The following is a 45,972-nucleotide window of genomic DNA, read 5'->3' as shown; positions in this document are numbered from 1 at the left end:
CAGGCCCTGCTCTCATGCCGGGCAGTGCCCGCGATCACCCGATCGAGACTCCCGTTCGATCAACAGACTCCATGATCGGTATGGCAACGGCTTCTAAGCGGGCGGCGGGGCTTCACCCGTCCTGGCGCGACCCGCGCGACGCGTTTACCAGCGAGGCTTCATGCCGCTGGAAGCGGGTGGCGAGGGAGCCTGGCATGCGCGGCGGTCGCTTTGCCTGCGCAACCCACATGAGGCGCACTCCAGTCTGCCGGTGTTCCGCGAGGAAGGAATCGTGGTTGGTCGTGGTCCTCGCTCGGCAAGGCAAGCGGGACGCGTTCCTCGACAATGCCAAGTGTCCGGCGATCATGCTGGTGGCCGTGGGCCATGTCGGGGAGTCGCTGTGCGGCGGCGGCCGGTTCGCTGCCATAAGCCGTATTACTGGGCGGTCGGCGCTCGGGGGGCGGGGAACACGGAATTGGCCGCGATCGTTGTCCGGATACACATCGAGTATGAGGAGTCACCGTTTGTCCGTCAGACCGACGGACCCCTCGGGGCACAGTCCCCGACCATCCCGCCAGGCATCTCCTGAGCACGGCGTGCGGCGGGGTGTCCCCTGCCCATGGATACGCCGGTGAGTGCTGCACTGGGTTTGCCGGCCGTCTTCGTCCTGACCGCCGGTACGGCTATTTCGGCGCCCTTGAATTCGCGTACGTCTCCGCCGACCGCCTGGCCCGTCTCCTTGACCGGCGGGCCGTGTAGCAACCAGGCTCGCATCGAGCGTCCCGGTTTCCTCCGGCCGTTCGACGCGCTCCGCACGGCCCCCGATCGATGAGCCCGGCAGCAGCCGTCAGGAGCGCGGGGACGGCCCGTCGCGTTCGACGACGGTGCCGGGAACCACGCGCTCTGAGCCGGACGCCGCGCCGGGGGAGTCCTGCTCCTTGAGCACCTTGGCCTCGCTCTTGAAGATCCTGGCCGCCTTGCCCGCCGAACGCGTCAGCTCGGGCAGCTTCTTGATCCCGAGGACCATGATGACGACGACGAGGATCACGGCCAGTTCGCTCAGCCCGAACATCAGGTCTCTCCCAGGGGTGGACAGGGGCCGATACGGCGTACCGGCTACGCATCTCTCTCTACAGTGCTGTAGAAGTCTCTCCCAGGGCATGATCACTCAACAAGCCTGCCTTCCGGCCCGGTTGGCCGGGAACAGTGTGCTGCGCGGAGGAACAGAGCAGGATGACGGACGTAACGGCCGAGATGAAGTCCGCAGGTGAGGTCCTGGCGCGGCGGTGTCGTACGGTCACGGAGGCACGGTGGTTCGCCGTCACCGTCTTCGCCCTGATTCTCACCAATGCCGCGCTACTCGGTGTCGAGACGTACACCGGAGTCGTCGACGACTGACACCAGTGGTTACGCCTGGCCGAACACGCCTGCGTCGCGGCCTTCACCGTCGAGATCCTGCTGCGCGTCGCCGCCCATGCCGACCGCCCGAAGGACTTCTTCCGCGACCCGTGGAACCTCTTCGACCTCGCCGTCGTCCTGAGCGCGTTCCTGCCCGTCGTACGCGAGAACACCACCGTGCTGCGGCTGTTGCGGCTGGCCCGCGTGCTGCGCACCGCCCGCTTCCTGCCGCAGCTGCGGATCGTGCTGGTCGCGGTCGGTCGCAGCCTCCCCGGCACGCTGAGTTTCCTGCTCGTCGGTGCGCTGCTGCTTTACGTCTACGCGATGGTGGGCTGGGTCTTCTTCGCTCGCTACGACCCGGAGCACTACGGCTCCATCGGTCGCTCCGTTCTCACCCTCTTCCTCCTCATGACCCTGGACGGCATCGGCGACGCCGTCCATGCCGGCCTGGAGATCTCCCGCTGGAGCATCGTCTACTACGCCTCCTACGTCCTGCTCGCCTCCTTCGTCCTCGTCAACGTCCTCATCGGCGTCGTCATCACCTCGCTGGACGAAGCGCGCGAGATGGAGGCGGACGAAGCCGAGGAGATTTCGGCCGGGGCGGTCCTCGCGGGTGCGGCCGATGCTCCTGAGCACGAACTGCGCGTCCATATCGCCAAGGCACGACAGGCCCTCGACGAGCTGGAGGAGAGCCTTGATGGGCTCCCCGCGTCTCACTCAAGCATGCCGGATTTGCGGCGAGTGCTGTGACGCGGGATCAGCCCTTGTCGTCCTTGCTGTGTCCGTTCTTCCCCTTCTGGGTGTGCTGTTGCCTGTCCGAGCTGTCGTCTCCGTTGTTGCCGGGCTCCTCACCACCGGTCGGGGGAGTGCTCAGGGTCGAGGACGTGCCCGGGGCGGGGCTCGTGGTGCGAGGCGGATCTGTCGGTGGTGTCTCTGCCGAGCTGTGGTCGGGGGAGAACCACGTCATGCCGGCCAGCAGCGCCGCGAGGAAGACCACCAGTGCGGCGACGGTGCTCACCGTCCTCGACCGGTGTACGACGAAGGCGCGAAGTCCCGTTTGCTGCCGACGCGGCGTCCGGTGGGCCCCAGCGGTGCTGCCAACGGCTGACGGGAAGGCGTACGTGGTCGCGGAGCCGGGGGCCGCGCCGGCCGTGTTCGTTCCGGGCCCTGCGACCGCCCCCAAGGCGGTCGGACGCGGCACCTCCGGCGCGGTGAGCGGCGCGGCTGCCGGGAGGGGCGCGGGATGTCCCCTCCACGCACCTGCGGCGAACCATTCGGCCGCCTGACGTGCCGTGGGGCGGCCTTCGGGCCGCTTGGCGAGGAGACCGAGCAGGTAGTTCTCGAAGGCGGGCGGCAGACCGACGCCGAGCTCCCGTGGTGGTACGGGGGGCGTGTCGAGGTGGTGGTGGAGGATCGCGACAGCGCTGTCGGCGTGGAACGGCGGTCTTCCGGTGAGGAGTTGGTAGAGCAGACAGCCGAGCGAGTAGACGTCGGACGCCGGTCCGGCGGGCTTGCCGAGGGCGCGCTCGGGGGCGAGGTACAGACTGGTCCCGACGATCTGACCGGTCGCGGTGAGCGCGGCACCCGGGTCGTCCACGAAGCGCGCTATGCCGAAGTCGCCGATCTTCACGGACCCGTCGGCGTCGAGGAGAAGGTTGCCGGGCTTGATGTCCCGATGCACGATGCCCTGTTCGTGTGCGACGGCGAGCCCTGCGGCCGCCTGGGCGGCGATGAGGGCCACCTCCTCGGCCGGCAGCGATCCCGCCTGGGAGAGCACGCGGGCGAGACTGTCGCCCTCGACCAGCTCCATCACCAGGAACAGACGGCCCTCCTGCTCGCCGAAGTCGAGGACGCCGACCACATGGGGGTGGCTGAGCCGGCCCGCGGTCTGGGCCTCCAGGCGGAAGCGAGAGGAGGCGGTGGGGTCGGAGTTCTGGGCGAGCAGGAGCTTGACTGCCACTGGTCTGGCGAGTACTTCGTCGTACGCCCGCCAGACCTCTCCCATCGCGCCCCGTCCGATGGTGGTTTGCAGCCGGTATCGGCCCGCTATCAGCACCTGTTACTTCATCCTCACGCAGTGAGACGACTCGACCGCTGCAGGCCATGTCCCTGCGAGGGGACGGATGATGGTGGGGGTGCCGCAGCGGCCCCAGCCTACTGGCAGGCCGACCGCGACATGATCTTCTTCGGGGTGTTCGTCCTTGCCACGACACTTCCGATCCGTCGGTCACTGTGCAGTACCGCCCGATCGAGACACCTTGAACCTGTCTCCTTGACCGGTCAGTGATTCGCGGCGGGCCAGCTTAGTACTCCAGCAGCGTTTCTCCATCTGTGCTGGTCAGAGTGCCTGTTTGGAGGCTAGCGGGCTGATGTCTCGTCAGGTTGGCGGTCGTTCGTCACTCACCTGATCGGGGTGCGTGCGGTGTTGGTAGTGGCAGATTCGGGCGATGGCTTGCTGGTGTCGTCGCCAGTTGGACCATCGGAGTCTGTGTGCGGGGTGTAAGGATCGCGGTGGTCGTGCCTTCGGGGAACGGGCAAGGTCCAGGAGCCGCACCGGATTTCTGCCACGGTGAGGGGCGTGAGGGTGGTCGAACCGATTCTTCGGCCCCCCTTTCGAAGGCACGGGCGGCCATGGCGGCAAGGAAGGCATGGGCGAGCATGGCCAGTGTGATGTGCCGGTACCAGCCGACATAGCGACGGACTTCCTACTGGTCCAGGCCGCATTCGTTCTTCGCGGCCTGGAAGCATTCCTCGATGGCCCAGCGGGAGCCGGCCACCCGCACCAGCTCTGCCACGCTCGTCTCGCAGGGTGCGTAGGCGAGGTAAGGGGCGATCTCATCGGGCCGGCTCAGGCTGCGGCGGGCGAGCACCCAGCGATGATGGGTGGGCATCCCACTGCCAGGGCCCTCGGCCTCGGGCAGCTTTGCGGCGGCCCAGTCATAGACACGCGGGCCCTTGGCCCCTTCCCCGCACGACAGTCGTTCCCATGCCTCGTCCGGAGCACCGGTCAGCAGGTGGTCGATGCGCCGGCTCCCGATCTGGTACTTGACCTGCTGGGACTTCGGCACTGCCAGGACATGGCCGACCCCCGCCTCTTCCAGCGTGTCGCGCAAACGCCACTCCTCTCCGTAGGCGGCGTCCGCAGTGACCCAGGCGATGGGCAGAGCGGATGTCAGGGCACGCAGGACAATCGTGCGGGCCGGCTCCGGCAGTTCTCGGTGCGGCCCGCAGTGCCCGCTTACTGCCGCTGGACCCCGGCCGACGTGGTGCACTTCTTCAGGAAGCCGGTGTCATCAAGGATCAGGACCGTCCTAGTGGCCCAGGGTCTGAGCGACGTAATTTTGCAGGCCGTCGCCGACTTCGTCGGGTTCCCACCGGCACGACGCGAGGAGTCCTTGCAGCCCGTCAGGGGTCTCGTGGCCGACATACTCGGACAGTTGCCAACCGTTCTTGCTCCCGACTGGGCCCAGCAGTCCGCGAACGTAGTCCCGCATCCGACGTCTTGGCTCCACCCGGGTGAAACGCTCGCCCACCCGCAGCAGCAACGACTCCAACTCGGCGGCCCACACCCCTGCTTCAGCGTCCGTCGCCCTACCAGGTTCAACGCACCCCGATCAGATGAGTGACGAACGACTGCCAACCTGACGAGACATCAGCCCGCTGGACTCCAAACAGGCACTCTGACCAGCACAGATGGAGAAACGCTGCTGGAGTACCAATACTCCAGCCGTAGATCGTTATGTGCCCTGGTCTTGGGGCTGTCTGCCACTGGCGGAAACTCAGGTGGCCTCAGCGCACGATCTGGGTAGAGTCGGGCAATGCCCGAGCTGAAGCGGCTGCATGCCGGCCACGCCCCGGCGGTCTTGGCCTTCGAGCTGGCGAACCGCACCTACTTCGCAGCCTCGATCTCCGACCGCGGCGACGACTTCTTCGACCAGTTCACCGACCGGTACAACGCCTCGCTGGCCGAGCAGGAGGCCGGCATCTGCGCCTTCTACGTGCTCGTCGCCGAGGACGGCTCGGTACTCGGCAGGTTCAACCTGTACGACTTGGAGGACGGCACTGCCAGACTCGGCTACCGGGTCGCGGAGCGGGTCGCCGGCCGCGGCGTGGCGACCGCGACCGTCCGGGAGCTGTGCCGGATGGCGACAGCGATGCACGGCCTGCTCACACTGCGGGCGGCCACCTCCCACGACAACGCCGCGTCCCAGAAAGTCTTGGCCAAGGCCGGGTTCGTCTCGGTTGGCCCTGCCACCCCGGCCGATCTCGGCGGCAAGTCAGGCACTTGGTACCAGCGCGACCTCCAGCCATAGGCCTTGATCTTGCTCGTGGGTCGGCTGCGGGAAGGCTGCGGCCACCGCTGTTCATCGGTGTGTGAAGACTAATGATCTTGCGATGGCCGCAGGTCGCAGCGTGGACCCTGCTCGCTGGCAGGAAGCGTTCGAGGGCCTGATGAGCCGGATGGTCGGCCGGTTCGCCCGGATGGAACCCCGGCGTCGGGTACGGGATCTGATGCTGGGGCTGCTGTCGGACCTGCCACGCAAAAACTGTTGGAGCATCGCCGAGGAACAGGAGCCGGTCGTGGCCCAGTGCCACCTCGACGAGGTCGATGACGGCCCATTCGTAGAACTGCTGTCCCTTCGCGCCGCGTGCGGCCGAAAGCTTCTGCCAGGCCCTCTTCGGCACCTTCTTCACCAGCACATCAGCGCGGAACGTGCCTGCGCCGGTGGTCATTTCGGCTGAGCAGGCCACCGCGAGAACATAGCCGATGCCTCGGTTTTCCAGCGCGGATCGCAGTCTCGGATTGTCACCGTAGACCTCGTCACCCGTGACCCAGCCGACGCGCTGTCCGGTGTCCAGGAACCGTTCGATCATCACCCGGGCCAGTTCCGGCTTGGTCGCGAAGACGGTGTCCTCGCTGAGTCCCGCGGCGCGGCAGCGGTCCGGATCGCAGGTCCAGGAGCCGGGATGTACAGCTCTCGTCGTGGAGGTGCTCGACGACGTACTCGCGCACATCGTCACGGACCGCACCGGCCTGCCCCGCGCCGCGGTTCGACCCGGGCGAACCGTCCCGCGATGCGGCCCATGGCCACCTCGAACGCCTTCCGCCAACGGGCGGGATCTATGCTGTGACTTACGGTCACCGTCTCTTCGTTACTCCACACACGTCACGATGATCAACGGTGGCCGTGCCCGTTCCCGGACCGGGCCCCACTGTCTGTGACAGCGAGGCTTGGAGCGCATGCCACCGAAGGTTGCGCAGAAGGTTCCGGGCAACGTCACCGTCCCTTGGGCTGACGCGGCCAAGCGGCTACAAGGCCACAACGAGGACGCAACGGGTGGGTGGGCGGCGCTGCGGCTCGACGCGAGTCGTCCCTACCATCCGGCGTACAGGGGGTACAAAGCGATCCCCCGGCAAGGGGGCTCTGTGCTGTCGACCGTTTCATGGCCGGTGTTTCGGCGCTTCGTCGGCGCTTTCGCGGCCGGCGTGGCCCTGGCCGCAACCTCAGGGTGCACGGTGCCCGTCGATGCCGTCGCCGGCATCTCCGTGACCGACGACGGCCATCTGCTCGGCGTCATGATGGTCTGCGGGCATCAGATCGATGGCGCGACCCTCTACGTGGACAGCACCGACGTCGACAGTGAGGTGACGGTCGGATCATGGGCCGCCGACCGACCCCTCATGGCCGGTCTCGCCACCTGGACCCTCGATTCTCCTTCCGCCGGCTGGACCGCGACCAGATCTCCCAAACCGCTCACCGCCAAGACCACCTACGACCTCTACGGCTGGACCAAGGACAGCTCGTGGTCATCGAGTAGCGTCTCCTTCACTCTGACCGACCGGGACCGGCTCACCCCGGGAACCGTCCGCTACGACGACGCCTCGGGCAACGGCGGCGAATCCGCAATCACCGTCCCCATAGCGGAGTTCAAAGCCAGGGCCTGCGGGAACAGTTGACGCCACGGCGCCTTGCGCCAGGCCAGGCACTCACAAAACCACGATCTACAGCTGGAGTATGAGGTCGTGCTCGTATTCGGAGACCCTCACTCGGTCGTTCCAGCCACCGTTGAGGTGGGGATGACCATGTACGACCCCAGAGGGTCGAGGAGACTGTCTCCTGTACCGCGGTCAACTCCAAGACCGGCATCGGCTCCACGTGCTAGAAGGAATTCAGTGGTGGCAACGCTTCCAGAGATCACAGCCCTGTTGGGCGAACCCCGGTTCAACTGGTCGGATCCGGCTCCATGGAACGAACTGGAGCAGGAACTCGGTATCGAATTTCCTGCGGACTTCCGTGAGATCGTGGACGCCTACGGTTCGATTGAGGTCAACAGGCAGTTGTATCTGAAGTACCCCGTCGGCCATCTTCTGCACAGCCTGGGAGAAAACATCAGGGGGGATCCCGAGCTCTGGCGCGAGGAGGACATGGCGGAGTTCCTGCCGAGTCCGGTGGGGGCGAACCCCGGGGAACTGATGCCGGTGGCGTCGGCCACGACGGGCGAGGCGGTTTTCCTGCGCATTCCCGACAACCTCTCATCGCCCTGGCGCGTCGTGGTCCAGGAGTTCGACAGTCCGGCCTGGACTCTCTACGAGATGACGTTCAGTGAGTGGTTGCTGGCTTATCTCAAGGGTAGGGACGTGACGTTGTGTTCTCGCAACTGCGCGCCTGACGGCCCGTTCTTCGAATTCCTGCCCTGAAAATGACCGCTGCGGTATCTCCTGTCCGAAGAACGGGCGGACCCTCGCGGAAGATGCCAGGCATGCGGGTCCGGACGGCATCCACCGGCGGCCGTGCCGGATCGAGTGGGATGCCGATGACACCTGCGTCACCGGCCGGCTCTCGTCCGGCCGACATCGGAGCGGCTGACGGCGACACGGCGAAGCCCCGGGCGGTCCGCCGACGATCAGGGGAAGGCTCCGGGGCTGTCCGGTTGTCACGGGCGCTATGCCGTCAATGGGCTGCACGCGATTGGCAGGTCGACGGGGCCGGTTGCCCCTGCAGTCGGTCGCGCAGCCACGCCGCCACGTCCTTGTAGGAGGCGCTCAGTACGCTCTCGTGGTTGGCGTCGGCGTAGATGCGGTAGTTCACGACGTCGCCGAGGTCGCAGAGTTCCTTGTTGAGCGCGGTCGTGACCTCGACCGGAACCGTCTGGTCCCGTTCGCCCTGCTGAAGCAGGATCGGCCCGGCGGAGCGGCCCTTGGCCGGTTCGAGGCTGTCGATGAACCGGCGCAGCGTCGCGTTGCGGGCCCAGTGGGGATTCCCGATGCGCTGCAACTGCACGTTGTTCAGGTAGATGTCGAGTTCGTCGGCGCAGAGCTTCTTCGCCAGAGGGATCTGTGCGGCGAGCTGCGGTGCCAGGACGTTCGTGTACTGGATGCGCGGTGAGTACAGGCGCGCTCCCACCGCGATGTACGAACCCAGCACGGCCAGCCCCACGTTCACCGGCGGCCGGGCGGCGCCCGTCTCGTCCATGACCGCTGCGAAGTGGCTGGGCGGCGCGAGTGCCACGGTGCCCAGGAAGCGCAGCCCCGGTGCCCACCGGGCCGCGTCCTCGCCGACCCTCAAGACCGGTGTCGCTCCCTGCGAGTGGCCCACGGCGAACCACTGCCGCCCGAGCTGCGTCGGCGCCTGTCGCGCTGCCAGAACAGCGTCGATCGCGGACCGGCTCTCGAGATCTGTCTGGGGGAAATTCTCCACCGTGTCAGGGAAGCCCAGCCCCGGGTAGTCCGTGCCGACGACCGCGTAGCCGTCCTGTACGAGGTGCTCGATCATGTCCGTCTCGGCGTACTGGTCGGAGGAGGGGTACAGGTTCGCGTGCCGGGAAGGGGCGCAGACCGGCCCCACACCCGTCGCGCCGTGGCCCCAGGAGATCACCGGCCAACCCCCGCGGGGAGCAGCTCCGCGGGGGACGAGGAGGAAGCCCGTGACATCGATGGGCTCCCCGTGCAGTCCGACCGAGCGGTACATGATCCGCATCGCGCGGGAGCTGACGCTCTGCAGGCGGGTGGACACCGTCATCGGCTCGGACGCCAAAAGATGTCCCGGTGACGACCGCTCCAGGGTCCTCCGGCTCGGATACCGGTAGAAGTCCCCTTGCGGCGAGGCCCCGGCGGGTGCGGCGACGGATCCTGCTGCGTTCACCGCCTCCGCGAGGAAGGCCACCACAGTCAGCAGGCAGAGCAGGCCGCGAGCCGGCCCGCTCCTTAGCAGCGGCATCACTGTTCGACACCCTTCGAACGATCTTGGTCGGCAGGTCGGCCGTACTGATTCCACCTCGGTCCTACCGCGAAGCCGATCGCCACGCTTGTCACTCTCATGGACCGGCACCGGCGTCCCGGTTCCGGGCGAGGCGGGCGCGGACCCACACGCATCGAGCACCTCCTCACTGGTCACGCCGGTGCCGAAGGCCTGGGCGCTGGTATGGGTGACGATCACTCTGGTGCCGTGCGGCCGCGCCGCCCGTAGCGTGGAGAGAAAGGCCCGGCCACCACCGCTTCCCAGGTAGGTGACCCGATGGAGATCGATTTCCAGAACTCGCGGATTCGAGCGGAGGGCGCTCCACAGATCATTGCCGATGCGTTCAGCGTTCTTCGAGGTGATCTCTCCGGAGAGTTGTACGACGGCGTGGTCCGGATCGGGGGCTGTACTGGTCGTGCGCAGCCGGAGAAGGCGCAGCACCCAGCCGCGGGTTTCCAGAAGCCCGCGATGCCGGCGCGACTCATGGCTGGATGATGGCTCCGGCATCGGGGCCCCATGAGTGGGGTGGCGGGCTGACGACTGCCGACCGGACGTGCTCCACGACACCTGAGCCGCCGCCCCAGTATTTAAACATTGCGCAAATGGAGAACCATTGGAAGCGTCCAATCGCGAACAGTTACGCACTCAGGCCCTCGAGATGCGTGGCGTCATTGCCGCCGTGACGGCACCTCGCTGGCGTCCCTCGTAGCCGAGTACGGAGTGTTGTAGAGGTTGACGACAGGACCTAGAGGTCCGCGGCGGGGAAGTTCTGCAGCACCTCGTTGGTGAAGATCGGCTGCGCGACGTGCTGCCGCTCGGACGGATCGATCTTCCCGTCGGCAGCAGCGACGAGCGCGCAGATCGCCATGCTCGCATCGCGGATCGTGTGCGATGTCGGTCGCCAAGGCGAAGAAGGAGCCGGCAGAGGGGGTTGCGAGACGGCACGGCCTGGATGGAATTGTCTGCGCATTCCGCCCCGCTCAGCCAGACGATTCCTACGTGCCGCTCTGAACCAGCAGGATGATCCGGTCCGGATCGTAGACCGCCCATCGTGGGGCTGAGGCGCCCGACAGTCGCACTTGGCACGCGGTGACGCCGTCAGGGCTGGTCCACCAGCCGACGATGGTGCCTGGCCATGGCCATCCGGCCCCGTCGTGCACGTCTACGGACTGGTAGGCGGTCCGGATCTGGTTCTCGGGCGGCGTTGGGTAGCCCTTCGCCAGTTCTTCGAGTACGCGCTCCGCAGTGGTCGTGTCGCCCACGGTCCCGGCCCTCCCCCTTGACTCCGTCATGGTTCCATTATTGCGCAACTAATGATGTATTCCTCCCGCGGACCCGCGGACCCGCGTACGAGCGCGCGGATCCGGACACGGAGACGTAAGGCGGGCGAGGCCCGGCCATGGAAGCGGAACGTCTGGGCGGTGGCGAGAACCGGTACCGCTTCCCCGGCGTCGTACGGCAGTGTGTGACGGCGGCCTGACCTGTGGGGGGACCACGTGAGCGGCGAGATCTACTTCAGCAACAACTACCGTGACTTGTGCGAGCGCAACGGCACCGGGGCGGGTTTCCAGTTCGAGTTCTCGTGCTCGCGCTGCTATGACACCTGGCGTTCGCCATTCGAGCCTTACACCGGCGAGCGGGCGGCCACCTGGCTCGGCAAGGGCGTCGACATGGCCTGGGGGCTGCTGGGCCGTACCGGCAGCGGGCTCACGTCCGCGGCCGACGGTCTCGCGGGCGCCGGTTGGGGAAGGGCCCGCGACCACGCCTTCGAGCGAGCGATCGGCAATGCGCAGGGGCACTTCAACCGGTGCGCACGCTGCACCGACTACGTGTGTGGCCGCTGCTGGAACGCCGCCCAGGGTCTGTGCCTGCGCTGCGCCCCGGACACCGCGGCCGAGGTCATGGCGGCTCAGCAGCGTGGACTCAACGACATGGCCTCGCAACGGGCGTACGCCGCGGGGCAGCAGGCCGGTCAGGGCTATGACCCCACCACGCCCCGTCAGCTGGTCTGTCCGCACTGCCGTACCGAGACCCATGGCGCCGGCTTCTGCTCCGGGTGTGGCTATCAGCTGGCCCAGTCGGTTCAGTGCTCTGCGTGTTCCGCTGTGGTGCCGGACGGCGCGGCCTTCTGCCCGGGGTGTGGCACGCGTAGGTAGGGCATGGCCCGCTTTGCCCAGGGCGCTCGCTGTCAGGTCACATCGTCGTCGCCGTTGGCTCGGTCTGGGGCGGAGTTCGACGGCTCGGGCAGAGAGCGGCTGGCCGTGACGGCTTCCGCCCCGCCGGTGTCCTCCGCGTGAGGTCCCAGCCGCACTGCTCGTAACTATTGGCTATCCGTAGGAGAGGTTGGAGCAGAGGTCGTCGTCGGCGGAGCGGGCGTTGGCGGCCGACGAGGCGGGTGCGCGTGAGACGGACATGGTGGACGCGGCGTAGCTCTGCCCCAGGACCACGTTGATGCCCGGCCCGGTGACTTGCCGGAGCTGGGCGCCAGGGAAGAGCTGGGAGACCTTCTGAGCTTGGGACTTGAGGGTCGCGCCGTACTGGACGAACGTGGCGGCGTGGTTCTGGTTGCCGGCGTTGCCGGTCCTGGTGACCGTGAAGCCGTGGCGGGTCAGGGAACGGGCCGCCCGGGAGGCCAGTCCGCTCTTTCTGGTGCCGTTGTAGACCGCCACGGTGATCCCGCCACCTGAGGCGATCTCGCCGGCGCTCGGTGACGGAGAAACGGCAACCGTCCGTGATGTCGTTGTCTTCGGACGGCCAGTGTTGGCGCCGTCGACAGTGCGGTCGGCCTTCAGCGCGGCCCACAGCTCGTTGGCGTCCGGCTGGACGACGGCGACGCGGGAACCCTGGTAGCGCCAGGGGAGGGTGACGAACTTGGTGTTGTGCAGGTCGATTGCCTTCAGTGCCATAGCGAAGGAGACCAGCCTGTTCGCCGTCCCCAAGCCGGGATCGACGGTCATCGATTTGGTGGCGGCATCAGCGAGGGGCAGAAGCTTGGTCGGCGTGAGCCCATCGCCCTTCATCTTCTTGATCAGGCTGGCCACGAACGCCTGCTGACGCTTGATCCGCCCGATGTCGGAGCCGTCACCGATGCCATGCCGGATCCGCACGTAGTCGAGCGCCTTCTGCCCCGAGAGGGTCTGTTCGCCCTTGTGGAAGAGAAGTTGGCCGCGGGTGGTGCGGTTCGGACTGAGATCTTTCTGATAGACGTCCTGCGGTACACACACCGTCACCCCGCCGACCGCCTCGGTCAGCCTGGCGAACCCCTTGAAGTCGACGACGACCGTGTGGTCCACACGCAGCCCGGTCAGCTGCTCGACGGTGTTCTGGGTGCAGGCTGGGTTGCCCTTGGTGGTCTGCCCGACCGAATAGGCCGCGTTGAACATGGTGTTGCTCTGAACCTGGGTCCATGAACCGTCCGGCAGTCGGCACGGTGGGATCGTGACCAGCGTGTCGCGTGGGATCGATACCGCGACGGCGTGCTGGTGGTCGCCGTAGACGTGCAGCAGGAACGCGGTGTCGGAGCGGCCCGCGTCGTGCTGGTTGCCGCCCCCTAGTGTGCTGTTGCCGTTGACGCGCCCGTCGGAGCCGATGACCAGGACGTTGTCGCCCTTGAGTCCGGCGTTGGGTCGGTTGTCGGACACGCCGTTCGCGTCGAACGTGTCGATGGTGCCGGTCAGCGTCAGCCAGAGGCGGCCCATCCCGGCCGTGAGCAGCACGAGCAGTGACGCGCCAGTGGCCACGAGCATCCGGATCCGCCTGCGCTGCCTGCGCTTGCGCCGGTGCACATCGCCGCGGGAGGTCCGGTGGCGCGAAGACGGGGGAGCTGTGAAGCGCTGGCTTCGGTCGCGATGCGTCGGCGCTTGATGGCTGGTCGGCATACGCGTGCCCTTCGTCCGCCGGAGTGCGTACGGAAGTCGTACGGAGAGGACTGTTCGCCCTGCCCCAAAGTTCTATGCTTGCGCAATATAGCAATCATCTGGTGTGGTTCCGCGCCTTGCACTCCGGCGCCCTGGGTGTCGGGCTACCTCTCTACAGCGGGTGGCTTGCGGATGGAGGCGGTGTTCGGCCGGGTGGCGATGGTCAGGCGGTCAACGGCCGGACGAGGAGAAGGGGGACGAGGGCCCCGATGTCGTGTAAGTCCTCCGGCTCGTCTTCGAGTTGCCGAACAGGGTGCGGTAGCCGATGAGCAGGACGAGTGAGCCGCCGATCGCCTCGCCCCATGCGCCCGCGATACCGATGGGGGTGGTACCGATCAGACCGCCTGGGGCACGGCCCGGAAGCAGGATCTTGGTGATGGCTCCGGCCGGCAGCCCGAGGACGATCCAGCCGATGATGCCCACGTCGTTGTCCTCCAGTGGGGGGCGGGTCGGGAGGGTGACGGACACGCCCGGCCGACGATGATGTGTTGCTCGGTTGCGCAATCATGGAACCGGAAGGGATGAGTTGGCGTCGATCATGATGAGTACGAGCAGCCGAAGCGGCTGCGGAGGAGTCCAATGAGAATGAGTGTGTTCCTGACCAAGGGCGGCAATGTGTCGCTGAGCAAGATGGCCCCCGGCCTGACTGCGGTCACGGTCGGGCTGGGCTGGCAGGCGGGCACCGGCTACGAGCTGGACGGGAGCGCCCTGCTGTGCGACCAGTCCGGCAAGGTGCTGTCCGACGAGCACTTCGTCTTCTTCAACAACCTCAGCAGCCCGGACGGTTCGGTCCGACACTCCGGCAGCGGTGCTCCAGGCGGCGGGGACGAGCAGCAGATCCAGGTCGACCTCGCCCGGGTGCCGGCCGAGGTCGCGAAGATCGTCTTTCCGGTGTCCCTGTACGAGGGTGCGGCCCGTGGCCAGAACTTCGGGCAGGTGCATCGCGCCCACATCCGTGTCCTGGACCGGGACACCAGCACTGAGCTGACCCGCTACGACCTCACGGCCGGAGGACTGTCGTCCGAGACGGCGCTGGTCTTCGGTGAGCTGTACCGCCACGGCGCGGAGTGGAAATTCCGTGCCGTTGGCCAGGGGTATGCCTCAGGGCTCGCGGGCATCGCCACCGACTACGGTGTGGACGTCCTGCGCGAGACCTCGGCTCCTGCGTCTGCTGGTGCGGCTACCAGCACGTACGCACCGCCGCCGCCCGTCGTCACGCCGACCCCGACCGTTGTCTCCCCCATGACGCCGACGGCCGCTGCGCCACCACAACCGACAGGGAGTTCCTCCGTGACGTGCTTCTTCGATCCCCACCACGGCCCCGGTATGACGACGGTGACGTGGTTCCCGCAGTGGGGTGTGTCCCGGCCGGTGCAGGCGTGCGGCGGCTGCGCGCAGCGCGTGCAGACCACCGCGCCACCGTTCTACACCCCGCCCCAGCAGGGCTACCCGCAGACGGCGCCCCAGGGCTACCCGCAGCAGGGCTACCCGCAGCAGTACGGCGATCACCACGATCATGGTCAGCAGCAGGGCGGCGGCCGCCGCTTCGGTGCGGGCGCGCTCATCGGTGCCGGTGCGGCCGGACTGGTCGGCGGCGCGCTGCTCAACGAGGCGTTCGACGACGACGAGCCCGAAGTGGTCGTCAACAACTACTACGAGGATTAGCCGCAGACGCCCGACGGCGCGAGGTCGTCCCCGTTGAGGACGGCCGGGTGTCCCGGCGCGAGCGGATGCCGACGCGTCGGCGCCTACACTGGGTGCGCGGATGTGCGTTGGGCGTGACGTGGGCGGGAGAGGACTGTGGCGAAGTTCGGCGGTGGCGTTCAGGACCCCTCGGCCGAGGTGCTGGGGGAGGCGGCGGCCGCCTTCGGACTGCTCGCCTCGACGGCCCGGCTGCACATCATGTGGGCCCTGTCCGAGGGCGAGTGCGACGTCACTCACCTGGCCAACCGGGTGGGCGGCGCCCTGCCCGCCGTCAGCCAGCACCTGTCGAAGCTGAAACTCGCCGGCCTCGTGCGTGCTCGCCGTGAAGGCCGGCGGCAGATCTATTACGTCGACGACCCGCACGTGGTGACCGTCGTCCGGGTGATGGTCGGGCAGTTGGCCGCGCGAGCCCAAGAGGCGTCGGCGCGTCGGCTGCACGGGACCGGTGCCTAGGATCGCCTCGGCCTCGCGACAGGGCGCCCAAGCGCCGCTGTCCGGGACCGCGTCGGCACCTGGGATGGCGCATGCAGGCGAGACGGCCGACTCTTCGTTCGGCATGGCGACGGCACTGCAGGTCCTGCGGCAGCTGGACACAGGGCCGCGCGGGCTGACGGACGACGAGGCCGCGGTCCGCCTGGTCCGCTCCGGGGAGAACCTGCTCCCGGCACGGCAGGACGCCTCCTGGCCACGGCTCGCCGTGCGCAGCCTGCGCGATCCGTTCACCGCGGTGCTGCTCTGCCTCGGTCTCGTGTCCGCCGCCGTCTTCGCTTGGTCCACTGCCTGTGTGATCCTGCTGCTGGTCGTGGTCAGCAGCGCGCTGCGAGCCTCCGGAGAGCGCCGGGCCGACCGGTCCATGGCCGGGCTGCGCGAGATGGTCGCCAGCACATCCACCGTGCTGCGGCGGGCCGACGAGGATGCGGCTCCATCGGCCCGGGAGATTCCCGTCGATGAGCTGGTCCCCGGCGACATCATCAAGCTCGGCCCGGGCGATCTGGTCCCGGCAGACGTACGACTGCTGCGCGCCGACGGACTGACCATCCATCAGGCGGCGCTGACGGGCGAATCGGCGCCCGTCGTGAAGAGTGCCGCGGACATCCCCCACCCGGACGGCACCGGGATGTTCGAGCAGTCGCAGCTGTGCTTCCAGGGCAGCAGCGTCTCCTCCGGCAGCGCCACCGCGGTCGTCGTCGCGACCGGAGCGGACACGCAACTCGCGGCCGCCCATGGACGTACGGCCGGGCAGCGCGAGGCGAGCGCCTTCGACCGGTCGGTGCACGGCATCTCGTGGATCCTGATCCGCTTCATGCTGCTGACTCCACCGCTGGTGCTGATGGCCAACGCCGCCCTGCGCGACCGCGGCCTGGAGACGCTGCCGTTCGCCGTCGCGGTGGCGGTCGGGCTGACTCCGGAGATGCTGCCGGTTGTCGTCACCACCTGTCTGGCCCGTGGCGCGTCGCTGCTGGCCCGCACGCACGGAGTGATCGTCAAGCGGCTCCCGGCGCTGCACGATCTGGGCGCCGTGGATGTGCTGTGCCTGGACAAGACCGGCACCCTCACCCAGGACCGGCCGGTCGTCGACCGTTCCCTGGACACGGACGGGCGCGATGACCCCGACGTATTGCACTGGGCGGCGGTCAACGCCTGGTGGACCCTGCAACTCGCCGACCTGCCCGAGCCGGACGCGCTCGACGAGGCGCTCCTGGACGCGGTCGCCGAGGACGAGCTCCTGTCGTACGACGGGGTGGCGGCTCTGCCCTTCGACCCGGCGCGCCGCCTGTCCACCGCCGTTGTCCGTACCCCCGGCCGCCTCGGCACGCACACGCTCGTCGTCAAGGGAGCCGTCGAAGCCGTCCTGGAGCGCTGCACCCTGGAAGAGGACGAGCGCAAACGGCTGACGGCGCCGGCGTCCCGCGAGGCGGAAGACGGACTGCGGGTCCTGGCGGTCGCCACCGCGGAACGCCCGGCCCGCATGCGGGACTACACTCCCGCCGACGAAGGCGGCCTGACCTTCCGCGGCTTCGTCACCCTGCAAGACGCCCTGGCACCCACCGCCGCCGAAGCCCTGAAGGGCTTCGCCGATCGGGGTGTCACCGTCAAGATCCTCACGGGTGACCACCCCGGGACCGCCGCCCGCGCCTGCCGCGACCTGAACATCCCCCTGGGCCCGGAGGCCGTCCGGTGCGCCGACCGCATCGACAGCCTGACCGACACCGAACTCACCGAACTCGCCCGCCGTACGACGGTCTTCGCCCGCTGCACCCCCGAGCACAAAGCGCGGATCACCGCCGCGCTGGGAGCCGGCGGTCACACCGTGGGCTTCCTGGGGGACGGGGTCAACGACCTGCCGGCGCTACGCGCCGCCGAGGTCGGCATCGCGCCGCAGGGTGCCGCGGACGTCGCCCGGGAGGGCGCCGACGTGGTACTCGCCGAGAAGGACCTCACCGCGATAGACCACGCCATCAGCGCGGGCCGGTATGCAGGCGGCAACATCGCCACGTACCTGCGTATCACCTTGTCATCGAACGTCGGCAACATCATCGCGATGCTCGCCGCGGGTCTGCTGCTGCCTTTCCTGCCGATGCTCCCGGCTCAGGTGCTCGTGCAGAACCTGTGTTTCGACACGGCCCAGCTCGCCTTCGCATTCGACCGTCCTGACCCATCGGTGCTGCGTCGCCCGACGGTCCTGAGCCCGCGCGATGTCCTGCGGTTCATCACCGGATTCGGCGTCCTCAACGCCGTTGCCGACCTGGCCACCTTCGCCGTCCTCGCCCTGACCCTGCACGGCCCGGGCACCGGGAACGACGAAGCCGCCTTCCATTCCGGCTGGTTCACCGAGAACCTGATCACCCAGGCCCTGGTGATGGTCCTCCTGCGCAGCGGACGCCGACTCGTCGAGGGCCGCGCGCTCGGCCCGGTCAGCTGGTCCGCGGCCACACTGGCCGTCATCGGCATCGTGTTGCCGCCCTCACCGCTCGGGCCGGTGCTCGGCCTGAGCACGCTGCCGTTCGAGTACTACCTGCTCCTCGCCGTCGTCCTGGCGCTCTATGCCGCCGGGCTCGCTTTGGCCCGGGCACGTCATGAGCGCAACCGCACCACCCATTGGACCCCGTCGTGAGACGCGAAGACCTCCGTACTGGCTTTACGGCTAGGAGCAGCCGTAAGGCCACCAGGCGGCACGTGGGCGATGTAGGCGCTGTGCATGGTCCCCCGCCAGTTCCCTGGAGAAGCGGTTGGCTCCGGTGACGGCTTCGCGGAACAGCGTGAGCAGTCGCGGTTCCGTGAGGCGATCGGCGGTCAGGAAGTACCGGTCGAGGATGGCCGCCACGTCGATGTAGTCGTCCTGGGGCAGGTGAGGATGACGTCGTGGGCGTGAAGCGGGGAGGCCGAGGCGCCGTCCTGGGCCGGTAGTACCAGAACGCCGCCTCGGCGGCATCGGTCGGCCCAGCTCTCTGGGGGAGTTCCCCTTTCCGGCGCGGTCTCAGCCTTCCAGCGCCAACCTTCTACGCCGACACGGGCCGCTGTACCCGGATCGACTGCAACAGCCCTATTGCCACCCACACCGCGAACATCGACGAGCCGCCGTAGGAGACGAACGGCAGGGGAATGCCCGCGACAGGCATGATGCCGAGGGTCATGCCGATGTTCTCGAAGGACTGGAAGGCGAACCAGGCGACGATCCCGGCGGCGACGATCGTGCTGTACAGCTCGGTCGTTTCGCGGGCGATCCGGCAGGCACGCCACAGCATCACGCCGATCAAGAAGATGACAAGGCTGGCACCGATGAATCCCAGCTCCTCGCCCGCGACGGTGAAGACGAAGTCAGTCTGCTGTTCCGGCACGAACTGGCCGGTGGTCTGCGCGCCGTGGAAGAGGCCCGCGCCGGTCAGGCCGCCCGAACCGATGGCGATGCGGGCCTGGTTGGTGTTGTAACCCACGCCCGCCGGGTCGAGGCTCGGGTCGGCGAAGGCCGCGAAGCGATTGATCTGGTACTGGTCCAGGATGTGCAGCCGCCACACGGAGATGGCACCGAGGACGCCGACGGCGAGCAGGCCGAAGACCCAGCGGTTGGAGGCGCCCGACGCGAGCAGCACGCCCAGGATCGTGACCGTCATGACCATGGTCGAGCCGAGGTCGGGCATCATCAGGACGACCATGATCGGCACGGCTGCCAGGCCCAGGGAATGGGCGACGGTACGGCTGTCCGGGTACTGCTTGTCACCCGCGTCGACCCCGGCCGCGAGCAGCATCGCCATGCCCAGGATGATCGTGACCTTCAGGAACTCGGACGGCTGGATCGAGAAGCCGCCGCCGATGACGATCCAGTTGCGGTTGCCGTTGATGGTGGCGCCGAGCGGAGTGAGCACCAGCAGCGCGCCGAACAGCGAGAGGCCGTAAAGCATCGGTACCGCGTTGCGCAGGACGCGGTGGCCGAGCCAGACCGTGCCGATCATCAGGGCGAGCCCGATGCCGGTGTTCATCAGGTGGCGGACGAGGAAGTAGTACGGGTCGCCATGATTGATCTGGATGCGATTGCGGGTCGCGGAGTAGACCAGGAGCGAGCCGAGCAGCGACAGCGCGGTGGCCGACAGCAGGATCGGCCAGTCCAGCCGGCGAGCCGGCGAGTCACGGTTGAACAGCCGCGTCCAGCCCGCGCGCTGGGGGCCGTAGCCGGAGACGGAGAAGCTGTTCGCGCCGGTCATGTGGACATCCTCTTGGCTTCCCCGCTTCTGCGGTCACCTGCGGGTAGTGCTGTGGGCGAGGCCGTGGTTGCCGCCGCCTGGGACGCGTCCTGTAAAAGCGAGCCTCCAAGATGACGTGCTGCTCCTTGGCTGATCCCTGGGAAATCCTAGCTTCTGGGCATGGATCTTCATGACGAACCGCCGAAGGGCGGAGACACCTGTATGGGACATCTACCAGTACCCGTTCGACAACCATGGGACGGTCGTGGCCGGTCTGATCGACAACCTACGTGACACCATCTCCCCGATCAGTGGCCTCTCGCACGTCAACGACCATGCAGGACTGTTCGTTGAACACATCGTGTTCAGGTACTCAGGCCATTGGCCGTGACGCCCAGGCACCCGAAGCAGATTGAACCGCCGGGTCCGATGGAGGCTGCGGACTGTCCCAGTTGGGTGAGTCGAGTTGCCGGTGGCTGTGCTGGAGCGGCGGCGGCTTGCCTGGCCGTGCCGCTCACGGTGCGGGCTGCGGTGACCAGTGCGGGAATCCTGGCCGTCCTCACTCTGCTCAAGGCCCTCTCCGCCACCGTTCTCCGGGAGCCCGCGGCCCTACGAGCCATCCCCTTCACCGGTGTTGTGCGTGCCTGCCGGCGGGCATCCGCGGCGGTCGGCATCCGGCGGTCACCACGGTCCTGGTGCGCCGCCTGCGAACCGGAGGACTCGTCGTCTCGTCGGCGGCCCATGCTGCCGCGGGCGCGACATCGGCACGGTGGCAGTAGCCCTGCTGCACTGAATCCTGTGAAGCATCAGCGACGCTTCACACGTGTCTTAACGCGCGTGCTGTACAAGTGGCTGGCCCGAAGAGGGCGAGAAGGGGGGGCGAAAAATGTCCGCTGCCACCTCACGGCGGCGATGGCTGGTGGTCGTGGTCCTCGCTGTGGCTCTCTACGTCGTCGTCCGCGCCGCCCGCACTCCGCAGTCGGACTCGCCGCCCCCGGCCAGGGCATCGGCCTCACCCACCCGCTCGGCCGGTTCCTCCGCCGCGCCGAGCGGTTCTGCCTCGTCGTACGACCCCGCTGACTACGCCACCCAGGTCCGCACCAGGGCTCAGCAGGCCGGCGTCAGTGCCCAGTTGGTGATGGCGATCCTGTACAACGAGGCGTACAAGCCGCACGACCCTGCCTTTGAGCGCGCCTGGCAGAAGTACAAGCCGGACGCCGCCTTCGGTATCGCGAACATGCACCGTGCCGCCTTCGACGAGGTGAAGCAGGGCCGGGACTTCGCGGACCGGAAGTGGGAGGAATTGCCCGACGACCGGGATCTCGCCGTCGAGGCTGAAGCCTGGTATCTGCACGACCTCGCCGCCCAACTTCCCGCCCGGTGGCCCGCTTCCTACAGCAGGAACGATCTGCTGGCCCTCGGCTACAACACCGGCGCGGGCAACATGCTCGCCTTCGCCCGCGGCGTGACCCCCGGCAGCCAGGCCCAGTCGTACCTCGACAACCTGCACGCCAACTGGGCCAAGGCGGGCAGGCCGATCGGCGGCTGAGCCGGTCCGGCCGTCGCCCCTTGCGTGCTGAGCATGGCGGACTTGAAGCACCGCAGCCTTCACACCGCCGGAGAAGTTCTGTGCGGCGGTGAGCGATGAGTGAGGGAACGACACAGCCCACGGAAGGCGAGACGCCCGAGCCGGGCCCCAAGCTGCCCCACGGTGCCCGGGAGGCGGAGACGCTTTCCTTGCTGCAGCGGGCCGAGAGTGGCTGACGCTTCGCCACGGACGGCCCCGGGTTCGCCGACCGCCGGATGCGTACCGCCGTGGAGGAGCGCACCGACCGTGAGGCCGTGTTCGCCCGCTTCGCCGACCACGTGTCGGACACGGACGCCGACCTGCCGCGGCAACTGCTCGGCTCCGAGCCCGGCAGCGACGACCGCTGAGCCGTCCACCTCCGCACCGTCGAAAAGGGCCCTGGGCGGGTGTCCTCGCCTACCTCCCGCCGCTGCTGCCCCAGCTCGTCCTGCTGGGCACCCGGCAGCTGTCAGAGCGACGCGAGCACCGCGCTTGGCCACCTGGCTGCTCACCGCCTCCCCGCTGGTCCCGGCCGCGGCGAGCGCGGTTTCGCTGGGGCTGCTGACCATTACAGAACTGCTCCGCGTCCCGCAGCTCGGCGGGCTTGGCCACGGGTCGGTGGACACCGCGCGGCGCGACGATCTCACCGAGCTCTCCGCATGAACACGCCCGTCTGGCCGCCCAGCACTACGCGTTCGTCGCGCCGGCCCAGCTCGATACCGCCGCCAGCTCCCTGCTGCGCCTGCTCGCCACCACCGTCACCTGTACTTCGAACGCTGGGCTGACGAGGTCACCGCCCCCCACCGGCGACCGCGCCGGGTGGCCCCCACGGGCGGCAAGGCCGCCCTCGCCGCCCGTGCCAACCTCACCCGCTCTCGCCTTCCGGGCGAGGCGCTCGGCATCCTCGGCCCTCGCCGCAGTCCACTCGGCGCCGCCGCCCCCGTGCCTGGCCGGGTGGCCGCCCTGCTCTCGCCGCCGCTGGGCCGTCACCTTGGGCTCGTCGCTGCCACTGAAGGGGTCCCGTTTGTCGCGGCCTGATCCAGCGCCGCCGAAGGCCGAGATCAGAGCGCTGATTCGGTTGGTCACACGGACATCATCAACGACAACCTCGGCCAGCCGGAGTGATCCAAACGAATCGGCCTAGCGGAGAGGCCGTCCGCGCCGAAGGTATTGATGTGTTGCCATTCAGCTTCAGGTAGATCCAGTCCAGCCCTGCCGAGCACCACGATGGCCGGCGTCATGAGGAGCGCTGTTGTCCACGGGCTGCGGTTGCGGTTTCGTACCGCGTGGCCGTCGCGAGATCCGCCGCGCCGGGGCGGCTCGGCCCGGCGCCGGTGGCGGGAAGGTGCGTTCTCATCCCGCATGGCGGTCATGGGCGTGCCCTCTTCCGTCCGACTCATACGGAGGGGACGACTGACCTCACCCAATGGTTGTACAGTTGCGCAATGTGGCAATGATGGCAGATGGTACGCCGCTCCGGCGTGCGCCACTGTCCGGCGAAGAGAAGGGGTGGGGTCAGATGCTCCGCAACGGACTGGAACCCTGGCACCTGCTGATCGTGGCGATCGTGATCATCCTGCTGTTCGGCTCGAAGAAGCTCCCCGAGGCCGCCCGAGGGCTGGGCAAGTCGATGCGCATCCTCAAGAGTGAGGCCAAGGCCATGAAAGAGGACGGCACCGCCCAGTCCGCCGCACCGGCCGAGGATGCGTCCTCCTCCGCCGCGGAGGCGCCCCGCGTCATCCAGTCCGCTCCCGGCGAGACCGCGACGGCTCGGCCGACCACGGAGGGCCACACGGCACACTGAGCCTCCTGCTGCCGGCTCGTCGGCGGCCGACCGCGTCGAAGCCGTGCCGCAGCGGCTCGCCCTTTGCGCGGAAGCCGCAGCGGTAGGTTCGAGGCGTCGTGAGGCGGGGTGCGGTCTCATGGGCTGGTGTCCAGCGCTTGAGATCAGCGGCTCCTCGGATGGGGCCAGTAGCGGTCATCGTCTCGATTGATGGTCCCCCTCGGAGGATTCCGGTCGCTGCGCCAGGTGGCGTCGGAGCCGAACTTCGTGCGTGCGGCCCGTTCGGCTGGTGCCTCCTTGGCTCCGGCCCGCGGTCAGTGTCTTGTCCCGGCTGTCATCCGCCGCTTCCGCAACGCATCTGTGACGTCCATCAGATCCTTCCTCGGGCCGAGGGCGCTGTGGATGTCGTCCAGTCCCCCTTCGCTTCCGTGCCTGCGTTCCGACGGGGCTTATGGCTGGCCAGGGGTGCCGCCGCCGGTGCCGTCAGTAACAGTTGCTATATTGCGCAATTATCCCGACCGAGGGTGCTCCCCTACGTGCGGGACCGGGGTCCGTGCCATCGGGCCGCCGCGCCGGCGGTTGACGTCGGCGACGAGCGTAGGGAGAGGGAATGGGCGACTCCTGGGACGGTGGCTCGGTGCGCCAGACGACGCGCGGCCGCTCCGCCGCTCCGCCCCGCCCGCGGAGGACGGACGACGGCGGGCCTGCCAGGCCGCCGCACGGCGGCCGGGCGGCGGCCCGACAGGCGCCTCAGTCTCAGAGCCGCAGGCCGGGACGGCGGGCCAAACCCGCGGCCCGGCGCAAGCGGCTCGGCCGCATAGCCCTGTTCACGGTGTCCGCGCTGATCCTGGTCATCGCGGGCACCGGGACGTGGCTGTGGCAGCACCTGAACGGCAACATCCACAGCGTGTCGATCGATGACGGCGCCAATGGCAAGGAGAAGGCAGACGCCTTCGGCCGTACGCCGATCAACATCCTGGTGATCGGTTCGGACGGGCGGAACAACGCGGCCGACTGCAAACTGGGCGGTGGCTGCGGCTCGGCCAGTTCGACGACCGGGCACAACGCGGACGTGGAGATGGTGGTGCACGTGTCCGCCGACCGCTCCAACGCCACCGTGATGAGTGTGCCGCGCGACACCATGACGCATGTGCCCGCCTGCAAGGACCCGGACAGCAGCCAGTCGACGCCCGGCTACTACGGGCAGATCAACAGCGCCCTGCAGTACGGGCCGGCCTGTCAGGTCACCACCGTGCACCAGCTGACCGGCATACCCATCGACCACTTCGTGATGCTCGACTTCTCCGGCGTGGTGAAGATGTCGGATGCGGTGGGCGGGGTGTCGGTGTGCGTCAGCGACAACGTCTACGACACCTACTCGCACCTCAAGCTCGCCAAGGGCCCCCACACCCTCAAGGGTGAGGCGGCGCTGGAGTTCGTCCGCTCCCGGCACGGCTTCGGTGACGGCAGCGATCTGGGCCGGACCGTCTCCCAGCATCTGTTCCTCAGCGCGATGATCCGCAACTTCAAGAGTGCGGGCACCCTGGCCAACCCCACCAAGGTCTACTCGCTGGCCGACGCCGCCACCAAGGCCCTGACCGTGGACACCGGCCTGGGCAGCGTCGGCAAACTCATCGGTCTGGCGACCGACCTGGACAAGGTCCCGTCCAAGCGGATGACGTTCACCACCATGCAGACCGCGCCCGACCCGAACAACGCTGACCACGTCGTCGTCGGCTCCGGCGCGAAGTCGCTGTTCGCCTCCATCGCCAACGACCAGTCCCTGAGCTCGGGCAGCGACAAGAAGACGGCGTCCGCCGCGCCCTCCGCGACGGCCACGGTGCCGGCCTCGCAGATCGCCGTCCGGGTGGAGAACGGCAGCACCACCGGCGGGCGCGCCTCGGTGGTCGCCTCCGCCCTCATCGCCAAGGGCTTCAGCTCCGGCACCAGCACCAGCAACGCGCCCGAACAGGCGGCGACCACCACACTCACCTACGGCCCCGGCCAGAAGACCGAGGCACAGACGGTGGCCTCCGCCCTAGGGCTGCCCGCGAAGCACCTCACCGAGGGCAGCGCGAACGGGCTGACCCTGGTCATCGGCAGCGACTGGGCCTCCGGCACAACGTACTCGGGCGGCTCGTCGGCCGCCCCCGCCGACACCCACGCAGCCGTCTCCAACGCCCATGCCCAGACCGCTGACGAATCCAAGTGCGCCAAGGTCAGCCCGTACAAGACCGTTCAGCTCAACGGGGTGGCGATGACCCCGGCCCAGGCATACGCCGCGGCGAGCGGCAAGCAGGACTCCGCGCCGTGATCAACGGGGCTGCGTCCCTATGACGCTCGTGCGAGTTGCTTCACGTACCTCGCGAACAACGGGGTGCCGGATCACCTGCTGGCCCGGGTACACCAATGTCAAGACCACGAAGCGCTGGTATGTGAAACCCGATGTGGAGGATCTTCGTCCGGCGGCGGATGCATGGGGAGGTCTGGCGAGTGTCCCCGCCCCCGCTCCTGCACAGAGTGTGGTGGGAGCGTAAGCGGGTGAGTGAGACGAACGTGGAAACCCTGCAATACCGCTTTGACGGGCCAGAAGACGCCCCGGTCCTGATCCTCGGTCCCTCACTGCGTACCACATGGCACAGGTAGGCGAAACCGTCTCCTGGCGTCCACGTGGTCTAGATCGATGCCGTTCACGCAGGTGGGGCCTTTGTGGTCCAGGTGCGTCGACGGGGTTGGTGACAGCAACGTGACACGTGATGGTCGCTGAGGCCCCCGCCGGGCAGGTGCTGGCAGGGTGCCTCAACGTTCCTCAGCGGCGAGGTCCGCTCCTCGATCCTGCTGCGGCGTCTGCGAACGCCTCGATTGCCCGCAGCGGGCGGCGCTGCCGCTGGGCCACCCACTGCGTATCGGCCCGAATGATGGGGATGCTGTGACGGGCGGGAGGATGGGTGGGTGCTGTCCCGGGTCCGAGGTCTGACTCATGACACCTTTGACCAGAGTGTCTAAATCACACAGCGTCGGCCGTTGGCCGGGGATGGCGTGTTGTCGGTGCCGAGCCGGCGGGGTGTGTCCCGATAGGGGCCTGCCGTTCGTTGTGGCGTCCTCACGATTCTGACCGCCTGACGCGGCCCGGTACCGGCAACGCAACACGCCGCAGGACCGGACGGGGAACGGGCATGTCCAGTACGCCGCCTTCTCCGCGGACCCGTCGTCGTCGCCCTGTGGGTGAGGTGGTTTTGGGAGTGGACACGCACCCGGATGCCCATGTGGCTGCGGTGCTCTCGTTGATGGGGACAGTGCTTGCCACTGACTAGTTCCCGGCCACTGCGGCTGGATACCGCGATCTGCTGAAGTGGGCCAGGAAGTCGGGAGCCGTGAGGCGGGCCGAAGTGGAGGGGACCGGCTCCTACGGGGCGTCCCTGTCCTGCTATCTGCTGGCCCAGGGCATAGGCGTGTTTGACGTGAACCGGATGGACCGGGCAGATCGCCGTCGGCGCGGCAAAACGGATCCGCTCGATGCCCAGAACGCGGCGCGAGCCGTATTGAGCGGGCGAGCCCACACCCGGGCCAAATCGGGCGACGGGCCGGTGCAGATCGCGAGAATGTACAAGCTCACGAAGGCGTCGGCCGTCAAAGCCCGCACGCAGGCCATCAATCAGCTCAAGGCCGTCCTCGTCACTGCCGATCTCGCCTTGCGGGAAGAACTGGCCGGACTGGGTAATGCGGAACTCTTCCGTACCTGTGCGCGGTTCACCGATGTGAGCAGTTGCGAGGAGGTTGGCGAGGAGTCGGTGCTGGAGGCCACTCGGATCACTCTGGGTCTGCTGGCTGACCGGATCGGTCAGCTCTCCGAGCAGATTCGGGATGTGGAGGCTCGTCTGGCCCGGCTCGTGGATTGTCATGCCCCGCAGTTGCTCGAGGTGGTGGGGATCGGTCCGGACACGGCCGTCGCTTTGCTGATCACGGTGGGGGACAACCCGGAACGGTTGGACAGTGAGGCGTCCTTCGCCGCGCTGCGCGGGGTCAGTCCACGCTATGCGGCCCGGGTTCCGCGTTCGGGGAGGGGCCTGGTGCGTGGTGTTCGACGCGGTCTTGCTGGGCTCCGGTTCGCCGCTCTCGACGGTGTACGGATGCGTGTACGGATGCCCCTGCCGGATGACAACGGCCTCGTGCCGTCCGCACTTCGGCGGGGTGTAGCGCCGGTCATTGGTTCGGGCGTCCTCAGCCGGTTCGGCGGCGACGACGAGCCGCAGGGCAGGGTGCGGGGAAGTGAACTCGCCGAGTTGAGGTGCCGTTGACGAGCGGCGAACCGATCGACATGTCGCTGAACGTGACGCCTGGACCGTGTCCTCCATGGCTATGGGCCGTTTTGAGGTGGGAGAGCAGGCGGTCGCGAACGCTGGGGTGCACATGACGTCCACTTCCCCTCATCGGGAGCCGATTCGTGTCGGTGTCGTAGGGCTGAGCGCGAGCGGCGGTTGGGCGGCCACCGCCCATGTGCCGGCGCTGGCCGGGCTCGACGGATACGAGGTGCGGGCGCTGAGCGCCGGCAGCGCCGAGTCGGCGCGTGCGGCCGGCGAGAAGTACGCGGTGCCGCTGGCCTTCGACAGCGCAGAGGAGCTGGCCCGCAGTGAGGAAGTCGATCTCGTGGTGGTGACGGTGAAGGTTCCGCACCACCTGGAGCTCATCCGGCCCGCGCTGGAAGCGGGGAAGGTGGTGTTCAGCGAGTGGCCGCTCGGTGCCGACCTCGCGCAGGCCGAGGAGCTGGCCGACCTCGCGCATCGCAGGGGTGTGCTTACGGCTGTCGGTCTGCAGGCCCGGTCGGCTCCGCCGCTTCGGTATCTGCGGGACCTGGTTGCCGACGGCTACGTGGGGCGGGTGCTGTCGACCAGCATGCTCGGGTCGGGCTGGATCGGGGGCGCCACTTACGATGACAACTATGCGTACATTCTGGACGTAACGAGCGGCGCCACGCTGCTGTCGATCCCCTTCGGGCACTCGGTCGACGCGCTGGCCATGGTGCTGGGGGAGTTCCGCGAGGTGTCGGCTCTCATCGAGAACCTGCGCCCGGAGGTCACGAACGTCACGAGCGGGGCGGTCGCGGCCAAGACTGCGGAGGACCAGATCGCCGTCACTGGTGTGCTGGAGTCGGGGGCCATGGCCGCGATGCACTTTCGCGGTGGGACCTCCCGCGCCACCGCGTTTCATTGGGAGATCAACGGCACGGAGGGCGATCTCGTCGTCAAGGCCGACCAGGCTCTGTGGTTCCAGGGACGGCTGCGGCTGTACGGCGCCCGAGGAGAAGAGGGCGCGTTGACCGAACTTCCGGTTCCCGCCCGCTATCAGCGCTCGCTGACGCAATGGACCGAGCGATCCGCCGAACCCGCCTGCAACGTCGCCCACGAGTACGCGCTTCTGCGCGACCAGATCACCGGGAGCCTTGCGCCGGACGAGGACGGCGTTCCCGACTTCCGGCACGCCGTCCGGCGACACCGGATGCTGGAGCGGATCCGGGAAGCGGCACGCACCGGACGGAAGGTCACACTCACAGAGCAAGGCGCGTAGCCCCGAAGAGAATCCGGTAATGAGCTCGACTGTTTCGCCCTCGGCCAGGATGCGGTAAGCCGCGGCGACCGAGGGGCGCTTGCCCTGGTTCTTGCCCGAGGTGACGACGAGCTCCAGTGGGTTCTCGGGGCGATGGCCTCAGGCGACAGGCTGGGCCCGACCGAGGGCGGGACGTCCGCCTGTGAGGCCATCCAATGTCCGGAATGTCTGGTGCCTGTACCGGCGTTGTGGCCGATGCGAGGACCTCCCTGCGACGAGAGGACGGATGCCATGTCTCTTGAGGGCGAGTATGGACCCAGCACGACGCAGTGGGTGCGCGAGCAAGTGGAGGTGTACGAGAGCTCCGGCGGCACAAGGGGGACGACACTGTGGGACACGGGGTGGCCCGTGGTGGTGATGAGCACCCGGGGCGCCAAGACCGGCAAGATCCGCAAGGTGCCGGTGATGCGCGTCGAGCACGAGGGGCGTTATGCGGTGGTCGGCTCGCTGGGCGGATCCCCCAGGCATCCGCTGTGGTACTTCAACGTCAAGGCCGATCCGCATGTCGAACTCCAGGACGGCCCGGTACAGCAGGACATGACGGCCCATGAGGCCACCGGCGAGGAAAGGGCCGAGTGGTGGCGGCGCGCGGTCGCTGTCTTTCCGAGATACGCCGAGATGCAGAAGAAGACCTCGCGGCAGTTCCCGGTGTTCGTCCTGGAACCTGTCGTCGGGTAGTGAGCTCAGGGTGTCTCGGGGTCGTTGGCGGGCATCCGGCGATGGCCAACGTGGATAGCGTCGACACCTCGACGGCAGTTCAGGGCGTTACATCTCAGCGGGGGCTGCGGGTCGGAAGGCGGTCCCCTCGCTTCTTCGGCCACTGAGCGCCCCTCAAGGCGGCTTGGCGCCGTCCATGGAGATGCTGCCGACCGCGTGAGCAGGAGAGCTTTGAGCCGGCTCGCCGACGCCTGCCGGGTGGTTGAGGCGCGGGCGTACCCGATGCTCACTCGCCGCTCCGTACGGGACGCGGGGACGATCGCGCGCGCCGGGCTCTGTCGCACGGTCGGGTCAGGGCACGCTGGTGACGTCGGCCCAGTGGACAGCGCGTCCGGGTTCCGCACGGTCGCCGTGCGCGGCGGTGAGCTGGTCGACGATCTCCAGTCCGCGGCCGTGCTCGTGGGGGGTGCGGCTGCCTGCCCAGTCGCCGTCCATGGCGGCAGGGCCTCCGTCGGACACCTCGATGTGCACTCGCTGGGTGCCCGGGTCGCGGCTCAGTCCGAAGTTCAGTGGGGGTCGGGCATGCTCCACGGCGTTGGTGACGAGTTCGGAGACGGTCAGAAGGACCGAGTCGGCCGCGTCCTTAGCGACACTCCACTGAGCCAGGAGTTCTTTGGTGATCTTGCGGGCTTCTCCGGCGGCTTCCGGGCGGTGCGCCAGGGTCCATGTGCCGACGGATGCCGACAGACTGCGAGCAGGGCCCTGCCGTGGGGGTGCCTCTGGGGCGTAGGTGCAGGTCACGGTCATCACCTTCCTCCGGCGCCAACGTGGCGCCTGGGCTGTGACCAGAACCCTCAAGGGGCTACGGTGCATATATATCACCTTTCTATATAGCTTGTCTATATAGGTGGAGAATATAGACAAGCTATATAGAAGGGTGATATAGGTGGATGTATGGATGAGACATCCGAAGGGGGTCACCAGGAGGTGGCGGCGGCGTTGAACGAGCTGGCCACCGGGCTGGTCAGACACCTTCTGTCGGAGCGGCAGAGCATGAGTCTGACCACCGCCGCGGCGCTCAGCCGGCTGGAGCGGGAAGGTCCGATCCGGCTGACCGCGCTGGCAGCGGCGGAGGGCATCGCCCAACCGTCGATGACCGCTCTGGTACAGCGGCTGGAGGACCAGGGTCTGGCCACTCGAGTGGGCCATCCCGAGGACGGGCGGGTCCGCCTCGTTGCCATCACGGAAGCCGGGCGAGAGGTGATGGCCGAGCGCCGGCGCGCGCAGTGTGCCCGGGTGGCCGACATGCTGGCCGCGTTGCCCGAGCAGGACGTGCGGGCGCTGGGCGAGGCCATGCGCACGGCCCTGCCCGTCGTGCGCCGGATGGTGCAAGCCGCCTCGCGACCAAGTGTTTCCGGCGGCGAATCGCCCTCCTGAGCCTCCTGGCTGCGCTCTTCGGTGTCTCCTCCCGCAGGCGGGATCTGCTCCTTCGCGCCCGGCGCACTGGGGCCCGGTCCCGGCACTGCCCCCATATCCGACTTCCGGAAAGGGCGGAGAACCATGAACACCTTCTCGGCACCCGGCACCGATGTGCCGTCGGCGCAGGTACCGGACTACCCCATGGCCCGGGCTGCCCGCTGCCCCTTCGATCCGCCGCCGGCCCTGCATGCCCTGCAGGTCCAGGCTCCGATCAGCCGGGTGCGGCTGTGGGACGGCAGCACCCCGTGGCTGGTCACCCGCTACGACGACGTACGGGCTCTACTCGCCGATCCGCGGATCAGTTCGGACAGCGACCGCCCGCACTACCCCCATCTGAGCCCGGCTCAAAAGGAGCGCCGGAGGCAGTCGCGGACCTTCATCAACATGGACGATCCGGAGCACGCCCGGCTTCGCCGGATGGTGACCGCAACCTTCTCCATCAGGCAGGTGGAGGCGCTGCGGCCTGCCATTCAGAAGATCGTCGACGGCCTGATCGACACCATGCTCGCCGGGCCCAAGCCGGTGGACCTGGTGCAGGGCTTCGCGTTGCCGGTGCCGTCACTGGTGATCTGCGAGCTGCTCGGCGTCCCGTATGCCGACCACGACTTCTTCCAGGCCAACAGCAAGATCCTGATCAAGCGCACCAGCACCGTGGAGCAGGCGCGGGTGGCCACACAGCAGCTGCTCGACTACCTGGACCAGCAGATCGGCGTCAAACTCGCCCACCCGGCCGACGACTTGCTCTCCACGCTGGCCGAGCGGGTCAGGGCCGGTGAGCTCTCCCGGCATGAAGCGGCCGGTATGGGGATGCTGCTGCTGACCGCCGGGCACGAGACCACCGCGAACATGATCGCGCTGGGCACCGTGGCCCTGCTGCAGAACCCGGACCAGCTGGACCGGCTGCGTGAGAGCGACGATCCGAAGGTGGTCGCCTCGGCGGTCGAGGAACTCCTGCGCTACCTCAGCATCGTGCACAGCGGACGGCGCCGGGTGGCCTTGGCGGACATCGAGGTCGGCGGCGTGATCATCCGCCCCGGCGAGGGCGTCGTCCTCGCCAACGACATTGCCAACCGCGATCCCGACGCCTTCCCCGACCCCGACCGGCTGGACATCGACCGCAACCCCCGCCACCACGTGGCCTTCGGCTTCGGCGTCCACCAGTGCCTGGGCCAGCCGCTGGCCCGGGTGGAGCTGCAGGTCGTCTACGGCACCCTCTACCGCCGCATCCCCACGTTGAAGCTCGCCGTGGATCTCGACGAGATCCCGTTCAAGCACGACGGGGCCGTCTACGGCGTCTACGAGCTGCCCGTCACCTGGTGAGCGCGGCCGAGTGCCGCGCAGGAAAGGAGGATCCGATGAAGGTGATCGTCGACCAGAACAAGTGTGTGGCCTCCGGCCAGTGCGTGCTGAGCGCACCGGAGGTGTTCGACCAGCGCGAGGAGGACGGCATCGTCGTCCTGCTCGCCGAGAACCCTCCTGAGGGCCTCGCGGACGATGTCCGGCAGGCCGTCGCCCTCTGCCCGGCCCAGGCCATCTGGCTGGAAGAACAGGAGACGAAGGAGTGAACCGGATCGTCATCGTGGGAGCCTCGGCCGCCGGCCTGACCGCGGCCGAGACCCTCCGCCGCCGAGGCTGGGACGGTCACCTCACCCTGATCGGCGAGGAGTCCCGCCCGCCGTACGACCGGCCGCCGCTGTCCAAGCAGATCCTGACCGGCGCCTGGGAGTCCGAACGCGCCACCCTGCGCTCCCTACCGGATCTCGCGCGGCTGCGGGCCGACCTGCGGCTCGGACAACGCGCCGTCGCGCTGGACGTCCCGGGCCGCCGGGTGCGCCTGGGAGGCGGCGAGAGCGTCGGATTCGACGCCCTGGTCATCGCCACCGGTGTGGCTCCCCGGCGCCTGCCCGACAGCGACCTGGCCGGAGTCCATGTCCTGCGCTCGCTCGACGACGCCCTCGCCCTGCGCGCCGCGCTGCTCGCCGGGCCCCGGGTGGTCGTGGTCGGTGCCGGATTCCTCGGCACCGAGGTCGCCGCGGCTGCCCGGGCCATGGGCCTGGAGGTGACCGTGGCCGAGCCGGAACCGGTCCCGGTGCGGCGCCCGTTCGGGGACCGGATCGGCGGGCTCATCGCCGAGGTGCACAGGGACCACGGAACACGCCTGCGTTGCGGAGTGCCGGTACGCCGGCTGCGCGGCGCCGGCGGCCGGGTGACCGGAGTGGAACTCGGCGACGGCACCATGCTGCCGGCCGACGTCGTCGTCCTGGCCCTCGGTGCCGCGCCCGCGACCGGCTGGCTGGAAGGTTCGGGCCTGCGGCTGGGAGACGGGGTGGAGTGCGATGCGTATTGCCAGGCGGCACCTGGGATCTACGCCGCCGGCGATGTCGCCTCCTGGCCCAATGCGCACTTCGGCACCCGCATGCGGCTGGAGCATCGGATGAACGCCACCGAACAGGCCATGGCCGTGGCCGGCAACCTGCTCGGCGACGCGACTCCGTTCGCTCCTGTGCCCTACTTCTGGACCGACCAGTACGACACCAGGATCCAGGCGTACGGGATCTTCCCGCCGGACGCTGAGATGCGGATCGTCTACGGCGACCCGTCGGACGGCCGCTTCGCCGCCTCCTACGGGCACCGCGGGAGGGTGGCCGGCGTACTCGGCTGGAATGCACCGCGCCAGGTACGCATGCTGCGCCGCCTGGTCGTCGACCGCGCTCCGTGGACGACTTTCGCGGTCATACCCGCGCTCAGCCCGGCAACCGTGAACTGACCCGCTCTTCCGACAGGAAGCGGAGGAGGGAGGACTGCCGGTGACCACCGACCAAAGCCCCGGCCCGGCAGGCAGTGCCCCCGGCGTTCGGCCCCGCGGTCTCCGTGCCTGGATCAGCGCCGACCACCCCCGCTATAAATGGGTGGCGCTGACCAACACCACGCTCGGCGTGCTGATCGCGACCGTCAACGGCTCGATCGTGCTGATCTCGCTGCCCGGCATCTTCACCGGCCTCCGTCTCGACCCGCTCCAGCCCGGCAACGTCAGCTACGTGCTGTGGATGCTGATGGGCTACCTGCTGGTCACCGCCGTGCTGGTCGTCACCCTCGGTCGGCTTGGCGACATGCGGGGCCGGGTACGCATCTACAACGCGGGATTCGTCGTCTTCACCGTCACCTCGGTGATCCTCTCCGTCGACCCGCTGCACGGCTCGGCCGGTGCGCTGTGGCTGATCGGATGGCGGATCGTGCAAGCCGTCGGCGGCGCGATGCTGATGGCCAACTCGACCGCCATCCTCACCGACGCCTTCCCCGCCCGGCAGCGCGGCATGGCCCTCGGCGTGAACATGGTCGCCGGCATCGCCGGCACGTTCATCGGCCTGGTCCTCGGCGGCGCGCTCGTGGAGTGGAACTGGCGCTCCATCTTCTGGGTCAACGTGCCGATCGGACTGATCGGCACCGTGTGGGCGTACAAGTCGCTGCACGAGACGGGCATCCGCAATCCCGGGCGGATCGACTGGTGGGGCAACCTCACCTTTGCCGCCGGGCTGACGGCACTGCTGGCCGCCATCACCTACGGCATCCAGCCGTACGGCGGACACACCATGGGCTGGACCGACCCCTGGGTGCTCGCCAGCCTCATCGGCGGCACGCTCACCCTGGCCGCCTTCTGCATCGTGGAGGCGAACGTTGCCGAACCGATGCTCCCGCTGCGGCTGTTCCGCGACGCCGCCTTCACCGGCGGCAACGCGGCCACGCTCCTGGGCGCGATCGCCCGCGGTGGCCTGCAGTTCATGCTCATCATCTGGCTGCAGGGCATCTGGCTGCCGCTCCACGGACACGACTACGCCGACACCCCGCTGTGGGCAGGCATCTACCTGTTGCCCCTCACCCTCGGTTTCCTCGCGGCCGGGCCGGTGTCCGGAGCCCTGTCGGACAGATTCGGCGCCCGGCCCTTCGCCGTCGCCGGATGCCTCGTGATGGCCGCCTCCTTCGCCGGGCTCCTCCTCCTGCCCACCGACTTCCCCTACGGCCTCTTCGCCGCCCTGGTCCTGCTCAACGGCCTCGGCAACGGGCTGTTCGCAGCGCCGAACACCTCGATCATCATGTCCAGCGTTCCGCCGGACGCCCGCGGCGCCGCCTCCGGCATGCGCGCCACCTTCCAGAACGCCGGCACGGTGCTGTCCCTGGGCGTCTTCTTCTCCCTGATGGTCGCCGGACTCGCCGGCTCACTGCCGCACACCCTCAGCTCCGGCCTCACCGCCCAGCACGTGCCCGCCCCAGCCGCTCACGCAGTCGCCTCGCTGTCGCCGGTCGATGTCCTGTTCGCCGCTTTCCTCGGCTACAACCCCATCCAGCAGCTCCTCGGCCCAGCAATCCTCAGCCACCTACCACGGGCCAACGCGGCGATCCTGACCGGGCGCGAGTTCTTCCCCCACCTGATCTCCCGGCCCTTCCACGACGGCCTGGTCGTCGTCTTCACCCTGGCCATCGCCATGGCCCTCATCGCCGCGGCCACCTCCCTGATCCACAGCCGCACCGAGCCCACACCCACAGCAGCCGCCACCGGCATCACGCCGAGAGCATCCACCGCCATGGCGGCATCCGCCGGTTCGCCGAAGGGCAGATGGCTCGGACGCGCACACGCTTCTTCGCCAGCACCCGGAACACAGAACACATCCGGGCCACCGGACAGCGCTCGGAGGCGGGAGGAGCACGTCCGACTCCTGCGGCTGTCCGGCCCGGTCGGCTTGCCGCCCCGCGGATCGGGTTGTCGTGACCGTGGACTTCCCCCGGGGTGAGCGACTCGGCCACGCGGAGCATGTCGCCGGACCCGCCTGCGCTTCGACCCGCGCAATGAGGAGTCTTCCGAGCGTCGCAGCAAGGAGGGCAAGACCCGACGCGAAATCGTCCGATGCCTCAAACGCTATGCGGCCCGAGAGGTCTTCCACCTGGTCAGATGGCTACAGCCAGGACCCCGCTCATAGGGGCTGGGAGAGGTGAGGAACCCCCGTCGGCCGGCTCCGGCAGGGGGTTCTGCGTTCGGGGAGGGGCCTTAGTGCTGGCTGTTGGTGAATCCGATGACGACGGCGCCCCACCAGCAGACCTGAGAGATCAGGGCCGTAGCGGCTCCCCAGATCAGGGTCCGTCTCGCCAGAAGTGTCGCCTCGCCGTGCATGCGCTTGTTGAGGAGACCGGCCTGCAGCCCGTTGAGGGTGAGGATCAGGACGAGGGCCAGCTTGGTGCGGGTGAGGTTGGAGGCGAGATCGGGATGGAGCATTGCCCCACTGACGACCAGGCCGACGAGCCCGGACCAGATCGGGACGTGCAGGCGTGCGGTGCTGTCGAGGGTCTCGCGCAGGGTGCAGCGTCCCGACATCCACAGCAGCGCGTAGTAGTCCGCGACCAGGACCGCGCCGAACCCGAGGATGAGGGAGGCGAGGTGCACGAAGAGGGCCGCGGTGTGCAGGGCAGGGTCGGCGTGCAGGTGGAGTGAGACCCACGCATAGGCCGACAGCGCCAGACAGGCCGTCACAGCGGATGCGGCCACCGTCCACCAGGAGTCGTTCGGGCTCAACGGCCGGGCCGGGCCGGCCGCGGACAGCGCGGGCGCTGGGCGGCGAGAAACCGACGACTTCGACGGCGTGGCGGACACAGATACCTCCAAGAGGACTCACAGGAATGAGGGAAGGCTTACCTAAGTAGCAGTGCATGGTCAATGCGACCTCATGCACAACGTGCGTTCGCGAGTGGGCGGCCGCCGCACCCAGGAGCCCGGCTCATTGCCGGAGCGCGGCCGGATTCACCTCCGCTCAAACCGGGAGCCGCGGAGGGTCCGCCGGGATTGCGCACCGCAACAACCGGACGCAAGTGGCCAGTTGGGCGAGTCCATATCGACCTGCCCAGAGCGGGGGCCCCTCCGTGAAGCGCTCGCGACTCGACTGGTCAGTAGCGTGCAATACCTGCATCCAGGTCTTACATATCGAGTTCGCATACTTTTGCTACCGGCCAGTCGGGCCGGCCCGCCGGAACACGGCTGACCTCTCCGCCGCGCTCGCCGCCGCCGCGCAAGAGCCGGGTCCGGCAAGGGCTCCGGTCTGCGGCCTCACGCCGGAGAGGGTCCGATCGCAAAGCCCGGAGTGACCTCGGCAACTGAGCGAGCCGCAAGGCTTGTGTAGGGTGAGCATCGCGAAGGGGAGTAGCCCCGCAAACCGGTCGTCGACACACTGGAGCCCTCGGGTTCCCGGTGGCCGGGCTCGCTTCCGGTAAGGATGCGGGTGGGCGAGACCTTCGGCCCTTTGTCGACGACGTGTACAGCGTGTCGGCGGGGTCGAAGCTGCCGCCGTCCCCCTTCGCGGTTGTTCTCGATGCCCCCGCCGGTGCGGGAAGGCTGAGCGAGACCCGTGATCCATTTCGTATTGCTGATCGTCTGTGCGGTGGCGATCTATCTCTCCTGTGAGTGGTTCGTCAACGCCGTGGAGTGGCTGGGCGAGCGCCTCAACGTCGGGAAGATGGCGGTCGGCACGATCCTCGCCGCTTTCGGGACCGCGCTGCCCGAGTCCGTGGTGACGCTGGTCGCCGTGACCACCGGCGCCACCGACGAGGCCAAGGACATCGGCGTCGGCGCGGCCATGGGCGGCCCGCTGGCGCTGGCCACGGTCGCCTACGGCGTGACCGGCGCGATGCTGCTGCTCAAACGCCGCAAGGAACGCGTCGCGGTCCTCGCCGAGACGGGCATGGCTCCCACCTACCCGGAGGCCGAGGAGGCTCTGGGAAGTGCTGCGGACATGAAGCGGCTGGCGAAGGACCAGAAGTGGTTCCTGCCGATCTTCATCGTGAAGGTGGCGCTCGGCCTGGTCGCGTTCGCGTTCAAGCCCGTGCTCGGCCTGCTGTTCTTCGCCGCCTACGCCGTCTACTTCTGGCGGGAGATCCGCGGCGGCGACGAGGGGGATGACGAGGAGGGTCCGGAGCTGGAGCCGCTGAAGTTCCAGCCCAAGGCCGCCTCCCCGGCCACCTGGGCGGTGGTCGCGCAGACCCTGGTGACTCTGGTGGTGATCTTCTTCGCCTCGCAGCTGTTCGTGAAGCAGCTGGACGCGATCGGCCCGATGCTGGGCCTGTCGGCCGCGGTCACCGCGCTGCTGCTGTCCCCGATCGCCACCGAGCTGCCGGAGATCATGAACGCGGTGATCTGGGTCCGTCAGGGCAAGACCAAGCTCGCGCTGGCGAACATCTCCGGCGCCATGATGATCCAGGCCACCGTGCCCTCCGGGCTCGGTCTGCTGTTCACCCGCTGGCACTTCGACGCCGCTCTGCTGTGGTCCGGGCTGATCACCATGGCCGCGATCGTCTACCTGCTGCTGACCATGCGCGCCCACAAGCTGACCCCCGCCCGCCTGACGGTCGCGGCCGGCTTCTACGTGGTCTTCGCACTCGGCCTCATCCCGATCCTCAGCTGAACGGGCTCCCCACGCCGCCCGCGGTGGAGCTCCCCGTCGGCGGCACTCCCGGACGCCATGCCGCAACGCGCCGCTTCACCCGTCGAGAGGTACGTCGCCCTGTCCGGGGGGCGCGGTCGGCGTGCCCATCGCCTGCCGTACGCCCGACACCGAGGAGGCGCTCGGAAGGGGCTGAGGCCGCAGGTCTCAGCCCCCTCTCCGTCGACTCCGTGCCATCACTACCAACGCCCTCTTCGGAGGTCTACCCGGCATGTGCAATGACCAGGGGGATGCCAGCCGTCCATCCCCACCGATAAGCCCGCCGACGAACGCCTTCGTTCCGGTGCCCGACTGCTGGGCCTGCTCCGCCGTCGACGCGGTCGCACAGGCGGCCTGGCGCCGCGAGGGCGGCCTCACCTTGCGCGACTGGCTGTCCGTGACCGCCAGCGGAATGCGGCACCGCATGCAGGATCACGGCCTCCAGCCACGCGCCGCAGTGCCCGGCAGCACCGGCGCACCTCCTACCCTGGGGCCGACGCCACGGCAGAGTGAAGACTGACGGAGTCTCAGACGGCCGCCGTCAGAGCACACCCGCAATCACGCCGCTCCGCCCTCATCCGGCTTTCGACGGGCCGGGCCCCTGCGTGATCCGCTCGCGGTCCACCTCGTACGGCAGCCGGGAAGTTGTGCCGGTCTCTGTCCTTTGTCCGAGCCAGGCGAGGAAGGCGAGGACGAAAAGCCCCTCGACGATCAAGGAAAGGGGGCCGTAGGGGGGGTTCCCATCCGGGTTCGTAATAGCCGTCCGGCAGGCCGATGGTGCGCGACAGCAGAAAGCCGATGATCATGCCAAGACTGACGAGCGATCCGGTCAGCCATGCGGCCATGGCGTGCTTCAGGGAGACAAGGGCCGCCGCCACCACGAGCATGACGGCACTGCCCACGGCGAACAGGAAGCCGATGTAGAACTTCTCCTCGAGATGATCAGGAACGAGCAGAGTGTGCAGCACCGTGTTGGCGACGGCACAGCACACTCCCACTCCTCTCAGGGTTGCTTCGGCAGCATGGGTGGAGTTCATGGTGACTCCAGCTGTTCATGCGCACGGATGGGTCGGCACCGGGGAGACGTCGCGCCCGCGAGCCGAAGCAGGATGTGGCTCACCGACCGCAGGTGGTTCCTGTCTCCGAGGTGCCTCCGGCCGTGTCCTTCCCGCGCAGTTCGACACAGCATGCGCCGGACCGCGGGGTGAGCACGGCTTCGGTGTGATCGCTTCCCAGGCCGTGCAGATACCCGGCCAGGAAAGCCTGGTTGACGCTGCAGACCAGTTCCGGAGCCCTGGCCGCCATCGGATGGAGGGGACAGTTGCGCAGGCGCACCAAGGTGGGCGCGGCGCGCTCCGGCTCGAAACCGAAGTCCTCGAGCATGCCGGCTGCCAGGGTCAGCCCCCGCTCGGCGCCGAGCCGCCCGGGACGTACCCGTTCACGCTCCGCGCCGCCCAGGCCCTCGCCCCGCTGGAATGCCACACGCAGTGCGGCCTCGCGGGCCGATTTGCCTTCTCCCTCGGTCAGAACCGCTTCGGTCAGGACGTCGGCCGGCATTCCGTAGCGACGCTCGGGATGCTCACCGCAATGGCCTCGGCCACCGGCTCGTACAGCTTGGGCTTGCGGCCGACCTTGCGGATGCCCGCGGGAGATTCGTAGTGGGTCCGAAGCAGCCCCGCCGACACCAGCTTGTCCAAGTGGAAGGCCGCCAGCTTCCGGGAGATCCCAAGGCTGTCAGCCACCTCCTCACGGGTGACCGGCCGCCGCTCTTGCCGGATGAACTCGAACATGCGGCGGCGCAGGGCGTCGCCGAGGACGGCCAGGGTGGTCAGTGAGCTGTGATCCAGAGTCACCCGGTCAGTATGTCGACCATCATTTTGGGTGAACCTCCCCAGTCCTGTCAGTTTCGGGCGAGTTAGCGCCCTCTCCCTGTGTACGGGTAACGACGCTCGGCGGATTGGTCAGTGCGGCGTTCGCCCACCCCAGGACAACCGCCGGGCCCGGGAGCGACCATCGGGCTCGCCGCGCCCCGCGTAATGACTTCACCAAGCTTGCGTGAAATGGCGCTTCAGGGGTTGTTAGGCAAGGCTCATCTAACCTTTACTCACTTCGCGTCCCCGCACGTCAGACCGGAGTCCCATGTCCAGCGCGAACATCACCCTGCTCGGCGCCATCGCCGGCTTCACCATCTACCTCGGCCTCCCGATCGGCCGACTTCGCACACCCACCCCCCGCCTCAAGGCGGGCCTGAACGCCGTGGCCATCGGCATCCTCGTCTTCCTCGTGTGGGACGTGCTGACCCACGCGTGGGAACCGGTCGACGAGGCACTCAGCAAGCACGACTGGGGAACGGTCGCTTCCGGAGGCGGCACTCTGGCCGCGGGCCTGACGATCGGGCTGGCCGGTCTCGTGCATTACGACAGCTGGATCAGCCGCCGCCGGAACTCCGCCGAGCGTCCGTCGGGACCCGGTGCCGCCGCCACCGCCGAGCTGGCCCCGAAAACCCGCAGCCAGGCAGGCTCACTCGCGCTGATGATCGCCACCGGCATCGGCCTGCACAACTTCGCCGAGGGCCTGGCCATCGGCAACTCCGCCGCCCAGGGCGAACTCTCCCTCGCCGTCCTGCTGATCATCGGCTTCGGCCTGCACAACGCCACCGAGGGCTTCGGCATCGTCGCCCCACTGGCCGCGGAAGGTGAACGTCCGTCCTGGATCACCCTCCTGTGGCTCGGCCTGATCGGCGGCGGCCCCACCTTCCTGGGCACGCTCGTCGGCCAGCACCTGGTCAACGACACCCTGTCGATCGCCTTCCTGGGTCTTGCCGCCGGCTCGATCCTCTACGTGGTCATCGAGCTGCTGGCCGTCGCCCGCCGGACCGGACTGAAGACCCTCACCACCTGGTGCATCCTGCTTGGCCTCCTCCTCGGCTTCGTCACGGACGCCGTCGTCACGGCAGCCGGCGCGTGAACCGACCGGCAGTCCGGCCGACCGCTCCGGGCCGATCGCCTCGCCGGGCTCCCAAAGTGCCGCTGACCAGCGAGAACCGATGGGCGTCCGGGCGCAGTTCTGGTCTCAGTTCCGGTGTCATTCAGTCACGAGGCACTCGCCGCCCTCGGGCGGCGGCTGTCTACATCCACGAGGCCGCTGATCCTTCAGCGCCTCCAAGGGAGACCGCAGCGGGTATCCGAGCCGCCACGCAGTTCTCGGCCTGGCTGGTCGCCCGTCAACTGACGCTCGCTACGCTCGGCGAGGGTGACCAGCGCAGCAGGACAGCTTCGCCACGTCGGCCGTGAAGGTCTGGGCAGCGAGCTTCAGCGCTTCGGCCATCGTCAGATACGGGGCCCAGGTGTGGGCGAGCTGGTCGACAGTCATCCGGGCGGCGATGGCATAGGTGGCGGCGGTGATCAGGTCGCCGGCGCCATCGGCCATGGCGTGCACACCGAGCAGACGACCGGTGCCCGCCTCGGCCACCATCTTGACCAGACCACGGGCGTCCCGGTTCACCAACGCCCGCGGCACATACGCCAGATCCAGGGTGCGGCAGTCGCAGCGCAGCCCGGCGGCGATTGCCTGAGCCTCGGTAAGGCCGACGGCAGCGATGGCCGGGCTCGTGAAGGTGACCCTCGGCAGCGCGGCGTAGTCCGGCGTCCGCGCCGCACCGTTCAGGGCGTTCTCGGCGGCCAGGGTGCCCTGCGCGGCGGCCGCGTACACGAACTGCGGCCCGCCCGTCACATCGCCCGCGGCCCAGATCCGCGGGTGGCTGGTCCGCAGGTGCTCGTCCACGACGGCCTCGCCGCGCGTCCCGGTCTTCACCCCGAGCCGCTCCAGGCCAAGCCCCGCGGTGACGGGGCGGCGACCGGTGGCGACCAGCAGCCGCTCGGCACACAGCTCCCTCTCGATAGCATCGGAGGTTCGCACCCTGGCCACATTGTCCCCGCCACGGGTAAGGACGGCGGTCAGGGTCGCACCGGTGTGCACGGCGATACCCTCGTCGCGGAAGACACTCTCGATGGTGGCGGAGACCTCGGGCTCCTCGAACGGGGCGAGCCGGTCCAGGGCTTCCGTCACGGTCACTGTGGTGCCGAGGTGGGCGAAGAGCTGGGCCTGCTCCAGGCCGACGGCGTTGCCGCCGACCACAACCAGCGACCTGGGCAGGGCGTGGAGCTCCATCGCGGTGGTCGAGGTCAGATACCCGGCTTCCGCCAGGCCGTCGACGGGCGGTATCCACGGGGCGGAGCCGGTGGCGATCAGGTAGTGCGCGGCCTCGATCCGCCTGATTCCGGCGCCGTTCAGCGCCACCTCCAGCGCCGGATCGTCAGTGTTCCCGGCGAAGACGGCGGTGCCGTGGACGATCTCCCAGCCGTAGTGGGCCGCCAGGTCCCGGTACTTCTCGGCACGCAGCAGGGTTACCAGGGCGTCCTTACCGACCATCAACTCCGCGAAGCCCACCGGCAGATGGGCCGGCGCCAGGCCCGGGAACCGTCCTGCGGTGGCTGTGCTGTGCCGGGCGTCGGCCGCCGCCAGCAGGGCCTTCGACGGCACGCACCCGACGTTGACGCAGGTGCCGCCAAGGGCGCCGCGCTCCACCATCACCACCCGCCGACCCTGGCCCGTGGCGGCGATTGCGGCGGCGAAGGCCGCCGAGCCGGAGCCGACGACCGCCAGGTCGAAGCCGGATGCTCTCCTGTTCATCGTGCTGCCTCCTGACATCGGCCCCGACCTCAGAGGCCAGCTATACGGGTTGCCGAATAGGTCACTGGCTCCATATTATGCGGGTAGGCGAATAGCTCCAGTGCGAGGAGGCGACCCCCATGCCGCAAGGTCTTGCCGCACCGGAGACCGCGGCGGTCCCGTGCACCCACCTGGACACCACCGCCCGGTTTTTCCGAGCCCTGAGCGACCCCACCCGGCTCAAACTGCTGGAGTTCGTCCTGGCTGGTGAGCGCACCTCCGCCGAGTGCGTCGAGCACACCGGAATCTCCCAGCCACGGGTGTCGGTCCACCTGTCCTGCCTGGTCGACTGCGGCTACATCGCCTCCCGTCGCGACGGCCGCAAGCTGCGCTACTCCGTCGGCGACCCACGCGTGGCCGACCTGGTCGTCCTGGCCCGCTCCCTGGCTGCGGACAACGTCGCCGCCCTGGACTGCTGTCCCCGGATCCCCGAGAGCCGGGGCTGACCCTCACGGGACGCTCGCCCATGATCGCCACTCACCGGCCGCACTTCCGCCCCCATCAGCCCTCCGGCAGCGGCATGGCCGTCGCCGGGATCAGCGCCGCCCTGCTGATGCTCGTATGCTGCGCCGGACCCGTGCTGCTCACCGCGGGCGTGCTGGGCGCGCTCGGCGCCTGGCTGTCCAGCCCCTGGGTGATCGCCACCGCCGTCATCCTGCTCCTCGCCGCTGTCGCTGCCGTCGTACGCCGCCGCCGCGCGGACCGCGCCACCTGCTGCCCGCCCACCGTCAACCCCGCCGACCGGATACGCCCGCACCACCCCACCGGCAAAGAAGACCCGTAACTCCGCTGACACCCCACCCTGCGGACGGGCCTCGAAGCGGCGCCCCGCCCTGATCGTCCGATGCCCCGACGCCCAATACCGCTGAAGCAGCCGCCCGGCAGATGCCCCCGCCCGGGGGCTGCTCGCCACCAGTTGCCTCGAGCACGACGAGGTGACAGTCCGCGTCGCCCCACGCAGTGGCGGTCACGACCGTCGGCGCCCTGCTGTCGGCGGCCGGCTCCGGCCGCCATGCACACCGTGGCAGCTGTATGCGGGGGTGGTGGTCTTCGCCGCCTTCATGACTGCGGTGCCGCGGTCGAGGGCGCGCAAACTCCACCGGCTCGCCCAACGGCAGGGGGACATCTGCGGGACGGTCGACGACACCGGGGTCCGGTTCACCACCGCGCACAGCTCGGCCGGCCTCGACTGGCACCTCTACCCGCGCTATGGCGAGACCCCGGAGCTGTTCGTGCTTCTCAGCGCCGACAAGTCCGCCGTCGGCTTCGTCGTCCTGCCCAAGCGGGCCGTGGCGGACCCGGAGGACGTGGACCGGCTGCGGGCGGCCCTCGACCGGCGGCTCGTGCGCGCGGACGCCGCCGAGGCGCCCGGAAGCCCGCGGAGCCGGGGCCGGGGCCGGGCCGTCGGCCGCGGGGCCGGCTCCATCGGACTGTTGCTGCTGGGGCTGCTGCTGTTCTTCTTCGCCTTCGCCGCCGTCCAAACCGCCGCGCACCCGGACCGCTTTCCCGGGATCCAGAACAACACCGTCCGCAGAGTGAGTCGGTCATGGAGAGCCCGTTGCACCGGAAAGGATCCCGGCCCTGGGCAGTGGGGGCGTCGTGCGCCACCGCAGCGAGGGGCATGCTCGGGTCCGGGGGTGTGGTGTGTTCGCGCTCCGTCGGCTGCCCGCTCTCCGCCGGCCACTCCTGATGCCAGCGTCGTCCGCGCTGGCGGGCGACGGCCATCGGCCAGTAATCAGGAGCAGTCATGACGTGGAGTATCTCGGGCAACTACCTGGCTGGTTGCTCATGCGCAATGGTCTGCGGGTGCGCGGTCGACGCTAAGCTGCAGGACCCTCAAGGACGTGAGGACGGCCTGGCCGCATGGCCGCCGGACATGACCGTCACCGGCCCCGCGGCCGCCTGGCCCCACTTCACCATGGAGCCGACGGCATCCCGCGCGGCCGCACTCGGCTTGGTCCTGACCGGCCCCGCCCGCTTACTGTGCCTGCTGCGCGCGTTCCCCCGTACGGTCGGGCAGGACGCCTGATCCCGGCAAGGGCCCCGGTCCACGAGCCGCTCGCGCAGGGGCGGCAGGCTGCTGTCACCGCCCGCTCTCACCACCTCGGCCGCGTTCAGCAGCAGCCGGTCTCGGCGGTGCCGGAGCGGATCTGCTCGATGAGGGGGCGTTCGACGCCGTTGGCGACGGGCAGGACCCGGGCGCCGGGATGCTGGTCCAGCCAGCCCTTGGCCGCGTCGGCGCCGACGCCAGCGAAGAAGTGGAATTGGTTGCAGAAGGACGCACGGGCCGTGGTGGGCGCGTCGGGGGTGACGATGGAGACCACGGCGGTGGCCGGCTCCACGTTCGTGGGTCCGTCGGGCGTCGCGGTGAGGCGGACCGGGTCCCCGGTGGCCCGGCATGGGGAGGTGACCTGGGCGGTGTGGCCGAGGACGGCGGGGAACCCCGGCCGGGGTCGCCTTGCGCCAGACCAGCTGGGGTGACGGGCCCAGCAGGCAAGCCCAGAAGCCGGCGACTGCGGCTGGCCGAGCAGCGGGTCGTACGTGAAGTGGCGGAGCTGCGCCGCTTTGTCGCCGGCTGCCTTCGCCAGGGTTTGTGCGCGGGCGCGGACCCGGCCGAGGTCGCCCAGCGGGCAGGGAACAGCGTGGAGGTTCTCCTGTCCCTGTACGCGAGGTGTCCCTATGACCGGCGCAGCGCAGCGTTCAGTATTGCTCGGTCTCCACGAAACCCGCGTCCGCGTCGTCGTCCGCGCCGAGTGCGGCGGCGGTCGGGTCGA

Annotated in this window: 41 protein-coding genes and 7 pseudogenes; 30 read left to right on the top strand and 18 right to left on the bottom strand. The window is 68.8% G+C overall.

The genetic code is table 11. The annotated features are described in order from the left end of the window. Window positions 1-826: 826 nt before the first annotated feature. Window positions 827-1,051, bottom strand: coding sequence for a twin-arginine translocase TatA/TatE family subunit (locus ACFZDJ_RS53825; RefSeq protein WP_390941874.1), 225 nt, complete (start codon window positions 1,049-1,051; stop codon window positions 827-829). A gap of 161 nt (window positions 1,052-1,212) precedes the next feature. Here ACFZDJ_RS53825 and ACFZDJ_RS53820 point away from each other — a divergent pair. Further along, window positions 1,213-2,127: pseudogene (locus ACFZDJ_RS53820) on the top strand (ion transporter). Window positions 2,128-2,134: 7 nt separating this feature from the next. Here the strand turns inward: ACFZDJ_RS53820 and ACFZDJ_RS53815 are convergent. Both ACFZDJ_RS53815 and ACFZDJ_RS53810 read right to left on the bottom strand, forming a co-directional pair. After that, entirely contained in the window at window positions 2,135-3,433 is a 1,299-nt protein-coding gene (locus tag ACFZDJ_RS53815) for a protein kinase (protein WP_391070542.1), read from the bottom strand. A gap of 532 nt (window positions 3,434-3,965) precedes the next feature. Next, a pseudogene (locus ACFZDJ_RS53810) lies at window positions 3,966-4,946 on the bottom strand (IS701 family transposase); the annotation flags it as partial. 249 nt (window positions 4,947-5,195) lie between these two features. On the opposite strand from ACFZDJ_RS53810, the gene ACFZDJ_RS53805 reads away from it, so the two are divergent. Continuing rightward, complete coding sequence (locus tag ACFZDJ_RS53805; RefSeq protein ID WP_190174025.1) at window positions 5,196-5,690, top strand: GNAT family N-acetyltransferase; 495 nt, start codon at window positions 5,196-5,198, stop codon at window positions 5,688-5,690. Window positions 5,691-5,772: 82 nt separating this feature from the next. Beyond that, window positions 5,773-5,943, top strand: a pseudogene (locus ACFZDJ_RS53800) (IS701 family transposase); the annotation flags it as partial. Between the two features lie 3 nt (window positions 5,944-5,946). On the opposite strand, the pseudogene ACFZDJ_RS53795 reads toward ACFZDJ_RS53800, so the two are convergent. Beyond that, a pseudogene (locus ACFZDJ_RS53795) lies at window positions 5,947-6,380 on the bottom strand (transposase); the annotation flags it as partial. 515 nt (window positions 6,381-6,895) lie between these two features. On the opposite strand from ACFZDJ_RS53795, the gene ACFZDJ_RS53790 reads away from it, so the two are divergent. Next, window positions 6,896-7,336: a hypothetical protein gene (locus tag ACFZDJ_RS53790; protein ID WP_391070540.1), complete on the top strand. Its 441-nt coding sequence runs from the start codon at window positions 6,896-6,898 to the stop codon at window positions 7,334-7,336. Window positions 7,337-7,555: 219 nt separating this feature from the next. Beyond that, window positions 7,556-8,077, top strand: coding sequence for an SMI1/KNR4 family protein (locus ACFZDJ_RS53785; RefSeq protein ID WP_391070538.1), 522 nt, complete (start codon window positions 7,556-7,558; stop codon window positions 8,075-8,077). Between the two features lie 253 nt (window positions 8,078-8,330). Here the strand turns inward: ACFZDJ_RS53785 and ACFZDJ_RS53780 are convergent, their stop codons facing one another. Beyond that, the gene (locus ACFZDJ_RS53780) at window positions 8,331-9,956 is read right to left on the bottom strand and encodes an alpha/beta fold hydrolase (RefSeq protein WP_391070548.1); all 1,626 of its coding nucleotides are present in this window, start codon (window positions 9,954-9,956) and stop codon (window positions 8,331-8,333) included. On the opposite strand from ACFZDJ_RS53780, the gene ACFZDJ_RS53775 reads away from it, so the two are divergent. Further along, window positions 9,894-10,112: a hypothetical protein gene (locus ACFZDJ_RS53775; RefSeq protein ID WP_391070550.1), complete on the top strand. Its 219-nt coding sequence runs from the start codon at window positions 9,894-9,896 to the stop codon at window positions 10,110-10,112. The two genes, ACFZDJ_RS53780 and ACFZDJ_RS53775, sit on opposite strands and share 63 nt — an antisense overlap. A gap of 253 nt (window positions 10,113-10,365) precedes the next feature. On the opposite strand, the pseudogene ACFZDJ_RS53770 reads toward ACFZDJ_RS53775, so the two are convergent. Both ACFZDJ_RS53770 and ACFZDJ_RS53765 read right to left on the bottom strand, forming a co-directional pair. Beyond that, window positions 10,366-10,509: pseudogene (locus tag ACFZDJ_RS53770) on the bottom strand (TerB family tellurite resistance protein); the annotation flags it as partial. A 103-nt stretch (window positions 10,510-10,612) separates the two neighbouring features. Beyond that, window positions 10,613-10,909: a hypothetical protein gene (locus tag ACFZDJ_RS53765; protein WP_391070536.1), complete on the bottom strand. Its 297-nt coding sequence runs from the start codon at window positions 10,907-10,909 to the stop codon at window positions 10,613-10,615. Window positions 10,910-11,113: 204 nt separating this feature from the next. Here ACFZDJ_RS53765 and ACFZDJ_RS53760 point away from each other — a divergent pair, with 204 nt between their 5' ends. Continuing rightward, window positions 11,114-11,773, top strand: coding sequence for a zinc ribbon domain-containing protein (locus tag ACFZDJ_RS53760; protein WP_391070534.1), 660 nt, complete (start codon window positions 11,114-11,116; stop codon window positions 11,771-11,773). A gap of 171 nt (window positions 11,774-11,944) precedes the next feature. On the opposite strand, the gene ACFZDJ_RS53755 is transcribed toward ACFZDJ_RS53760, so the two are convergent. Both ACFZDJ_RS53755 and ACFZDJ_RS53750 read right to left on the bottom strand, forming a co-directional pair. Then, on the bottom strand, window positions 11,945-13,363 hold the full coding sequence (locus ACFZDJ_RS53755; protein WP_390941883.1) for an LCP family protein: 1,419 nt from the start codon (window positions 13,361-13,363) through the stop codon (window positions 11,945-11,947). A gap of 405 nt (window positions 13,364-13,768) precedes the next feature. Continuing rightward, window positions 13,769-13,957: pseudogene (locus tag ACFZDJ_RS53750) on the bottom strand (GlsB/YeaQ/YmgE family stress response membrane protein); the annotation flags it as partial. A 162-nt stretch (window positions 13,958-14,119) separates the two neighbouring features. Here ACFZDJ_RS53750 and ACFZDJ_RS53745 point away from each other — a divergent pair. From ACFZDJ_RS53745 to mgtA, 3 genes are all read left to right on the top strand, one after another. Beyond that, the gene (locus ACFZDJ_RS53745) at window positions 14,120-15,199 is read left to right on the top strand and encodes a TerD family protein (protein WP_391070532.1); all 1,080 of its coding nucleotides are present in this window, start codon (window positions 14,120-14,122) and stop codon (window positions 15,197-15,199) included. A 135-nt stretch (window positions 15,200-15,334) separates the two neighbouring features. Continuing rightward, the gene (locus ACFZDJ_RS53740) at window positions 15,335-15,691 is read left to right on the top strand and encodes an ArsR/SmtB family transcription factor (RefSeq protein WP_384910674.1); all 357 of its coding nucleotides are present in this window, start codon (window positions 15,335-15,337) and stop codon (window positions 15,689-15,691) included. A 64-nt stretch (window positions 15,692-15,755) separates the two neighbouring features. Continuing rightward, window positions 15,756-18,353 carry a magnesium-translocating P-type ATPase gene (gene mgtA / locus ACFZDJ_RS53735; RefSeq protein WP_391070530.1) on the top strand — a complete coding sequence of 866 codons (2,598 nt, stop codon included), beginning with the start codon at window positions 15,756-15,758 and terminating at the stop codon, window positions 18,351-18,353. A 385-nt stretch (window positions 18,354-18,738) separates the two neighbouring features. On the opposite strand, the gene rodA is transcribed toward mgtA, so the two are convergent. Further along, complete coding sequence (gene rodA, locus ACFZDJ_RS53730) at window positions 18,739-19,938, bottom strand: rod shape-determining protein RodA (RefSeq protein ID WP_390941891.1); 1,200 nt, start codon at window positions 19,936-19,938, stop codon at window positions 18,739-18,741. Between the two features lie 865 nt (window positions 19,939-20,803). Here rodA and ACFZDJ_RS53725 point away from each other — a divergent pair. The 3 genes from ACFZDJ_RS53725 (at window position 20,804) to ACFZDJ_RS53715 (ending at window position 22,147) form a co-directional block, all read left to right on the top strand. Continuing rightward, window positions 20,804-21,466 (top strand): lytic transglycosylase domain-containing protein, encoded by a 663-nt coding sequence (locus ACFZDJ_RS53725; protein ID WP_390941893.1) that lies wholly within the window; start codon window positions 20,804-20,806, stop codon window positions 21,464-21,466. Between the two features lie 254 nt (window positions 21,467-21,720). Continuing rightward, the gene (locus tag ACFZDJ_RS53720) at window positions 21,721-21,852 is read left to right on the top strand and encodes a hypothetical protein (protein WP_391070528.1); all 132 of its coding nucleotides are present in this window, start codon (window positions 21,721-21,723) and stop codon (window positions 21,850-21,852) included. 124 nt (window positions 21,853-21,976) lie between these two features. After that, window positions 21,977-22,147: a hypothetical protein gene (locus ACFZDJ_RS53715; protein ID WP_391070526.1), complete on the top strand. Its 171-nt coding sequence runs from the start codon at window positions 21,977-21,979 to the stop codon at window positions 22,145-22,147. Window positions 22,148-22,171: 24 nt separating this feature from the next. On the opposite strand, the gene ACFZDJ_RS53710 is transcribed toward ACFZDJ_RS53715, so the two are convergent. Next, window positions 22,172-22,570, bottom strand: a complete 399-nt coding sequence (locus ACFZDJ_RS53710; protein ID WP_391070524.1) for a hypothetical protein — start codon at window positions 22,568-22,570, stop codon at window positions 22,172-22,174. Between the two features lie 433 nt (window positions 22,571-23,003). Between ACFZDJ_RS53710 and tatA the strand changes: the two genes are divergently transcribed. The 6 genes and pseudogenes from tatA to ACFZDJ_RS53680 all read left to right on the top strand — a co-directional run bounded on the left by tatA (window position 23,004) and on the right by ACFZDJ_RS53680 (window position 29,549). Next, window positions 23,004-23,288, top strand: a complete 285-nt coding sequence (tatA, locus tag ACFZDJ_RS53705) for a Sec-independent protein translocase subunit TatA (RefSeq protein ID WP_384910658.1) — start codon at window positions 23,004-23,006, stop codon at window positions 23,286-23,288. A gap of 589 nt (window positions 23,289-23,877) precedes the next feature. After that, on the top strand, window positions 23,878-25,581 hold the full coding sequence (locus tag ACFZDJ_RS53700; protein ID WP_391070521.1) for an LCP family protein: 1,704 nt from the start codon (window positions 23,878-23,880) through the stop codon (window positions 25,579-25,581). A 1,012-nt stretch (window positions 25,582-26,593) separates the two neighbouring features. Beyond that, a pseudogene (locus ACFZDJ_RS53695) lies at window positions 26,594-26,932 on the top strand (transposase); the annotation flags it as partial. Window positions 26,933-27,025: 93 nt separating this feature from the next. Then, a complete protein-coding gene (locus tag ACFZDJ_RS53690; protein WP_391070546.1) occupies window positions 27,026-27,565 on the top strand; it encodes a transposase in 540 nt (179 codons plus the stop codon). Window positions 27,566-27,677: 112 nt separating this feature from the next. Then, entirely contained in the window at window positions 27,678-28,832 is a 1,155-nt protein-coding gene (locus tag ACFZDJ_RS53685) for a Gfo/Idh/MocA family oxidoreductase (RefSeq protein ID WP_391070519.1), read from the top strand. Window positions 28,833-29,102: 270 nt separating this feature from the next. After that, the gene (locus ACFZDJ_RS53680; RefSeq protein WP_390942116.1) at window positions 29,103-29,549 is read left to right on the top strand and encodes a nitroreductase/quinone reductase family protein; all 447 of its coding nucleotides are present in this window, start codon (window positions 29,103-29,105) and stop codon (window positions 29,547-29,549) included. Between the two features lie 330 nt (window positions 29,550-29,879). Here ACFZDJ_RS53680 and ACFZDJ_RS53675 read toward each other — a convergent pair whose 3' ends face one another. Further along, on the bottom strand, window positions 29,880-30,335 hold the full coding sequence (locus ACFZDJ_RS53675) for an ATP-binding protein (protein ID WP_391070517.1): 456 nt from the start codon (window positions 30,333-30,335) through the stop codon (window positions 29,880-29,882). 192 nt (window positions 30,336-30,527) lie between these two features. Here ACFZDJ_RS53675 and ACFZDJ_RS53670 point away from each other — a divergent pair, with 192 nt between their 5' ends. The 5 genes from ACFZDJ_RS53670 to ACFZDJ_RS53650 all read left to right on the top strand — a co-directional run bounded on the left by ACFZDJ_RS53670 (window position 30,528) and on the right by ACFZDJ_RS53650 (window position 35,794). Further along, complete coding sequence (locus ACFZDJ_RS53670) at window positions 30,528-30,965, top strand: MarR family transcriptional regulator (RefSeq protein ID WP_391070515.1); 438 nt, start codon at window positions 30,528-30,530, stop codon at window positions 30,963-30,965. A gap of 123 nt (window positions 30,966-31,088) precedes the next feature. Continuing rightward, the gene (locus tag ACFZDJ_RS53665; protein ID WP_391070513.1) at window positions 31,089-32,327 is read left to right on the top strand and encodes a cytochrome P450; all 1,239 of its coding nucleotides are present in this window, start codon (window positions 31,089-31,091) and stop codon (window positions 32,325-32,327) included. A 35-nt stretch (window positions 32,328-32,362) separates the two neighbouring features. Then, window positions 32,363-32,572, top strand: coding sequence for a 4Fe-4S domain-containing protein (locus tag ACFZDJ_RS53660; RefSeq protein ID WP_390942108.1), 210 nt, complete (start codon window positions 32,363-32,365; stop codon window positions 32,570-32,572). Next, window positions 32,569-33,774 carry an FAD-dependent oxidoreductase gene (locus ACFZDJ_RS53655; protein ID WP_391070511.1) on the top strand — a complete coding sequence of 402 codons (1,206 nt, stop codon included), beginning with the start codon at window positions 32,569-32,571 and terminating at the stop codon, window positions 33,772-33,774. Before ACFZDJ_RS53660 ends, ACFZDJ_RS53655 begins: the two co-directional genes overlap by 4 nt. A 40-nt stretch (window positions 33,775-33,814) precedes the next feature. Then, window positions 33,815-35,794 carry an MFS transporter gene (locus ACFZDJ_RS53650; protein ID WP_391070509.1) on the top strand — a complete coding sequence of 660 codons (1,980 nt, stop codon included), beginning with the start codon at window positions 33,815-33,817 and terminating at the stop codon, window positions 35,792-35,794. 254 nt (window positions 35,795-36,048) lie between these two features. Here the strand turns inward: ACFZDJ_RS53650 and ACFZDJ_RS53645 are convergent, their stop codons facing one another. Next, entirely contained in the window at window positions 36,049-36,648 is a 600-nt protein-coding gene (locus ACFZDJ_RS53645) for a hypothetical protein (protein ID WP_391070507.1), read from the bottom strand. A 748-nt stretch (window positions 36,649-37,396) separates the two neighbouring features. On the opposite strand from ACFZDJ_RS53645, the gene ACFZDJ_RS53640 reads away from it, so the two are divergent. Further along, on the top strand, window positions 37,397-38,449 hold the full coding sequence (locus ACFZDJ_RS53640; RefSeq protein WP_390942101.1) for a sodium:calcium antiporter: 1,053 nt from the start codon (window positions 37,397-37,399) through the stop codon (window positions 38,447-38,449). A gap of 545 nt (window positions 38,450-38,994) precedes the next feature. On the opposite strand, the gene ACFZDJ_RS53635 is transcribed toward ACFZDJ_RS53640, so the two are convergent. The 3 genes from ACFZDJ_RS53635 to ACFZDJ_RS53625 form a co-directional block, all read right to left on the bottom strand. Next, window positions 38,995-39,504 (bottom strand): hypothetical protein, encoded by a 510-nt coding sequence (locus ACFZDJ_RS53635; RefSeq protein WP_391070505.1) that lies wholly within the window; start codon window positions 39,502-39,504, stop codon window positions 38,995-38,997. Window positions 39,505-39,583: 79 nt separating this feature from the next. Next, on the bottom strand, window positions 39,584-40,024 hold the full coding sequence (locus tag ACFZDJ_RS53630; protein ID WP_391070504.1) for a hypothetical protein: 441 nt from the start codon (window positions 40,022-40,024) through the stop codon (window positions 39,584-39,586). Then, on the bottom strand, window positions 40,006-40,320 hold the full coding sequence (locus ACFZDJ_RS53625) for a helix-turn-helix domain-containing protein (protein WP_391070502.1): 315 nt from the start codon (window positions 40,318-40,320) through the stop codon (window positions 40,006-40,008). The genes ACFZDJ_RS53630 and ACFZDJ_RS53625 overlap by 19 nt, the downstream gene beginning before the upstream one ends. Window positions 40,321-40,606: 286 nt before the next feature. Here ACFZDJ_RS53625 and ACFZDJ_RS53620 point away from each other — a divergent pair, with 286 nt between their 5' ends. Further along, window positions 40,607-41,434 (top strand): ZIP family metal transporter, encoded by an 828-nt coding sequence (locus ACFZDJ_RS53620; RefSeq protein WP_391070500.1) that lies wholly within the window; start codon window positions 40,607-40,609, stop codon window positions 41,432-41,434. A 270-nt stretch (window positions 41,435-41,704) separates the two neighbouring features. Here ACFZDJ_RS53620 and merA read toward each other — a convergent pair whose 3' ends face one another. Then, on the bottom strand, window positions 41,705-43,159 hold the full coding sequence (merA, locus tag ACFZDJ_RS53615) for a mercury(II) reductase (RefSeq protein WP_391070499.1): 1,455 nt from the start codon (window positions 43,157-43,159) through the stop codon (window positions 41,705-41,707). A gap of 119 nt (window positions 43,160-43,278) precedes the next feature. Here merA and ACFZDJ_RS53610 point away from each other — a divergent pair, with 119 nt between their 5' ends. The 4 genes from ACFZDJ_RS53610 to ACFZDJ_RS53595 all read left to right on the top strand — a co-directional run bounded on the left by ACFZDJ_RS53610 (window position 43,279) and on the right by ACFZDJ_RS53595 (window position 45,227). After that, window positions 43,279-43,644 carry a helix-turn-helix transcriptional regulator gene (locus ACFZDJ_RS53610; protein WP_168512730.1) on the top strand — a complete coding sequence of 122 codons (366 nt, stop codon included), beginning with the start codon at window positions 43,279-43,281 and terminating at the stop codon, window positions 43,642-43,644. A 20-nt stretch (window positions 43,645-43,664) separates the two neighbouring features. Beyond that, window positions 43,665-43,982 (top strand): hypothetical protein, encoded by a 318-nt coding sequence (locus tag ACFZDJ_RS53605; protein ID WP_391070497.1) that lies wholly within the window; start codon window positions 43,665-43,667, stop codon window positions 43,980-43,982. 277 nt (window positions 43,983-44,259) lie between these two features. Next, on the top strand, window positions 44,260-44,949 hold the full coding sequence (locus ACFZDJ_RS53600; RefSeq protein WP_391070495.1) for a YcxB family protein: 690 nt from the start codon (window positions 44,260-44,262) through the stop codon (window positions 44,947-44,949). A 125-nt stretch (window positions 44,950-45,074) separates the two neighbouring features. Next, window positions 45,075-45,227 carry a hypothetical protein gene (locus tag ACFZDJ_RS53595; protein ID WP_391070494.1) on the top strand — a complete coding sequence of 51 codons (153 nt, stop codon included), beginning with the start codon at window positions 45,075-45,077 and terminating at the stop codon, window positions 45,225-45,227. Between the two features lie 85 nt (window positions 45,228-45,312). Here ACFZDJ_RS53595 and merB read toward each other — a convergent pair whose 3' ends face one another. Beyond that, complete coding sequence (gene merB, locus ACFZDJ_RS53590; RefSeq protein ID WP_391070544.1) at window positions 45,313-45,729, bottom strand: organomercurial lyase; 417 nt, start codon at window positions 45,727-45,729, stop codon at window positions 45,313-45,315. Window positions 45,730-45,972 lie beyond the last annotated feature (243 nt).

Source organism: Streptomyces sp. NPDC007896, from assembly GCF_042959425.1.
GTDB lineage: Bacteria > Actinomycetota > Actinomycetes > Streptomycetales > Streptomycetaceae > Streptomyces.
The sequence above is the reverse complement of the archived record's forward strand: the minus strand, read 5'-3'. Positions and strand labels throughout refer to the sequence as shown.

What these genes read in the sequence shown, in the direction of transcription:
- ACFZDJ_RS53825 (WP_390941874.1), bottom strand. Translation starts at nt 1,051, where the DNA reads ATGTTCGGGCTGAGCGAACTGGCCGTGATCCTCGTCGTCGTCATCATG.
- ACFZDJ_RS53805 (WP_190174025.1), top strand. Translation starts at nt 5,196, where the DNA reads ATGCCCGAGCTGAAGCGGCTGCATGCCGGCCACGCCCCGGCGGTCTTG.
- ACFZDJ_RS53775 (WP_391070550.1), top strand. Translation starts at nt 9,894, where the DNA reads ATGGAGATCGATTTCCAGAACTCGCGGATTCGAGCGGAGGGCGCTCCA.
- ACFZDJ_RS53765 (WP_391070536.1), bottom strand. Translation starts at nt 10,909, where the DNA reads ATGACGGAGTCAAGGGGGAGGGCCGGGACCGTGGGCGACACGACCACT.
- ACFZDJ_RS53755 (WP_390941883.1), bottom strand. Translation starts at nt 13,363, where the DNA reads ATGCTCGTGGCCACTGGCGCGTCACTGCTCGTGCTGCTCACGGCCGGG.
- ACFZDJ_RS53745 (WP_391070532.1), top strand. Translation starts at nt 14,120, where the DNA reads ATGAGTGTGTTCCTGACCAAGGGCGGCAATGTGTCGCTGAGCAAGATG.
- mgtA (WP_391070530.1), top strand. Translation starts at nt 15,756, where the DNA reads ATGGCGCATGCAGGCGAGACGGCCGACTCTTCGTTCGGCATGGCGACG.
- rodA (WP_390941891.1), bottom strand. Translation starts at nt 19,938, where the DNA reads ATGACCGGCGCGAACAGCTTCTCCGTCTCCGGCTACGGCCCCCAGCGC.
- ACFZDJ_RS53725 (WP_390941893.1), top strand. Translation starts at nt 20,804, where the DNA reads ATGTCCGCTGCCACCTCACGGCGGCGATGGCTGGTGGTCGTGGTCCTC.
- ACFZDJ_RS53720 (WP_391070528.1), top strand. Translation starts at nt 21,721, where the DNA reads ATGCGTACCGCCGTGGAGGAGCGCACCGACCGTGAGGCCGTGTTCGCC.
- tatA (WP_384910658.1), top strand. Translation starts at nt 23,004, where the DNA reads ATGCTCCGCAACGGACTGGAACCCTGGCACCTGCTGATCGTGGCGATC.
- ACFZDJ_RS53700 (WP_391070521.1), top strand. Translation starts at nt 23,878, where the DNA reads ATGGGCGACTCCTGGGACGGTGGCTCGGTGCGCCAGACGACGCGCGGC.
- ACFZDJ_RS53685 (WP_391070519.1), top strand. Translation starts at nt 27,678, where the DNA reads ATGACGTCCACTTCCCCTCATCGGGAGCCGATTCGTGTCGGTGTCGTA.
- ACFZDJ_RS53680 (WP_390942116.1), top strand. Translation starts at nt 29,103, where the DNA reads ATGTCTCTTGAGGGCGAGTATGGACCCAGCACGACGCAGTGGGTGCGC.
- ACFZDJ_RS53675 (WP_391070517.1), bottom strand. Translation starts at nt 30,335, where the DNA reads ATGACCGTGACCTGCACCTACGCCCCAGAGGCACCCCCACGGCAGGGC.
- ACFZDJ_RS53665 (WP_391070513.1), top strand. Translation starts at nt 31,089, where the DNA reads ATGAACACCTTCTCGGCACCCGGCACCGATGTGCCGTCGGCGCAGGTA.
- ACFZDJ_RS53660 (WP_390942108.1), top strand. Translation starts at nt 32,363, where the DNA reads ATGAAGGTGATCGTCGACCAGAACAAGTGTGTGGCCTCCGGCCAGTGC.
- ACFZDJ_RS53635 (WP_391070505.1), bottom strand. Translation starts at nt 39,504, where the DNA reads ATGAACTCCACCCATGCTGCCGAAGCAACCCTGAGAGGAGTGGGAGTG.
- ACFZDJ_RS53630 (WP_391070504.1), bottom strand. Translation starts at nt 40,024, where the DNA reads ATGCCGGCCGACGTCCTGACCGAAGCGGTTCTGACCGAGGGAGAAGGC.
- ACFZDJ_RS53620 (WP_391070500.1), top strand. Translation starts at nt 40,607, where the DNA reads ATGTCCAGCGCGAACATCACCCTGCTCGGCGCCATCGCCGGCTTCACC.
- merA (WP_391070499.1), bottom strand. Translation starts at nt 43,159, where the DNA reads ATGAACAGGAGAGCATCCGGCTTCGACCTGGCGGTCGTCGGCTCCGGC.
- ACFZDJ_RS53610 (WP_168512730.1), top strand. Translation starts at nt 43,279, where the DNA reads ATGCCGCAAGGTCTTGCCGCACCGGAGACCGCGGCGGTCCCGTGCACC.
- ACFZDJ_RS53605 (WP_391070497.1), top strand. Translation starts at nt 43,665, where the DNA reads ATGATCGCCACTCACCGGCCGCACTTCCGCCCCCATCAGCCCTCCGGC.
- ACFZDJ_RS53600 (WP_391070495.1), top strand. Translation starts at nt 44,260, where the DNA reads ATGACTGCGGTGCCGCGGTCGAGGGCGCGCAAACTCCACCGGCTCGCC.
- ACFZDJ_RS53595 (WP_391070494.1), top strand. Translation starts at nt 45,075, where the DNA reads ATGACCGTCACCGGCCCCGCGGCCGCCTGGCCCCACTTCACCATGGAG.